This window comes from Paenibacillus sp. KS-LC4 (assembly GCF_036894955.1).
Lineage (GTDB): Bacteria > Bacillota > Bacilli > Paenibacillales > Paenibacillaceae > Pristimantibacillus.
Genome location: NZ_CP145905.1, coordinates 4,770,729 through 4,828,399 on the forward strand (window position 1 = coordinate 4,770,729; position 57,671 = coordinate 4,828,399).

General features: G+C 48.8%; 55 protein-coding genes (2 of these 55 cut by a window edge). 9 read left to right on the plus strand and 46 right to left on the minus strand.

The window, feature by feature from the left end; genetic code table 11:
• Nucleotides 1–990 carry the 5' portion of a deoxyribonuclease IV gene (locus tag V5J77_RS20160; RefSeq protein ID WP_338552625.1) on the minus strand. 129 nt of this gene lie to the left of the window's left edge, so the window shows 990 of its 1,119 coding nt (coding positions 1–990); it begins with the start codon at nucleotides 988–990; its stop codon lies off the left edge, out of view.
• A 102-nt stretch (nucleotides 991–1,092) separates the two neighbouring features.
• Here V5J77_RS20160 and V5J77_RS20165 point away from each other — a divergent pair, with 102 nt between their 5' ends.
• From V5J77_RS20165 to V5J77_RS20175, 3 genes are all read left to right on the plus strand, one after another.
• Nucleotides 1,093–1,530 (plus strand): DUF2621 family protein, encoded by a 438-nt coding sequence (locus V5J77_RS20165; protein WP_338552626.1) that lies wholly within the window; start codon nucleotides 1,093–1,095, stop codon nucleotides 1,528–1,530.
• 163 nt (nucleotides 1,531–1,693) lie between these two features.
• The gene (locus tag V5J77_RS20170) at nucleotides 1,694–2,185 is read left to right on the plus strand and encodes a hypothetical protein (protein WP_338552627.1); all 492 of its coding nucleotides are present in this window, start codon (nucleotides 1,694–1,696) and stop codon (nucleotides 2,183–2,185) included.
• An 18-nt stretch (nucleotides 2,186–2,203) separates the two neighbouring features.
• The gene (locus V5J77_RS20175) at nucleotides 2,204–3,109 is read left to right on the plus strand and encodes a TIGR01777 family oxidoreductase (RefSeq protein WP_338552628.1); all 906 of its coding nucleotides are present in this window, start codon (nucleotides 2,204–2,206) and stop codon (nucleotides 3,107–3,109) included.
• A gap of 14 nt (nucleotides 3,110–3,123) precedes the next feature.
• Here V5J77_RS20175 and V5J77_RS20180 read toward each other — a convergent pair whose 3' ends face one another.
• From V5J77_RS20180 to V5J77_RS20380, 41 genes are all read right to left on the minus strand, one after another.
• Nucleotides 3,124–4,728 (minus strand): DUF6382 domain-containing protein, encoded by a 1,605-nt coding sequence (locus V5J77_RS20180; protein WP_338552629.1) that lies wholly within the window; start codon nucleotides 4,726–4,728, stop codon nucleotides 3,124–3,126.
• Nucleotides 4,729–4,802: 74 nt separating this feature from the next.
• A complete protein-coding gene (locus V5J77_RS20185) occupies nucleotides 4,803–5,315 on the minus strand; it encodes an A24 family peptidase (RefSeq protein ID WP_338552630.1) in 513 nt (170 codons plus the stop codon).
• Between the two features lie 46 nt (nucleotides 5,316–5,361).
• Complete coding sequence (locus tag V5J77_RS20190; protein WP_338552631.1) at nucleotides 5,362–6,321, minus strand: TadE/TadG family type IV pilus assembly protein; 960 nt, start codon at nucleotides 6,319–6,321, stop codon at nucleotides 5,362–5,364.
• The gene (locus tag V5J77_RS20195; protein WP_338552632.1) at nucleotides 6,278–8,554 is read right to left on the minus strand and encodes a hypothetical protein; all 2,277 of its coding nucleotides are present in this window, start codon (nucleotides 8,552–8,554) and stop codon (nucleotides 6,278–6,280) included. Before V5J77_RS20195 ends, V5J77_RS20190 begins: the two co-directional genes overlap by 44 nt.
• The gene (locus tag V5J77_RS20200) at nucleotides 8,551–9,300 is read right to left on the minus strand and encodes a TadE/TadG family type IV pilus assembly protein (RefSeq protein WP_338552633.1); all 750 of its coding nucleotides are present in this window, start codon (nucleotides 9,298–9,300) and stop codon (nucleotides 8,551–8,553) included. The genes V5J77_RS20195 and V5J77_RS20200 overlap by 4 nt, the downstream gene beginning before the upstream one ends.
• On the minus strand, nucleotides 9,272–9,460 hold the full coding sequence (locus tag V5J77_RS20205) for a Flp1 family type IVb pilin (RefSeq protein WP_056041332.1): 189 nt from the start codon (nucleotides 9,458–9,460) through the stop codon (nucleotides 9,272–9,274). The genes V5J77_RS20200 and V5J77_RS20205 overlap by 29 nt, the downstream gene beginning before the upstream one ends.
• Before the next feature lie 38 nt (nucleotides 9,461–9,498).
• The gene (locus V5J77_RS20210) at nucleotides 9,499–10,365 is read right to left on the minus strand and encodes a type II secretion system F family protein (protein WP_338552634.1); all 867 of its coding nucleotides are present in this window, start codon (nucleotides 10,363–10,365) and stop codon (nucleotides 9,499–9,501) included.
• A 17-nt stretch (nucleotides 10,366–10,382) separates the two neighbouring features.
• Nucleotides 10,383–11,345, minus strand: a complete 963-nt coding sequence (locus V5J77_RS20215) for a type II secretion system F family protein (protein WP_338552635.1) — start codon at nucleotides 11,343–11,345, stop codon at nucleotides 10,383–10,385.
• Nucleotides 11,311–12,576, minus strand: a complete 1,266-nt coding sequence (locus tag V5J77_RS20220; protein WP_338552636.1) for a CpaF family protein — start codon at nucleotides 12,574–12,576, stop codon at nucleotides 11,311–11,313. Before V5J77_RS20220 ends, V5J77_RS20215 begins: the two co-directional genes overlap by 35 nt.
• Entirely contained in the window at nucleotides 12,563–13,738 is a 1,176-nt protein-coding gene (locus tag V5J77_RS20225; RefSeq protein WP_338552637.1) for a hypothetical protein, read from the minus strand. The genes V5J77_RS20220 and V5J77_RS20225 overlap by 14 nt, the downstream gene beginning before the upstream one ends.
• 350 nt (nucleotides 13,739–14,088) lie before the next feature.
• Nucleotides 14,089–15,759: a hypothetical protein gene (locus V5J77_RS20230; protein WP_338552638.1), complete on the minus strand. Its 1,671-nt coding sequence runs from the start codon at nucleotides 15,757–15,759 to the stop codon at nucleotides 14,089–14,091.
• Between the two features lie 311 nt (nucleotides 15,760–16,070).
• Complete coding sequence (locus V5J77_RS20235; RefSeq protein WP_338552639.1) at nucleotides 16,071–17,933, minus strand: ABC transporter ATP-binding protein; 1,863 nt, start codon at nucleotides 17,931–17,933, stop codon at nucleotides 16,071–16,073.
• Nucleotides 17,930–19,129, minus strand: coding sequence for a nucleotidyltransferase family protein (locus V5J77_RS20240; protein ID WP_338552640.1), 1,200 nt, complete (start codon nucleotides 19,127–19,129; stop codon nucleotides 17,930–17,932). The genes V5J77_RS20235 and V5J77_RS20240 overlap by 4 nt, the downstream gene beginning before the upstream one ends.
• On the minus strand, nucleotides 19,122–19,523 hold the full coding sequence (locus tag V5J77_RS20245) for a lasso peptide biosynthesis B2 protein (protein WP_338556943.1): 402 nt from the start codon (nucleotides 19,521–19,523) through the stop codon (nucleotides 19,122–19,124). Before V5J77_RS20245 ends, V5J77_RS20240 begins: the two co-directional genes overlap by 8 nt.
• Before the next feature lie 102 nt (nucleotides 19,524–19,625).
• Nucleotides 19,626–19,967 carry a lasso peptide biosynthesis PqqD family chaperone gene (locus V5J77_RS20250; RefSeq protein ID WP_338552641.1) on the minus strand — a complete coding sequence of 114 codons (342 nt, stop codon included), beginning with the start codon at nucleotides 19,965–19,967 and terminating at the stop codon, nucleotides 19,626–19,628.
• Nucleotides 19,960–20,910, minus strand: a complete 951-nt coding sequence (locus V5J77_RS20255; protein ID WP_338552642.1) for an aldolase — start codon at nucleotides 20,908–20,910, stop codon at nucleotides 19,960–19,962. Before V5J77_RS20255 ends, V5J77_RS20250 begins: the two co-directional genes overlap by 8 nt.
• 224 nt (nucleotides 20,911–21,134) lie before the next feature.
• Nucleotides 21,135–21,299 carry a paeninodin family lasso peptide gene (locus V5J77_RS20260; protein ID WP_338552643.1) on the minus strand — a complete coding sequence of 55 codons (165 nt, stop codon included), beginning with the start codon at nucleotides 21,297–21,299 and terminating at the stop codon, nucleotides 21,135–21,137.
• A 2-nt stretch (nucleotides 21,300–21,301) separates the two neighbouring features.
• A complete protein-coding gene (locus V5J77_RS20265) occupies nucleotides 21,302–23,257 on the minus strand; it encodes an asparagine synthase-related protein (RefSeq protein ID WP_338552644.1) in 1,956 nt (651 codons plus the stop codon).
• 114 nt (nucleotides 23,258–23,371) lie between these two features.
• The gene (locus V5J77_RS20270) at nucleotides 23,372–24,709 is read right to left on the minus strand and encodes a UDP-glucose/GDP-mannose dehydrogenase family protein (RefSeq protein WP_338552645.1); all 1,338 of its coding nucleotides are present in this window, start codon (nucleotides 24,707–24,709) and stop codon (nucleotides 23,372–23,374) included.
• Between the two features lie 23 nt (nucleotides 24,710–24,732).
• Complete coding sequence (locus V5J77_RS20275; protein ID WP_338552646.1) at nucleotides 24,733–25,923, minus strand: hypothetical protein; 1,191 nt, start codon at nucleotides 25,921–25,923, stop codon at nucleotides 24,733–24,735.
• Between the two features lie 2 nt (nucleotides 25,924–25,925).
• Nucleotides 25,926–27,323, minus strand: a complete 1,398-nt coding sequence (locus V5J77_RS20280) for a sugar phosphate nucleotidyltransferase (protein ID WP_338552648.1) — start codon at nucleotides 27,321–27,323, stop codon at nucleotides 25,926–25,928.
• An 18-nt stretch (nucleotides 27,324–27,341) separates the two neighbouring features.
• On the minus strand, nucleotides 27,342–28,586 hold the full coding sequence (locus V5J77_RS20285) for a glycosyltransferase family 4 protein (RefSeq protein ID WP_338552649.1): 1,245 nt from the start codon (nucleotides 28,584–28,586) through the stop codon (nucleotides 27,342–27,344).
• Complete coding sequence (locus V5J77_RS20290; protein ID WP_338552650.1) at nucleotides 28,583–29,149, minus strand: WcaF family extracellular polysaccharide biosynthesis acetyltransferase; 567 nt, start codon at nucleotides 29,147–29,149, stop codon at nucleotides 28,583–28,585. The genes V5J77_RS20285 and V5J77_RS20290 overlap by 4 nt, the downstream gene beginning before the upstream one ends.
• Nucleotides 29,146–30,315: a glycosyltransferase family 4 protein gene (locus V5J77_RS20295; protein WP_338552651.1), complete on the minus strand. Its 1,170-nt coding sequence runs from the start codon at nucleotides 30,313–30,315 to the stop codon at nucleotides 29,146–29,148. Before V5J77_RS20295 ends, V5J77_RS20290 begins: the two co-directional genes overlap by 4 nt.
• 3 nt (nucleotides 30,316–30,318) lie before the next feature.
• Nucleotides 30,319–31,455, minus strand: coding sequence for a glycosyltransferase family 4 protein (locus V5J77_RS20300; RefSeq protein ID WP_338552652.1), 1,137 nt, complete (start codon nucleotides 31,453–31,455; stop codon nucleotides 30,319–30,321).
• Between the two features lie 30 nt (nucleotides 31,456–31,485).
• The gene (locus V5J77_RS20305) at nucleotides 31,486–32,979 is read right to left on the minus strand and encodes an O-antigen polymerase (RefSeq protein WP_338552653.1); all 1,494 of its coding nucleotides are present in this window, start codon (nucleotides 32,977–32,979) and stop codon (nucleotides 31,486–31,488) included.
• Nucleotides 32,980–33,000: 21 nt separating this feature from the next.
• Entirely contained in the window at nucleotides 33,001–34,440 is a 1,440-nt protein-coding gene (locus tag V5J77_RS20310; protein ID WP_338552654.1) for an oligosaccharide flippase family protein, read from the minus strand.
• 4 nt (nucleotides 34,441–34,444) lie between these two features.
• Nucleotides 34,445–35,683: a hypothetical protein gene (locus V5J77_RS20315; protein ID WP_338552655.1), complete on the minus strand. Its 1,239-nt coding sequence runs from the start codon at nucleotides 35,681–35,683 to the stop codon at nucleotides 34,445–34,447.
• 68 nt (nucleotides 35,684–35,751) lie between these two features.
• Nucleotides 35,752–36,759, minus strand: a complete 1,008-nt coding sequence (gene gmd, locus V5J77_RS20320) for a GDP-mannose 4,6-dehydratase (RefSeq protein ID WP_338552656.1) — start codon at nucleotides 36,757–36,759, stop codon at nucleotides 35,752–35,754.
• A 145-nt stretch (nucleotides 36,760–36,904) separates the two neighbouring features.
• Nucleotides 36,905–37,843 (minus strand): GDP-L-fucose synthase, encoded by a 939-nt coding sequence (locus V5J77_RS20325; protein WP_338552657.1) that lies wholly within the window; start codon nucleotides 37,841–37,843, stop codon nucleotides 36,905–36,907.
• 256 nt (nucleotides 37,844–38,099) lie between these two features.
• Nucleotides 38,100–38,789 (minus strand): sugar transferase, encoded by a 690-nt coding sequence (locus V5J77_RS20330; RefSeq protein WP_338552659.1) that lies wholly within the window; start codon nucleotides 38,787–38,789, stop codon nucleotides 38,100–38,102.
• A 68-nt stretch (nucleotides 38,790–38,857) separates the two neighbouring features.
• Nucleotides 38,858–39,745, minus strand: a complete 888-nt coding sequence (galU, locus tag V5J77_RS20335; protein WP_338556945.1) for a UTP--glucose-1-phosphate uridylyltransferase GalU — start codon at nucleotides 39,743–39,745, stop codon at nucleotides 38,858–38,860.
• A gap of 311 nt (nucleotides 39,746–40,056) precedes the next feature.
• Complete coding sequence (locus tag V5J77_RS20340) at nucleotides 40,057–40,749, minus strand: CpsD/CapB family tyrosine-protein kinase (RefSeq protein ID WP_338552660.1); 693 nt, start codon at nucleotides 40,747–40,749, stop codon at nucleotides 40,057–40,059.
• Nucleotides 40,730–41,482 (minus strand): Wzz/FepE/Etk N-terminal domain-containing protein, encoded by a 753-nt coding sequence (locus V5J77_RS20345; RefSeq protein WP_338552662.1) that lies wholly within the window; start codon nucleotides 41,480–41,482, stop codon nucleotides 40,730–40,732. The genes V5J77_RS20340 and V5J77_RS20345 overlap by 20 nt, the downstream gene beginning before the upstream one ends.
• Before the next feature lie 628 nt (nucleotides 41,483–42,110).
• On the minus strand, nucleotides 42,111–43,307 hold the full coding sequence (locus V5J77_RS20350; protein ID WP_338552663.1) for a GNAT family N-acetyltransferase: 1,197 nt from the start codon (nucleotides 43,305–43,307) through the stop codon (nucleotides 42,111–42,113).
• A gap of 235 nt (nucleotides 43,308–43,542) precedes the next feature.
• Complete coding sequence (ndk, locus tag V5J77_RS20355; RefSeq protein WP_338552664.1) at nucleotides 43,543–43,944, minus strand: nucleoside-diphosphate kinase; 402 nt, start codon at nucleotides 43,942–43,944, stop codon at nucleotides 43,543–43,545.
• A 70-nt stretch (nucleotides 43,945–44,014) separates the two neighbouring features.
• On the minus strand, nucleotides 44,015–44,614 hold the full coding sequence (locus V5J77_RS20360) for a suppressor of fused domain protein (protein ID WP_338552665.1): 600 nt from the start codon (nucleotides 44,612–44,614) through the stop codon (nucleotides 44,015–44,017).
• Between the two features lie 8 nt (nucleotides 44,615–44,622).
• Nucleotides 44,623–45,585, minus strand: coding sequence for a class II fructose-bisphosphatase (glpX, locus tag V5J77_RS20365; RefSeq protein ID WP_046233381.1), 963 nt, complete (start codon nucleotides 45,583–45,585; stop codon nucleotides 44,623–44,625).
• Nucleotides 45,586–45,669: 84 nt separating this feature from the next.
• The gene (locus tag V5J77_RS20370) at nucleotides 45,670–46,470 is read right to left on the minus strand and encodes a pyruvate, water dikinase regulatory protein (RefSeq protein ID WP_338552666.1); all 801 of its coding nucleotides are present in this window, start codon (nucleotides 46,468–46,470) and stop codon (nucleotides 45,670–45,672) included.
• A complete protein-coding gene (locus tag V5J77_RS20375; RefSeq protein ID WP_338556950.1) occupies nucleotides 46,467–47,165 on the minus strand; it encodes a helix-turn-helix transcriptional regulator in 699 nt (232 codons plus the stop codon). The genes V5J77_RS20370 and V5J77_RS20375 overlap by 4 nt, the downstream gene beginning before the upstream one ends.
• Before the next feature lie 241 nt (nucleotides 47,166–47,406).
• Nucleotides 47,407–49,191, minus strand: a complete 1,785-nt coding sequence (locus tag V5J77_RS20380) for a M3 family oligoendopeptidase (RefSeq protein ID WP_338552667.1) — start codon at nucleotides 49,189–49,191, stop codon at nucleotides 47,407–47,409.
• Between the two features lie 251 nt (nucleotides 49,192–49,442).
• Here V5J77_RS20380 and V5J77_RS20385 point away from each other — a divergent pair, with 251 nt between their 5' ends.
• Together V5J77_RS20385 and V5J77_RS20390 are read left to right on the plus strand one after the other, a co-directional pair.
• On the plus strand, nucleotides 49,443–49,643 hold the full coding sequence (locus V5J77_RS20385; RefSeq protein ID WP_338552668.1) for a YycC family protein: 201 nt from the start codon (nucleotides 49,443–49,445) through the stop codon (nucleotides 49,641–49,643).
• Entirely contained in the window at nucleotides 49,640–49,882 is a 243-nt protein-coding gene (locus tag V5J77_RS20390; protein ID WP_338552669.1) for a hypothetical protein, read from the plus strand. Before V5J77_RS20385 ends, V5J77_RS20390 begins: the two co-directional genes overlap by 4 nt.
• Before the next feature lie 205 nt (nucleotides 49,883–50,087).
• Here the strand turns inward: V5J77_RS20390 and V5J77_RS20395 are convergent, their stop codons facing one another.
• The gene (locus V5J77_RS20395) at nucleotides 50,088–50,795 is read right to left on the minus strand and encodes a DUF2225 domain-containing protein (RefSeq protein ID WP_338552670.1); all 708 of its coding nucleotides are present in this window, start codon (nucleotides 50,793–50,795) and stop codon (nucleotides 50,088–50,090) included.
• 14 nt (nucleotides 50,796–50,809) lie between these two features.
• A complete protein-coding gene (locus tag V5J77_RS20400; RefSeq protein WP_338552671.1) occupies nucleotides 50,810–51,190 on the minus strand; it encodes a globin in 381 nt (126 codons plus the stop codon).
• 842 nt (nucleotides 51,191–52,032) lie between these two features.
• On the opposite strand from V5J77_RS20400, the gene ylbJ reads away from it, so the two are divergent.
• Together ylbJ and V5J77_RS20410 are read left to right on the plus strand one after the other, a co-directional pair.
• Nucleotides 52,033–53,214 carry a sporulation integral membrane protein YlbJ gene (ylbJ, locus tag V5J77_RS20405; RefSeq protein ID WP_338552672.1) on the plus strand — a complete coding sequence of 394 codons (1,182 nt, stop codon included), beginning with the start codon at nucleotides 52,033–52,035 and terminating at the stop codon, nucleotides 53,212–53,214.
• A 107-nt stretch (nucleotides 53,215–53,321) separates the two neighbouring features.
• Nucleotides 53,322–54,119: an NAD kinase gene (locus tag V5J77_RS20410; protein ID WP_338552673.1), complete on the plus strand. Its 798-nt coding sequence runs from the start codon at nucleotides 53,322–53,324 to the stop codon at nucleotides 54,117–54,119.
• Nucleotides 54,120–54,247: 128 nt separating this feature from the next.
• Here the strand turns inward: V5J77_RS20410 and V5J77_RS20415 are convergent, their stop codons facing one another.
• A complete protein-coding gene (locus V5J77_RS20415; RefSeq protein WP_338552674.1) occupies nucleotides 54,248–55,030 on the minus strand; it encodes a YutD family protein in 783 nt (260 codons plus the stop codon).
• A gap of 36 nt (nucleotides 55,031–55,066) precedes the next feature.
• Entirely contained in the window at nucleotides 55,067–55,975 is a 909-nt protein-coding gene (gene lipA, locus V5J77_RS20420) for a lipoyl synthase (protein WP_338552676.1), read from the minus strand.
• Between the two features lie 270 nt (nucleotides 55,976–56,245).
• Here lipA and V5J77_RS20425 point away from each other — a divergent pair, with 270 nt between their 5' ends.
• Complete coding sequence (locus tag V5J77_RS20425) at nucleotides 56,246–57,298, plus strand: M23 family metallopeptidase (RefSeq protein ID WP_338552677.1); 1,053 nt, start codon at nucleotides 56,246–56,248, stop codon at nucleotides 57,296–57,298.
• A 209-nt stretch (nucleotides 57,299–57,507) separates the two neighbouring features.
• Nucleotides 57,508–57,671, plus strand: partial view of a YafY family protein gene (locus tag V5J77_RS20430; RefSeq protein WP_338552678.1) — the start only. It continues 778 nt past the right edge of the window; the window shows 164 of its 942 coding nt (coding positions 1–164); the start codon lies at nucleotides 57,508–57,510; its stop codon lies off the right edge, out of view.

The window sequence follows — 57,671 nt, forward strand, 5'->3', positions numbered from 1 at the left end:
AGCCTTTCTCGCTTTGGCATCCGCCTTAAGCAGCTCCCAGGTCGACAGTACAAATGCACGGTCAATGCCTTGCGGTGCCAAAAACTGCTGGAGCTTCGCAACATCCTCCAGAAAGCTGTCGCCAAACCGCTGCCGAACTTCGCCGCGAAGCAAGGCGATTTCTACTTCGTACATCGGACGCTCAGTCTTGGCATCCTTGCCAATCCATGGCGTCTCCAAAACAAATGGACGACCTTTAAGTGCCTCATGATGGACAATGGATTGAATAGCCTCATAGCCCAGATATCCTGAGCCTATCGGCGTATGTCGATCCTTTGCCGCTCCACGAGGATTTTTGCTGTCATTCACGTGAACGACTGCAACTCGGTTAAGTCCTAGCAGCTTGTCAAACTTGTCCAGCACGCCGTCCAAATCATTAATAAGATCGTAGCCTGCATCATGCATATGGCAAGTATCCATACAAATCGTCAGGCGGTTGTTGCTTTGCACCTTATCAATAATTGCTGCCAGCTCTTCAAAGCTGCGGCCAATTTCCGTGCCTTTGCCAGCCATCGTCTCAAGCGCAATGTTAACATTCGTTTCCTTCGTGCCTTCCAGCACGGCATTCAGTCCTTCAGCAATACGACCGATGCCATATTCAGCATCCTTGTCAGTATAAGCGCCCGGATGCAGCACAATGTTCTGCACACCGATAGCAGCGGTACGACGGATTTCCTCCTGCAAAAATTCAACAGCCAGATTATAGGTGCTGTCCTTGTAGGAGCCGAGATTGACAATGTACGGAGCATGTACAATGATCTCATCAATATCAGCTGTTTGCATCAATGCTTTGCCTTCTTCAATATATAGCGTGTCAATCGGCTTTCTTCGCGTATTCTGCGGTGCGCCGGTATAAATCATAAATGTGCTGGAGCCGTAGGAAATAGCCTCCGTTGCTGCTGTCTGCAGCCCTTTGTCCGAAAATGAAACATGGGAACCGATTTTCAACATCGTTACATAACGCCCCTTTCGGTTTATCACACCTATTTTACAAGGAATGTCGAAAAAAATCTAGGAATAGGCTATAATTCATCCATGAGGTGAAAATTGGATATGAAATCAGCTCCTGATTGGTTTATGTATTTCATCATTTTCTGGGCAATCGTCATGGTCGTATTCATGGCAATCGGCGGTTTCTTTATGTTCCGCAAATTTTTGAAGGTGCTTCCTCAGCGGGATGGCAAGTCCAAGCTCGATTGGCAAAATTATTGGGTGGACAGAAGCCGAAGCATGTGGACCCAGGAATCGAAGCTATTTCTCGATGAGCTGGTTGCACCTGTCCCATCTGCGTTCCGGGATATAGCGAAGCACTCCATAGCTGCCAAAATTGGTCAAGTAGCTATTGAATATGAAGCCAAAGAGGTCACACGAGAACACTGTGTAGAAGGATACATACGTGCTACACCCAAAAGGGACTACAAAGCACTTGTTACCTTTCTCGAGAAGCAGGGCATTGATTACAGCCCTTTCAAGCATCTGCTCAACAAATAGCGTTGCTTGGTTATACCATTTATAATTAGTCTGACGCTGGCTGTTTAATGAGTCTTCCGTCCGTGTAAGAACATGTACGAGCATGGCGACGGCTCGCTCTGATCTCTTTTTTTGGAACCTATTGCGATCAGATTTCGTTTATACTGCCAGGAGGTGCTTCACAATGACAAAAAATAATAAAACCAAAAAAAGCAGCTTAATGGTGACGAGCTCCCTATTAGTAGCAATTATGCTCGCAACCGCCGCTTGCTCAAGCAATAGCAATAATGCTCCCGCTGCATCCAGCAGCCCGGTTGCCACAGACGAGCAGCCAGCTAACGTATCGCCGACGCCAGAGGAAAGCCCTGCGCCTTCACCAAGTGCTGACGGAGGCGTAACAGAGCCTGGCGAAGCGTCGCCAGAAAGCAGCCCAGGTACAGACACGCCGACTGCTAACCCTGATTTAAAATCCGGTGAAGGTGTATTTAACGGCATTATTGACACCCACTCCATTGAGGTAGACACGCCAAGCGGCACCATCGTTTTGCAAATAGATGATACGCTGCTTGATGTCATTAATACACTGCCCGAGAAAAGCAATATTAAATACCAGTATGTTGAAAAGGATTTAGACGGCTTCACCCAAATGTGGGCGGAGAAAATCGAGAAACAATAATGGAAAGCTGGTGGATGCATGCGGATCGCAGTAGCAGGAGGTACTGGTTTTGTCGGACAAGCATTGGTCAAGGCTCTTCTGGAACGGCGTGATGAAGTATGGATTATTTCGCGCTCTGGACGAAGCCAAAGCTCACCTGTAGGAAAGGGCCTCCATTATATAACATGGAGCGAGCTTGCCGAGCATCCTCAAAAGCTGGAGAGAATTGACGCCATCATTAATCTGGCTGGCGAATCCATCAATCAAAGATGGAGCAACGCAGCCAAGCAGCGAATTGTTAGCTCCAGGCTAACTGCAACCGCACGCATCGCCCAAATCGTTCAAGCTCTAAAAGTTAAACCAAAGGTTGTCGTTAATGCTTCAGGCATTTCAGCCTACGGGCTGTCAGCTACCGAAACCTTTGATGAGTACAGCCCGACAGCCGTAACAGACTTTTTGTCAGAGGTGGTCAAGCAATGGGAAAAAGCTGCCGACGCGATTAAGGTAGAACGTCTGATCAAGCTAAGAGTAGGCGTCGTCTTGAACAAAACAGGCGGCGCTTTCCCATTAATGGCGCTTCCCTATAAGCTATTTGGCGGAGGACGGATGGGCAGCGGACAGCAATGGATATCCTGGATTCATCTGGAGGACATCGTCCGCCTGATCATCTTTTGCGTGGATCATCCAAATGTGAGTGGTCCTGTTAACGCTTCTGCTCCAGAGCCTGTTACGAATGACAGCTTTGGGAGAGCGATCGGCAAAGCCATGCATCGGCCACACTGGTTCCCAATTCCCGCTTTTGTGATGAAAGCTGCGGTCGGCGAGCTCGCAACGCTGCTGCTCGATGGACAGCGGGCGCTTCCGCGTGTCGCCTTGGACAATGGATTTACTTTTCTATATCCGACTATTGAGAGCGCAATGGAGCATATGTACAAAAAGTCCTGAGCCTGCTCCTTCCATTAGTTGCCTTGCTTAAGTTCATATTTAGGACCGTTTACTCCAGCTAGCTGGACAATATCTCCTACTGAAAAAGGATAGGCTTTGTAAGCAATCATCGTTTGTCCGTTCAGCACGCTTCCATTTCGAGAGCCAAGATCTTTGATGAAGCAGCTTTTGTCATCTCTATAGCATTCAAGGTGCAGCCGAGATATTCCCTGCGCTTCGTCACCATAGCTGACTTGTTCGCCTATGCGGCCAATTGTAAATCGACCTTTTTCCCAATCGAGCCTCTGTCCTAGCCCTTCCCATTCCCTCTGGAGTGAAAGTCCGCTATTGGCAGCAGGCTTTTTGTTATGCTGTCCAAGCAGCACGGTCGCCTCCTCTCCTCTAGTTAATGCAGATTGCGAGGAAACGGTCTTTTTAAATGCGGGTACAGCTCCCTCCCTATCAACAGCTGAATTAGAGGGATGAACCAGTTCTTCCCATATTTGATTTATTCCTTTATGATGTGAGCGGCTTAACGATTGTTCTATATTGTCTTCCTTCATCCTCTCTTCTTCTACTAACTCCAATTCAGCAATAACGCTTTTTTTGAGCCATATGCCTAGCAATCCCGCCACACCGCCAAGCGATAAACCCAGACATATAAACAGCTTGCTGCTAGAAGGAGACGTCAAATAAATATAGCGCCATATACAAGCCACTATTACGATGATTAATGCGCTTAATAGCCACTTTCCTTTTCGAGCCGGTGCAGGCTCCTCCTCACTAAAACTATACTGTGGCAGAGGCTCAGCTTCTATCTCCCAATTGCCTGCGGCAAAAAAACGCTCATTTGGCGAATCCTCCTTAGTCGTTTCACTTTCGCGGTTCGCATCGCTATCATCGCCAAACTCTCCAGCTTCTGTGTAATGCTTAGAGCTGCTACGATTGGCAGGCTTGTCTGGCCTTATAATGCCAGCAGCATTAGCATTACTAGTACTGCCTATATAATCCGACCCGCTTATGATGGAAGCGGACGCAGGGCGGCGATACGTACCCTCATACATTTTACTGATGCGATCTAGCAATTCCGAACGGATCATGCTAACCGTAGCATCTTCTCTGCTTAACAAACGCAATATATGCTGGAACTCCTCACCATTTATTTGTTCTATATAAGAGGACCAGCGTACTGCCAGAGCTAGCAGGGAGTTCGTACTGCTTGGAGCAGCCTGACCTGTAGTGCTTGGCTTTAAAGGCATATAAACGAGAAAAATATCGCTTAGCTGCTCGCCGACAAATATATGTGACTCTTCCAGCAGGCAGCCTTCGGGGCGAAGCATATAATGGCGGCACTCATCCAGCGCTTCTATAATACCAAGCAGCACGACATAAAACTTCTCCATTGTGAGTAATTGTATCTGCAAGCGATGAAGCAGCAGTTTTTTGCCGCTTATTCGATATCTGAACGTAATGAGCCCATCAAGCTCAAACCATTCCATTGGAAGTATATGTGGAATTGAGCCGCCTTGCAGCATTTGCAGCTCAACATCGTCTAGCTCCTGTCTGCGTATGCCTCCCTCACGATCCATAATTAGCTCATGACCACGATTCATCGCATAATCTACAATAAAGTTCCCCATCGGTTCTCCTCCTTTACTTGCAGTTCAATTCTTTATGAACAGCTCAACGAAGTAAACCTAATACGCTGTCAGTCTTATGTAAGCATAAGCCAAGCAGTTAATGCCCCGGGTACTACTGCAAGCATGAATGGAAAGGTAGTCCCTCCCGCTGCCCAGCCTCTAAGCTCCTTGCGTCTTGGTTCTGCGCCTCTGTGCAGCATTAGCATCAAGCCATTAAAAACCCTTCTGCTAAAAGGCCTATTAAACAGGACAAGCAGCACGCCAATTAAGCCTGCATACAAAATGGCATACATCATCATTTGCAATACCGTAATCGTACCAACCCATACACCAAGGGCAGCGAACAGCTTGACATCCCCTGCACCAATGCCTCTCGCCATATGCAAAATAAACAGCGGCATAAAACCCGCGACAGCACCAACTATCCCCGTCCATAATCCACTCCAGCCGCCAACGATAGTCTGATATAAGCAGCCTGCTGCAAAAAAAGAAACGGTCAAACGATTTGGGATAAGCATGGAGCGCAAATCTGTCAGTAACGCAGCGATGATCAGCATGGATGCCGCTGCAAACGGTATGGTGAGCATTACAATGTGCCCCTTTCTCCTTGTAGGCTTGTAATCTAGCACATTTCTAATTTGATTTTTTCTCAACCTGAAAATGCATGGATGCTTGCTGATTGCCCACTTCAGCTGTCAGCTCCCACATGCCTGGCGTCGTATTGCCCGATACAAGCCATGTCCACTGTACAAATCCGTCGCTGCCTGCTGTCGCCTCGCCAAGATGCTTGGCCTGACTTTGCCCACTTTTGTACATAACTTTTAATGAAGCAGTTGCACCCGGCTTTGTTAGTACAATAGCTGTAGCTTTGTGACCCGGTCTGAGCGGTACAGGTGATATCGATATAATTTGCAGTGGAATACGGTCGGGATCATTTTGCGCTGCTGAATCTTGCGCAGCTACAGCGTCGCTTAACCATACCCGCTCTGAGGCCTGCTCCCTTAAAACTAGCTTTTTCCTCATGAAAGGCAGCTGCATGGGAAATTCATATTCCGCTTCGATAATCAGGTACGGCTGCTGCTTATTTTTCAAATCCGGCAGCGACAGCCTTGAAAGCCTGATTCTATCTTTCTCCAGTACAGCCTCATCTGCATGTTGCTGGAGCAGCGGTTCGATCACTCCTCGTCCGAGCTCCGTTGCTGCCATATTTATAAGTGGTGACCAATCGCCGGTCAATGCAGAGGAAGCTAGTGTTCCTGCCGGATCAGGCAGCCACTTGGCAGCATCAGCTGCCGCAACACTCCAATCAGCGAGCGGCAGCTGTGCAGCACTAGATGCCGGGATAGATGCAGAAAACTTCTGATAGGTTAACTCTACAGGATACATATGAGCGGCAATTTGCCTGGCGGATTGCGAGGCAGCTGCTTGAAGCGCCATTTGAATTGCGCACACACGTATCAAGATAATGAATACCATAAGCACAAGCAGGAGCATTGGCATAACTAGCGCTGCTTCCACAACGATGCTGCCGCGCTCCCCCTTACGGCGATCAGTATGACCAGCCCATCGTCTGCGTCGTTTCATAGCGGCCATTCGTCACCCTTCCCTGCAATAATCCATAGCTTCCTAACAGCTGCATGACACCAGGCAAAAACCACAGCTGTGCAGTTGTCCGCACCTCTCCTGTTACAGCTGTGGAAACACCAGACAGAGTAACCCCGCTATTTTGCTCAATAACCGCGATCATTCTAGCCACAACTACTTCTTTGTTAGCCCCGCCATGCAAAAGCATAAAGAGCCGCAAATAATCGGGATACGAAATTTCTACATTTACATATTTAGATAACGGAGCCGATCCCCGATTGGCAAATGCGAGCATGTCCTCCATCGTCTTCTCCAAGCCATAAATAAGCGAGCAAGATAAAATCAAGAGGGGATGTCCAGCAGCTCGGCAAGTAGTTAGGCCTTCCATAGTGCGAATGGCCATGCGTACGCTAAACAGCTCGCCATAAGCTGCGGCCACATTGCCTATACGATTATGAAAACCATAAATGACATATTCGGCTTCTTGATTATGAAAGGTCAGCGCCTGCGACAGCTCAGCCATATCTCCGTTTTCAAGCATCAGCTTCAATTGCTGCGGGGCAAAAAACGGATATCGCTGCAATACATACTCGCCAAAATAGACCGTATCCCTAGCCTGCTCCAGCATATCGGCTACCCCGCCGAACAAACCATTGGTAAGCTCAGCAGAAGCCTCGGCCTGAGCATGAGCATCGTCGCCAAATCTTTTTATTTCAACAGTTGAACCTTGCGCAGCGGCTGTATTAAATTGTAAATTTCGATTGTAGCGCTCTTCCAGTTGATTAAAGATTGCCTGCTGTTCTTCAGAACCAGCAATGCTTTGAAAACCCTCCAGCATGCTGCCTGCCTTTTTCCATAATGAGCCTAGCTGCTTTTCTTGCTCCTTGCGCTGTTTTTCGAGCCCTTCATTTACTAGCTCCTGCTGACGCTGGGCAATAATAGTACCTGGCTGAACATACAGACCTGCATAATGTCCAGACTGCATAGTCATTTTCGCTAAACCAGTATGGAGTAGGGTTGTGTAACGATCAACTTGATCAAGCAGCACTGTAAATGCTGAGGTAAATCCACTTGCTTCGATCTGAAAAGCTGTGTATGACTGAGCCTGATCATCTAGTTCAGCTCCATATTCAGTGAACCAAGCGTCGGGTAAAAACAGCTGGTCCGCTGTCTTTTGTATAAGCTGTAGTTCAGAGACCTCTCCGGACGACAGAGCATGCAAATCCGAGCCTACGACTTGATTGCCAGATACGCGGTCATATCCGCTATAGGCGGGAGATTGTTTAGCCTTGCTTTCAACACTCCGCATTTCTTCATTCAACAGCCTTGCTTGCTCCAGCTCGTCCTTCGCCGTGCTTTGCAGCTCTATATGCTCGGGCAGCACCTTGGCGTTCAGTTTCTTGAGCTCATTAATTAGAGTAATCGCTTCTGATTGATATTCCGCTCTTTCCTGCGTATATTTTGGTGCTTTGCCTGCGGCTATTAATTGCTCGTCAACGATAACCCAACCGGCATATTCCTCATAGCGCCGACTAAGCGATGCTGCTGTCCCATCCTCTGCTATTGAGATATCCAGCTCTCCATACGGAAGCAGCTCCTTCAAGCCGCTTGTTCCCATTGCATCAGCCGCCTGCTTTTGCAGGGTAAATATACGATTGAGGCTTGCTTGACGTTTGTCATAAAGCTTGCGGAGCTGCTCCAGCAAATCCACTGTCACAGCTGACTCCTTCATCGCCTCCGACATGGGAGCCAACTTGGATGCCAGCTCCAGCGTAAAATCAATCGGTGCTTTATATTTCATCTCTTCCAGCACCTGTCTTTCAAACACCTTATGGCTGCCCAATACCGCTGCCTGGTCCGTATGTGAATGAATTACCTTGGCATCAATTGGCCGAGAAAAAGCAGCGGAGGATGCACTATGCTCCACATTCGCTTTAACAACCTCACTATAAATCGTATCTGCGCTAGTCCCGCCTCGCCCAAATAATCCGTATTGCTCATAAAGCTGTCTATCGAAGGCAGATAATACGGATCGTATACCTGCTCTAGCTGCATCCTCGGTTATTTTATGGAGAGCGGCTACTCTGGCGTAATCAATAAGGATGGACATGAACAGCAAAAGCGACGACAGCACCATAGCGGAAAATATAGTAACTGCACCTTCACGCCGCCACAGCCATTTGCGTACGCAGCTTTTTCTGACTACATGCTGACACAGCCTCTCAGATCGGCTTGCGTTCATTTTCCACCTCCATTTAATGATTCTTTGGCGTTGCGCTTATTTTCTTGTCGGCTATAGCCCGATAGCACCTGACTAGCCTGTTCCTTCACGCCGCCCTGAGGGCCTCCAGCAAATTTCGCCGTATAATATCTAATCAAATCAACGCCGCGAATAAAATCGACAGGATCGGTAACGGGGCTGGACGCAACCGCCTTAGGCTCCCGAATGCCTAAAACACGCTCAAGCGGCTGAAGAGACACCTGCTGCAAAAGCTTGGTCTCAATATGGCGCTGAATGACGCTGCGATGGTAATCAATGCTCCCCTCAAAGGGAAGCCCTCGCTCAGCAGCAATCCACCTTGCAGCCGCTGCCATTTTTTGTTCAGGCAAGCTATCCTCAGCAGCCCCTTGCAAAGGCAAAACTAACTGCAAATCCGCTGCTTCTGCGTCTGAGCCAAACAATGAGCTGAGCATCCGGTCCTCATTCATTCGCCAATACAGGCTATCATATTTACCTTCCGGCAGTAGACCCGTCCGCGAATTACGAAAGCTGTTATCCCAACTGAAGGCCGCACGCTCCGTTATAGTGGAAGTCGAATAATAAAGCACTGTCTTCTGGTACATGTACATCCCAAGCAGGAGAAACAACAAAATAACAGTGAGCAGCAGCGGGAAAACGAGCGTCGATTCCAGCGTAAAGCTGCCTTGCTCTCCGCACAGCCACTTGCGAACCAACGTCCTAAGAGAAAATTTTGTCTGCTTGGTCATCGGCCTTGCCCATTAAACGCTCAATAAGTTCTATAATCCAATCCTTGAATAGCAATGCAATAATGATAACGACGGCAATAATTAAAATAATTTCCAGCGTACCTAAGCCGCTCTCCGATTTCCAAAATCTTTTCCATGCTTTTTTTACTGTTGTCATCATTCCAGCTTCCTCTCTATTTTCAATTGCCCCGTTAAAGCTTAAGACATTAACAGCATGGCAGGAGCAGCGATAAAAACCATCAACACGAGCAATATACCAACCAGCGGGAATACAAGCTTCGAGGAAGCCTCCTCGCCGCGCGCCCGCGCAACAGCCTTGCGCTTCTCCCAGAGCGAATAAGACAGCTCCCGCAGCGCCAGCACAAAATGCTCCCCGCCTCGGCGATAATTCAGCAGCAGCACTGTCGTAAAAATTGAAACCTCCTGCACCGCACAGCTGCGATTGAATTTCTCCGCTGCTGCACTAAACGATTCGCCATTGTGCAGCGAATATACGACTTTGTTCCATTCCTTATAAAGCGGATGCTGCGTAATATCCTTGCCTTCTAGGCAGCGCCCCAGCGCTTGCAGGACGGTTTCGCCCGCTCCGACCAAAAGCATGAGCTTGCTGATCATTTCCGGCAGTTCTAAAATAATTTCCTGCTTGCGCAGCTTAATCAGCTTCCCGGCCTCCAGAAGCTTGCGCACGGGCAGCAGCAAGCCAATTAATGCGCCCATTGCCATTAGCAGCGGTTCGCCTGCTGCACAAGACAGCCAAGCGCAGCCTATCATTGTGCAATATCCGTAACCAGCAGCACCGCCAAGCTGCTCTTTCGTCTGCTGCAGCTGCCACCGAATTCCCCGTAAAATAACGAGCTTGGCGTGATAGCTGCTAAGTGAAAGTGCCATGTACTCATACAAGCGGCTTCTTTCCAATAGCTCGCTGAACGGAACAATGAAAAGTAATTGCTTTAAGGTATCCTGCTTGCGTTGTTTTTGGCGGGATACAGCAAAGATCATTCGAAGACGCTTTCCACCGATAATGAACAGCCATACCGCCATGAGCACAATCGGAATTGCTATCATTTGCGCTCGCTCCTATCCTATACTCGAATGCTCATTATTTTATGGATAAACCAAAAGCATACTAACAATGCCCCAAGGCCAATCGTCAGCAGCAAATAGCCCATTCCTCCATATAGAGGCGCCATATAATCAGGAGCCACTAGATTCAAAAAGCCAAGAAATATAAAGGGGATCGCCATCATAATGCGTGCCTCAAAACGTTTTTGAGCCAGCAGCACCATAATGTCTTGCTGGATTTCTAGCTTTTCGCCAATCGTCTGCGCTGTGCGCTTCATCACCTCTACCAAATCGCCTCCCGTGCGCTTGCAGGCAGCAAACACATCAACGAATTGTTCGATATCCTCTACATGAGCGCGGGCTGCCAGGCTTCGCAGTGCCTGCTCTAGCGGCTCTGCATGCTCAAGACGGTGCTTAACAATTTGAAACTCCAGCAGCAGCTCCGTTCTGGGATCAGGATAAAGCAGCTTTAAATCATCCAACGTCGCAATAAAGGCATTTTCCACCGATCTTCCTGCCGCAAGACAGGAGGTCAGCGAATAAAGCGCCTCCTTGAATTGCAGCTTCAACCGCTCCTTGCGACGCGAAATTAATGAAGCCTTGTAATAACGCGGTGCACATAATCCCAATCCGGCTGCGATGAGACAAACTAGAAGGGAATGGTACACCGTAAACAGAGCAGTAAAAACAGCGGCGCAGCCGATAGTCGCTGCCACTGTGAACTCGCGATAAGACAGCACATACCTATCATAATTCGTTAAATATCCGGTCTTGGCTGGCTGCCAGCTGGCATTACACCCGTTCCTGTCTTCACCTTCACCTCTGTCACCTTCGTGCTCAAGGCCGCACCAGGAGAGCGCTCTACCTAGCAGCCGTTGCCCGACTATCCTTGCGTCCGCGGCTTTCTTAGCTTTATTCACTTTCTCGACTTTCTCCGCTTTCTCCACTTTATCCACTTTCATGACACTGCTTAGTCTTTTCAAAACGCTCCTCCTCCAGTGTTAGACCTGCCATTTGCAGCTTATCCCGATGAAGAAGTGAATGTACGGTACGCTTTAAAGCTCCTACTACCTTGCCGTTCTTCTCCCCCTTCTCTTCAAAACGGAACAGGGGGCGAAGCTCGATTTCCCCACCATCTATGCCGGTAATTTCAGCTATTTCCGTTACACGGCGCGTACGGTCGCGAAACCGCGATAGATGAATGACAATGTCCAATGCGGAGACGATTTGCTGCCGAATGACCTGAACGGGCAAATCAGCTGCCCCAAGCGCCATCGTCTCAAGCCTTGCCATCATGTCGCGCGCACCGTTGCTATGACCAGTGGACATGCCTGAATGTCCGGTGTTCATCGCTTGCAGCATATCCAGTGTTTCCGCTCCTCTTACCTCGCCGACGATGATTCGATTAGGGCGCATCCGCAGCGATGCGCGAATGAGATCGCGAACCGTAATTTCACCTTTGCCCTCGGTGTTGGCATTACGCGTCTCCAGCGATACTAGATTGGCCACGCTGCGAATTTGCAGTTCAGCAGAATCCTCAATGGTTACAACTCGCTCATCAGCAGGAATAAACTGGGACAAGGCATTCAGGAAGGTTGTCTTGCCAGTCCCTGTCCCACCGCTAATAAAAATATTGTATTGCGCTGCGGTCAGTTGCTGAAGAAAGACTGCTGCCTCTGCGGTTAAAGCTCCCGTCGCAACGAGCAGCTCCATCGTCATCGGGCGCTCAGGAAATTTGCGAATCGTCATCGCTGGCCCGCGCAAGGCTACAGGAGGCAGTACAACATGGACGCGAGAGCCATCCTTAAGACGGGCATCAACAATAGGCGAAGACTCGTTCACGACACGATTGACGCCTGCAACGACTGATTGAATCAAGTCTTCCAGCCGCTCCTTGCTTTCAAAGACAGCTGGCAGCTTTGTCATCGTTCCGCTTCGTTCAATAAAAATTTCGCCATGATGATTGATCATAATTTCAGTAACTGCCTGATCATCCATCAGCGGCTGTAAAATATCCAACCCCCGAAAGGAATGAAACAGCCTCCGCACCAACTGGACCTTCTCTGCTGCCGTAAGCGGACTACCACTATTGCAATAGTCAAATACCGCCTGCTCCACGCTTCGCGTCAGCTCTTCATCCGTCACAGCGCCGCTGAAATCAAGCTGCGACCTAATCTGGTTTCTTAATGCAAGCACCAGCTCATCGGTTAGCAATTCGAATACCTCCCTCGCTTACCAATTGCTGAAACAACCGCTCTACGGCAGCTTTATACAATGGCGATGCAGCAACTATAACTGGTGATGGTTTCCCTTCAGCAACTTCAGGCAGCACTGCGGTAATCAAACGGCTTCCATTTTGCAGCTTTATCGTAAACATATCTGGAGGCCTCCCATCCGCTTCATCACCTCCGGCCAGCATAATGCGGCGATTAACAACAAGCCGGATGCGGCGGCTAAGCGACTGAAAATCTTCCTTCCACCTACGTTCGGCGCAGCCAATCGCCAGCTCTGCCTTCCGCTGAATGGAGGGGTCGTCGGTAATTAGCCACAAAACCAAGCTGCTTTTCCTCCAAATTGACAGCTCGAGCTCGTCCATGCCAGCCTGCAAATCAATCAAAATGAGATCATATTGCCTTGAAGCTCGGAGCAGCTCCACCATCGCCGCTGCATCCGCTGGCAATAGACTGTAACGATCCTCCTCATTGTCGCAGGGCAAAATAAAATCGGCTTTCAGCGCTGGATGGCGCTTGCGATGCTGCGAAAGCCACGCTCCTGCCTTATCTGGCTCAGCCTTCAGCTGATAAAGCAGCTGTGACATGCCTTCTCCCTTAGGCAGCTCGCGCTTCTCTCCCGCTCCCAGCCACACCTCAAGGGCGCTCCAGCGCTCCAGCGTCAAATAAAAAACGCGGCAGCCATGCCTGGCGGCTGTATTCGCCAGCTTGAGCGCAAGTGCTGTCTTGCCAACTCCGCCAGAGGCCGAGCCGATCGCAATAACTGCCGCTCCGCCCTCACCGCCTGCATGTACTGCACTCGACCGGACTGCACCATGCAGAGCCGCCAAGCTCTGCAATAATTCCGGGAGCGGCTGATATTGCAGCAGCTCCGCATCATACTGAGCATATTCCCCCTTAGCAGCTACGAATGCCGCCACCGGCACACCGACGGGCAGGTGTGAAGATGCAGCAGCCAGCATAGCAGGCTGGGCCGCGATTAAATCAACGGTATAGCCTCCCTTGAGAAAATGGATGAGAGAGGCCGGGTTCGTAAAAGCTGTGAGCTGCCACTGCTCGCCGAAGGAACTATCCCTCACATATTCTGCAAGTCTTCTTGCATATTCCAGCTCACTTACTGCAACAGCTAATTGATAACGCACCATTCCCCCTCCTTTCGAAGCAAAGCTACAACCAGCAATCTTCGTTCAGACAACGCAAAAAAGCACCGTAAAGGCGCAGTTTACCTGCGGTCCTTTACGGTGCTTCCGTAGTCATCCAATTTAAGATTGAGAAAAATTTATCACGATGGTATGTATGCTGTCAACTGTTTTTTTCTCCATTTCGCTTATTAAATCACATACCCTTAACCTTCTCAGACAGCAGCTAGATAAACAAAGTTAAAAACAAATTCACCGCAAAAGACCATATTTATATATGACCTTTATTTATATATGACCTTTTACGGTTTTTTGTCTGTAGATGCAAACGAATTTAGTATTTATCAAGCTTACATTTACCCGATATATTCAATTAAACATAGAGCAGACGGATTCGACTGTTTAACGCCATTACTTGATGAAATAATAATATTGCATTTGTCATCGGTATCACATACGAAAAAAAGCTCGGCCGTAACATTAAAACCGAATTTATGACGTGCTACATCTGCTACTGCTAATATAGTTGGATTAACTTCTGCGGTTTTAAGCGTGAATGTTGCAGGGGTATCTTCCGTTACAGCGTTGGCAGGGGAATAGAGCCTTACTTGCGTAATAATCGAATTAATGGGTAATATAACTTCCAAATTTTGATTCCCCAAATAAGGAAATCTACCGTTAGGTCCCTTTACCGATATAATCTTCTTTTGCACAATTCCAACATTGGCCCTCTCGTATCCGAGGGTACATTCCCATATATTTTTAGGGGTGTCATTTAAACCGCGACAATTTCTAAATTTAATTTGGGGCTGCCCTCCAAGATTTCCAAGTGAATTTGTACTTACATACGAAATAAAATCCTGAGGTCTAGTATGCCTGGCAATCTGGCAATTTTCATAAATGATATTATGAGGAAAGGCCCATGAATTACCCGTATAATCATATTGATGCTGCCCCATAAGCGTACAACCGTCAAATTTAATAATGGGCATTTTCACATTTGTTGCTTTAAATAAGGCGGTAACCCACTGATGGCTCCCATTATTGTATTGCTGAGAATCGCAATCGCAGCTTATGAAAGAAACAGCACCATCAGCCCATTCACATTCAATTAGCTTTGCTAAACCATATTTTGTTTCAAATCTAGCCCCTATACACAAAAATCTTTGTACACCGCTTACATGTGAGGTGCCAAGCAATTTAAAAAAAGTAGTGCCGCCGCCATTACGATCCGTATTTATGAAGCTTCCGCCCCAGATATTGATATTTCCACCTTTTTCGAAATGCAGAAAGTCCCCTCTAGAGGTCTCATATTGACAGGCGAAAAAATTATAATTTAGGAATTGGTCATTGGCTGTTGCACTTTCCGAAAAAACCGTTTTATTCCATTTCCCATAAAAACCACAGTGAAACCATGTAAATTCACTATTATTATTTAAGCCTTCTAGCTTCCAACCGTAATTAAAATTAATAAAATCACATTTATCAAACGTATAGTTTTGGGCCCCGCCTTTTGAATACGAATACATAAAATTGGTTTGTTTCTCGTAATCACCGACAAACGTAATTCCTTCAAAATGCACGTGCAGCCATTTGTCATTATTATAAAATAAATAACCGTTCGTACCTGAACTTGGTTTAAATAAAATTCTTGTCATTCCTCTTCCAGAGCCCCGGAAAGCTAAGCCACGAGCCCTCTGTGTATTGAAGTTCCCTAAAATTTTCGGATTACTGCTTGAAACGACAAAGGTACCAGCAGGCAAATCAATGACCGTATTTCCCTGTGGATTCGATATTTCACTTACATTGTTTGTAATTCTCGATTGAATAAAGGCTTCAAGATCAATAAATGCCTGAGTCGAATTGGTCAGCCCGGTTTTATCAGCACTAAACCATTCAATATTGGAACCGCGACTTTCAAACTCCTTATCAATTTTCTGAAAATTATTTTTTATTTCAATAATTTTCAAGCTTTCATCTCCAGCATTAACACTCATTTTAAGATTATCTGTCTCATTAGATGCCATATATCTCTCCTCCTATTGAATATAGACTTTCACTGCTTCTCCATATCTAAATAACTAACGTATTCTTTGAAAATTCATTTCATTAAGCTGCTTACAGATGATTAAGAGCTTCAATCCATGAAGGATCAAAACTTTGATACAAGTAAAATATTCTTCTTGGCTCCATTGTGTGTGTCAGCTTTCGCAATGATAATAGATTCCTGCTTTCGTACAAAAAACAAACTCTCTAAACTAAAAAAAAGCAAGAGAGCACGGGCAATTCTGCCGTACTCTCTTGCTTTTCTCCACTTTCCCATTGCTTATCCTTTTACTTATCCCGGTACTTCCCCCGACCCGCCCCCCTGATATTCCAGCAGCTTGCTGAATGTCCCCTTGGACTCGCGATACAGCTGATTATAGCCGCCTTGCTGGATGATTCGGCCCTCTTCCAACACGATAACCTGATCAGCCCCACGAATCGTCGACAGACGGTGAGCGATGACAATAATCGTTAGCTTGCCCTTTAGCTGCTCCAGCGCCTGCTGAATTTTCAGCTCATTTTCGCTGTCGAGCGAGCTGGTCGCCTCATCCAGTACCAAAATCGACGGCTGCCTAAGCATCGCCCTCGCTAATACAATGCGCTGCCGTTCACCGCCAGACAGCCTTACCCCGCGATCGCCCACGATTGTGTCCAGTCCCTGCGGCAGCGCGCGAACGAAGGCATCAGACGCCGAAAAAGCGAGCGCCTTCCACAATTGCTCCTCCGTCGCTCCCGGCAATACGAGCTTTAAATTTTCACGAATGCTGGCATTAAAAAGAAACGGGTCCTGCGACACATAACTCACCGCGCTGCGGTAAGCGAAGCGATTGCTATCGTCCAGCGGAACACCATCGAGCAGCACCGCTCCGTGCTGGGGGACGATTAGTCCGATTAATGTATCGATCAGCGTGCTTTTTCCCGCCCCGGACTTGCCGACAATTGCCGTCATGCTGTTCGCCGGGATACGCAAATTAATATGCTTCAGCGCATACGTCCCATCCTGCTCCCCGTAGCGATAATACATATCTTCGCAAACCAGCTCATGCACAAGCTTCAGCGCAGCAGGCTCTGCCTGTGTCCGCTTTGTTTGCTCTGCCTGCTCTGCCTGCTCTGTTCGTTCAGCATGCTTATTCAGCTGCATTTCCTCAGCAGCGCCACATTCCTTCATCAAATCGTTCAAGCTCTTAAATGCCGGGAGCGTCAGCACAATTTGCTCCATAGAGGTTTGAATGAGCGTCAGCTTCGGCCACAGCCTTGTAAAAATCAGCACAATTAGTGTGAGCTCCGCTACCCCAACCTGCAGAACCTGCACCGATAAATATACGCAGCCCGCTATCAACAATGCTGAGATACTTTTAAATAGGAGCTGGCTATTAGATTGCAGCTTCACAAACTGTACATTATTGTGCTCCATTTGCTGCGTCAGCTTGCTGAACCAGGACAGATGACTTTCCTCCAGCCGATTGCTTTTAATCTCCTTAATGCCGTTGAAATGATCGGTTATGCCCGCCACATAGCTCTGCGACAGCTCTGTCAGCCGAGTGCCAAGCGACCTTGCTCCTCGCGTGTATTTACGTGAGAACAAGCTAAGCAGGCCACCGCAAATTAAAATAAGCAGCGTCAGCTGATACGACAGATAAAAGGCTAGCCCGATTTGTACAAGCGTAAATATTACCGTCGTAACTAAACGAAGGGAGAGCTGCACACCTTGATTAACCCGAGATAGCTCGGAAGACAGAATATGATTGAAGTCCGACTTGCGCTTGCCGAGAAAAAAAGCCCAGTTCGATTGCAGCAGCGCCTGATAAATATCCATCCGCAATTTGGTTACAAAGCTTTGAAGCAGGGCAAAGCCATGATTCGTCTGCTGTCTTTGCAGCAGACCCTGCCCCACATTAATGCCGATGAATAGAGCCAGTACAGCTGCAAGCAGCAGCCCCTTCGGAAGCTCGCCAAGCCAGACGCTGACCTGCGGCACGAACGGCAAGCTTGCGCTTTGCATATCAAATAAACCGATGATGCCTAGCAACGGTACTAAGACGAGCAGCCCTGCGCCCTCAAACGAGCTGACAATCATAATACCAAGCATGTTCAGATACAGCTTCTTTCCTGCAAATTGATGCAGCTTTTTCATATATAGCCAGATCGGTTTCATATACTCACCCTTTTACGAGGCTGCTTGAGCCTTCGATAAAAATACAGAAACGGCCGCAGCGGAAAATATAGAAAATGCAGTCCCTTAGGCAATGGCAAAGTCTGCGCATCCCAAGAACTTGGATATAGCTTGCCGATAAAATGGGTCAGCTTCTCCCTGCTTGTCAGCAGCATAAAGGTATAACGCTTATAAAGCAGCGCCATCTTCTTATCCTCTGGAATCGGACTGATCGTAACTGTCTCCTGAATAAATGGAAAAATGCAGCTGACAAGCCTATGCACGAGAGGGCTGTCGGTCAAAGGCAGCAGCTTCTCGGGAAGCTTTGCAACACCGAATAGCTCCCGCGCCAAAACGAGCGCCTGCCCTAAGGCCGCCGCTCCTCCATTTCTACGCGTCTCCTCTAGCAGCGCTTCACCGCCGTCCTCGCAAGCAGAGGCAAGCTGGGCAATATCATGCAGCCAGCGCAGCCGAAACCAGCCATGTCTTGCGCCATGGCCGGCGAGATAATGAAACAGATGCTCCGGCCCTAAATAAGGGATCGGACTTCCCGTCTGCTCATAAATTCTGCGCTGCGCCCATAATTGCTCGAAGGTCACTTCCTTCACCGCATCAGGGCTGAGCCGCCAGTGCAGCTCAATTTGCGTCTGATTGCTCGTATGCTCGAAGCAGCTATGATGCGTTTTCCACTTTAAATCATTAAATAAACGCGGCGCCGGGTCCCGATCATAATAACCAAGCTCTTCAAGCACTGCCTCGGCCCGGTCAACCTCCTCTATAGGCACTAAAATATCCAAGTCCTTGCTCGTGCGCTGGGAAATATCGCCGTAAAGCTCATAGGCTATAACGGGGCCTTTCAATTGCAAGGAGCGTATGCCGCGCTCTGCCAAAGCCGCAACAATCCGCTGCATCTCGGCGCTGAGCCTCAGCATCATCAATGTATTGGCGTAATAATCCTGCTGTAGCCTCAGCAGCACCGACTTCGGCAGCACCGGCTTCATAAGCTGCTTCTGCTTTAAATAGAAGCTTGGATATACACGGTGATGGCGCGCCAATTCGATAATCTTCTCCCCGCTCAGCCTGCTGCCCGCCCAGCGGCGGCCAATGACAGCCGGATCGGCATTTGGATGCAGGCACTCGAGAATAAATTGTAATTCAAGCGGAAGGTTAGCCACTTCCCATTCATACGTTTTATCCATAGCGATGCTCCTTCTCCCGCTTAATCTGATTACCGAACAAGCCAACGACGGTGAAGCGACTCATTTCTTCGACACCTGTTATGTAGTAGGGACCGCTGCGGAGCCAGGCATGGGCAATCATTTTGCCTGATTCATCCTTCGCTGTGCCCAAATAGAGCGTACTCGCTATTTTTCTGCGTTTCAGCAGCTTCATAGCAGCGATTCCCTTAACAAGACATTCGCTTTCCCACCACGTATAGCGGCTCATCTGCCGTATGGCTTTCGCCACCTCACTGAGCATCTGCTCATGCTCCGCTACTCGCTCATAGGGCGTCTCCTTCATCGGAACACCTAGAGTAGGGGCAACCTTAGCGAAAGGCATCAGTTTGAGAAGACGCGCCCAGGCGAGCAGCATATAGGCTTCGAACAGAAGAAGCTTTCTGCGAAGCGGCAGCAAGGTGAACTGGCTCCATTTTTTAAGCAAGACAATCGAACCGCCCTTTCTTAGAACTATTCGCTAATCTAACGTATTTCCTGCCCCGCCACTCTGTGCGCCTGCATGCGAAACAGGCTCAAGCAGCCCTTCCGCGTACAGATCCTGTAAAAAATCTGCCACCTGCGAGTCGCATGCCGCTGGCTCCACTTCATACTCCTTGAGCAGCTGGGCCACAATGTCACGGCGTGTCACGGGCGACGCCGTCCGCTCCCAAATGATGCCGCCCAGCTTGCCCATGTTGTAATATTTGCCCGAAGACAGGCTCAAAAGCACTTTATCGCCATCCATATCAGTAGCCAAATGACCTTCTGTACGCTGAATCATCTGTTCAGGCTGCAAAAGCGGTCTAGCTTGTTTAGACATTTGCCTCACGTCCTTTCTGAGTAGCTGCTAGTATGAGATCAACCATTTCATAGGCGGAAAATGCTCCTTCTGCGGGACGCTGCAATTGATAAGCCTGCACGCTTGCTGCAAGCCGAACAGCAGCAGCAAAATGCCAATTTTGCAGCTTTAAAGGCGCAATGAGAAAATGCCGGAACGTGTGGTTCAGCAATACAGGAAGCTTGGCTAGTGAATGCAGCTGTGATAGCGAAACCGCATTTGCTTCTGTGCGCGAAAGCTCAAATACGGCGGCGAGTGGAAGTGGATAGGATAAAAACCTGGAATATAAAGGAATTGCGAATTTATCTACGGAATAGGCAAGCGGCTTGTAAAGCTGACTCTTTCTTCCAAGCTGCTCGACACTTTGCTGCCACAGCTTTTGCTGCGGATAGGAAGGCATGACCATGGACGCGCCAGCTGCGCCAGACTCTGGCTCCTTTAAGGCAATGACATCATCACTAAGCAAGGGATAGCCACGGTCGATAAAAGCTGCGGCCAGCGTCGACTTGCCTGCCCCAGAGTCCCCTACGAAGGCATAGGCCTTGCCGTCTATAGCTATAGCGCTCCCATGTAGAGGCAGCTGCTTTCTCTGCAAGAGCAGCGCGCCTATGCATGTTCCAAGCAGGTAAAGCCGAAGCTTTCCCTCATCCATATTTTCGCATGGCGCCACAGTAATCCGTTTGCCCTCTTGAATACAGAAGCTTGCGACCTCGTGAATATAAAAAAACAATTTAGCGCCGTGAACAAAGTAATGATCCTGCGTTTGCTCCCAATTCGGCCACGTAAATTCTGGCTTAGCCAGCTCTATTTCAACATCTGAAAACGCTTCCGAACTTGCCGCTGCAAGCAGCTCAGGAAGCTCGATTTCACTCCTGATGCGCAGGCCAAAAGCGTCATAGATTGCCGTTTTCTTCATTAGTTTCATCGCGTTCACCCTTATATGAATAAAATCGCATTGCTTCAAACCCTCAATCAAAAACAAGGTGAACCGGCTGTCGCCATCCTTTGGCAGCAAAAGCAATCGTTTCGTGGTGAAACCTATACTTTCCTAATATTTGAACAAAATCAACAAAGTCCTTGTACAAGGATATCCAGCTGTATAAGGACCTTGCTGATCACTTTTACTGCATAAGTATAATGGATTTATTTCTAGGAAAAAATCACACCTGGGTCGACAGGGAACGGAGTCGGGTCATCTGTAATATCGAAGTCCCCCGGTTTTACAAAATCAATGTAACGTGTACCTACGCCAGCCATCGTCTCGCTTACTTGCAACGTTTCGAGAACCGGAGCTTGCCATTGTTGTTTCTCCATGCTTATTCACCTCCCTTCAAATTAAACTGCCGGACAAACCGGCAGGCTACGAGGCAATGCAGTAAATAACGGCTGTTTAAATCTATCGCGTATTCCGGCTTCGGCACTAAGCCGACCTGCGCAAGCGATGCCTTCATCTGCTCTACATTGAAAAACTGTGCAACATACGAATCGTCGCAATATTGCTTCAGTTCCTCTACAAATACAGACCAAGCCGGTGTCATTCGGTGAACCCAATCCGCTGCTTGAATGCCGCGCACCCGCTGGTTTAGCCGAATTTGATCAGGCAAGTAGTTCGCCGTTGAGTCGCGGATTAAAGCACGGTCGTAACCGTCATGAACGTATTGCTCAATCGGAACAGACAAGCAAAACTTCACAACCCGCGGATCGCTGGTCGGGTCTCGTTCCCACAGCGCATAGCTCAGCGATAGCTTCGTGCGCTGCGTACCGCTCATATTGGTCATCGCCATATCCTGAAAAGGCCCCGGCTGAGCTTTAATCGCATCTTTTTCAAAAACGCTGCCTGCCCCTGCCTGCCGCTCCTTCAATCTGGCAAAGACGTTCATTCGCTTGGCGAAAGCCGGATTGATCATAAGCGGCATCTCCTGCTGCCCATGCTCCTGGTCACGAGGAAACAGCCTCGGATAGGCGTTTTTCCCAACATAATACATAAGCCGTTTTCGCCCGACTGCCTTGCGCTTGCCAAACAGCGTCACTTCCCGGTAGAGCCGCAGCCATTGCAGCCGCTTGAGGAGCAACGAATAATAATCAATGGCAGGCCCCCACGAGATCGAATGGTTTCCCATTGCTCCCGTAAGCAAAATGCCCATTCCCTGCTGCTTCGACTGCTCGTAAACCCCTTTAATCCAAAAGGAATTTTCTACAAATTTAAAAGGAATTTCCAGCATTTCCAGCCATTCATCCGCCTCCGACAGCGGACTTTTGCCCTGCAAATCCAAATATTGATCGGCAATATTGCCGACAAACTCTACGGTTTTCTTTATAAAGGGACGTTCATCCGCCACATGCCGCCTGGACGTCCAATCCTGAAAATTCGGTTCTGGCACATAGCTGAAGGTATGCAGCTGCTTTTGCTGCCTTTGCAGCGATTTTGCCGCGAAGCTGACAACCGAGCCGGAATCGAGGCCGCCGCTAAGCGTCGCGCCTACCTTTCGAAACGTCCTCATTCGGGCATTGACCGCCTCCTGAAAAATCTCCTGGAAAGCCTCCGTGTACTCCTCACGCCGTTTCAGCCTCAGCTGCTCGGGGGACTCCACCTTGCTATGCTGCCAAAAATCAAGCTTGCCGTCCTTGATGCGAAAAGCATGCCCCGGCGGAACTTGACGAATATGCTCATAGGGCGTTGCAAACAGGTCGCTCGACTCATGAACAATAGCAACCGCCAAATAATCAGCGAGCCAGCTTTCATTCAGCTTTTTCTCCACATGATGGGCGGCAAGCAGTGGCGTAATAGTGGTGCAAAAGGAGCTTTGCCGAGCATCCGAGTGGATATAAAGCGTACGGCTGCCGAACAGATCGGTCGCCCCGAACAGCTCGGATTTGCGTTGATCCCAAATGATGAAGGCATAATCGCCAATTAAATAACGCGGCGCTTCCTCTCCCCATTTGGCATAGGCCAGCATAATCAGCTCGCTATCCGGCATGCTGGCTCTCCGCTCGCGATCAATGTGCAGCTGTTCAAACAGAAATGGACGATTGTCGATCATAGCGTCAGCGGTAATCGTTAATCGCAAATCAGCTGCGTGAAAAGGCTGCAGTTGTCCAACCGATTCAGGCGTAATCCACTGGGCATGGCAGCCTAGGAAAACACGGCCATCATGCCAAGTATCGACGGCGTCCGCCGGATATTTTTGCAGAGCTTGCATTAGGCGCAATCCCGCTTCTATGGAAACAGGAGCCTCGGAATCCTTCTGATAAATAGCGGCGATTGCGCTCATACTGTGCACCTCTTCATTTTTGATACTAACTGTATTTATTATACCATATTTAGATACATTTTGTATCATTATTGACAAAACAATTATTCGTGTTCACCGATGTCCCATCATTTTTCATAACGATAATAATGGTTTTTGCTCTTTAACTCCATGGTTCATATTAGGACGGCCAACCGAATAATAAATGAGCTGTGTATGGGCTAGTTCATGCTCACTATAAATGTTGCGTCCATCAATGAGATTAGGCGTTCGCAGCCAGGATTGAATACTCAATGGTTTAATATCGCGGAATTGCTGCCATTCGGTCAAAATGCACAGCGCATCCGCCTGAATAGCCGCTTCCTCCGGTTTGTCACAATATACGACACCCGATTCGCCAAATTGCTGGCGAAAATTAGCCGTCGCTATCGGATCATAGGCTTTGACCTTTGCGCCTCGCTTCACTAATGCGTCAATAATTTCAAAGGCTGGTGCATCGCGAACATCATCTGTTTCCGGCTTGAAGGCCAGCCCCCATATGGCAACGGTTCGCCCCCTCAAATCGCCAAGCGAAGCCTCCAGCTTGCGAATGACGTTAAAGCGCTGGTCGCGATTCACATCGACGACCGACTTTAGCAGCTTGAAGTCATAATCCATTTGGCCGGCAATTTGAATAAGCGCCTGCGTATCCTTCGGGAAGCAGGAGCCTCCATAGCCGATTCCCGCCTTCAAGAAGGATGAGCCGATTCGCTGATCATAGCCCATTCCTTCCGCTACCTCCGTCACATCGGCGCCTACCTTTTCGCAAATGTTGGCTATTTCATTAATGAAGGAAATTTTGGCTGCAAGGAACGCGTTGGAGGCATATTTAATCATTTCGGCGCTGCGAATATCGGTGCTCATGATGTGCTCGGTGAGCGGCCTATGCAGCTCCGTCAAACCCTTGCGCGCCGCCTCGCCCGAGGTGCCAATGACAATGCGGTCCGGGTGCAGCGTATCCTGAACCGCTGTGCCTTCCCTTAGAAATTCTGGTACGGACGCGACCTCAAACGGGTATGCCGTCTGGCTAGCTATAATCGCTTGAATATGCTCATTCGTGCCAACCGGCACCGTGCTTTTCGTAGCAATAATTTTAAAGCCATTCATCGCCAAGCCGATTTCGCGGGCCGCCTCTTCTATATAGCTCAAATTCGCTTTGCCGCTTGGCAGCGATGGCGTCCCTACCGCAATGATAATAATATCGGATAGCCTCACCGCCTCTTGCAAATCCGTCGTAAATTGCAAGCGTCCCTCGGCCTTATTGCTCGCTATAAGCTCTTTCAAGCCCGGCTCATAAATCGGCACCTCGCCTTTATTCAGCAAGGCAATTTTCTCCTCCAGCTGGTCAACACAGATGACCTCGTTGCCAAGCTCCGAGAAGCATACGCCCGATACCAGCCCCACATAACCCGTTCCAATTACAGCAAGCTTCATGCTGTCCACTCCTCTCTATATGCTTAAAACGAGGTGCGATAGGAACGAATGGCATTCGCTTCATCGGCAATCCTCTCAATCCATTGAATAATTTGGTATTTGCACCGCTCATTTCTGGCGATAGATGCGCGCGGGCTCCAGCCTGCCATTGCTAGCTGCGATAAGCTTTGCTGCACGCCCAGCTCTCTTAGAGCCTGCCAGGTTACCAGCATATGCGGATGCTTGCCCTGCAAGGCTTGAAGCGTATTCCGATCCTCCAGCATGGACGTTCTGACCAGCACGACCAAAGGCTTGCCAAGTGTAACCGCCTCCCCGACTACACCCCAGCCCGGCTTTGAAATGATGAGATCAGCTGCGGCCGCATAATTTTGCGACTCGGTGTAGCCCTGCGGTATTTGAACAATATTCGGCCCGCGCAGCTGCATATTTTCCGATACGATAAATACACAGGAAGGATCGTTCCACAGCGAAAGCGAGTCTAGCGCCTCCGTATCCATTCCCATGCCTAGAGAAAAATAAACAAGCGTTTTGCTGCCGTCCGGATTAAGCTCCTGCACGATCCGCTGCACCTCGGCAGCTTGCGGCGTTCGGCAATAAAAGTCTGTCTCTGGCTCACTTCCCATTGTCCATTTCCGTTCCCCTAAATCCGATCCAGCCAGCGGCATGAAATAATCCAGTTGCTCATACGCCAGATGGAGCGGAGCGAGCTGCTCCTGCTGTAGAAAAGTCCCATAGGCGGTATGCCAGGTAAAATTGGATATGCCTACCGATTTCACTCCTGCGATCGCGGCGGCTGCTATCGGAATCGGAGAAATATCCGAAATGACCATATCCAGCCGCTCGCCCAATATAAAATCGGCTTCCCGCATGATCTCAGCTGAAAATCCCGCCATATATTGCTCATAACCAAGCTCGAACCTTTCCTGATCAGGCTCAACCGAGCCTATGCCTCCGCCAAGCACATAGCCAAGATCCGATGAGCAGCTGCGGAACGCTAGCCGTTCCGGGCTATACTCAGCGCTATATTCCGCTAATGAAGCCTGGATAAAGGGGAGTGTTTTGCCCGAGCAGATCATAAGCCGGTAACGCCATGGCGAATAAAGCAGCAGTGTTCGAATAAGCGCAATGCTGCGCGTTGCATGACCATAGCCATAATCTGAAATATAATATCCAATCGTTGTTAAACGGCCATTCGCCTCCCGAGCGCCACGCATGGTTATACCTTAATGCAATGCTCGGACACTTCGTCCCAGGTATGATAAATTTCCACAACCTGATTGCGCTCCTCAGCCATGCCGCTTTGCACGACTATAATTTCAAGCTCCGTCAATGCACGAATGCTGTGCAGCATCTTCATCGGTATGTGCAGCACATTGCCTGCTCCGACGCGCATAAAATTGCCATTTTGAATAAACTCCCCGCTGCCTTTGACGATGGTCCACACTTCCTCGCGCGCCGAATGCAGGCGATAGCTGAGGTTTTTGCCAGACTGAATGCCTACGCGCTTCGTGGATACGCAGCGGCCATCCTCATAGGTACGATCATCCAGCACTCGGATCCAGCCCCATTGGCGCTCGATATACATCGGCCCCTGATCGGAGCTGATAAAATCCTTAATGCGCGGACTCGCGCTTTTATCCGTCACCAAGATGCCATCGGGGCTTAGCGCAACTACGATATTCGACAGGCCGAGAATAGAAACGGGAATGTCGATTTCATTAATGAGATGCGTGTTCATGCAATCCTCGCTAATAATGCCTCTGCCTATTTGTTTGTTCTTCATTTCTTCCGTCAGCGTATTCCATGTGCCAAGGTCTTTCCAGCAGCCCTCATAAGGCAGGACGACGATGCTCGCCGCCTTCTCGACTACCTCATAATCAAAGCTGATTTTCGGCAGCAGCTGGTATTGCTTTGAAAGCTCCTCATATTGAATCGGCAGCCCTCGGCTCGCCAGCAGCTCGATCACATAACCGAGCTTGAAGGCGAACACGCCGCAATTCCAGTAGGCATTGTCTGCAATAAGCCGCTCAGCGATTTCCTCCGTCGGTTTTTCCCGAAAGTGGCTGACCGCAACATACTCCCTGTCAGTCTTGCTTGCCATATCTATACCCGCTGCTGAAGCAGCCTTTTCCGGTATAATATAGCCGTACTTGGACGACGGATAGGTTGGCTTCACGCCAATGAGCGCTATTTCAGCATCTGAGCGGTTCAGCACATCCTCTAACTGCTTTACCGCTTCAAAAAAATGGCTTTCCACATAAGGATCAACGGGCAAAATAGCCACTGCCTCATCCAGACCTACTCCCGCATGGGAATACAAATAGGTGGCGGCAAGCGATATAGCCGCGAACGTATCCCGCCGATCCGGCTCAATAATGAGCGGAACCTCCGGCGAAATTTGAGTCTGCATCATTTCAATCTGGGCCTGGCTCGTAGCAATATAGCTGGAATCGCCCAAGCCATTTTCATTAATTTGCCCCCATACACGCTGCACCATGGAAACCATTTCCCGATTTTCATTTTCCAGCACCTTCAGAAATTGCTTCGATCTCGCATCATTCGATAACGGCCATAGCCGCTTGCCTGAGCCTCCGGACAACAATACCAGCTTCATGATGGATTCCTCCCTTTCTTATATGGAAAGCAGCAGCTTGCGATACTTATTAAGCGATATTTCCTTTCGCAAATGCTCCTCCAAGTAATCTCGGCCACTGAGTCCCAGCTCCTCCAGCTCTACGCCGCCAAGCTCGATCATCGCATTCAGCTTTCGCGCAATCTCCGTATATTGCTGAGGCTCCGCAACGATGCCGCAGCCGCTCTCTTCAATAATCCGGCACGCCTCGCTGCCCTGCTCCAGCACCCCTAAAACCGGCTTGCCAGCGGCCATGACGCCATAAATTTTGCTCGGCACCGACACGCCCTTAATGCCCTTCTGATTCACGACGAGATGCACATCCGCCGCATTAAGCGAATAACGAAGCTGCTCCTTCGGCTGAAAAGGTAAAAAAGCTACGTTCGCCAGTCCCTCCCGCTGCACATAGTCCTGCATCTGCTTCTTAACAGCGCCTTCGCCAATGAAGGCGAAGAGCACATTCGGATAATCGCGAAACCGGCTCGCAAGCTCAACCAAATTTTCCAAGTCATAATAAAGACCTAAATTCCCGGAATACATAATAACGAATTTATTTTGCCAATGATGCTTGCGAAGGAACGCTTGCACCTGAGGATGCTCCTTGGACAGCGGAATAATTTCCTCCTCATTCGTCCAGTTGTTGATGACCGTATTGTCCGTCACCCTCCGGCTGGCAAAACGTTTAAGCAGCGTATCCTGCATATCATAACCAACGGTAATAATATGATCGGCGTATTTGCAATTCAGCGTATCCACCCAGCGCGCCAATCCCAGCACCGCTTTATTGCTCATATAGCCTGCGGCTGCCGCCTGCTCAGGGTTGAAATCCTGAATATTGTAAATATGCTTGGAGCGCTTAAGCGTCTTGCCAATCGTTCCGATGAGTCCGCCCAAAATCGGCGGCTGCGATATCGTATAAATGAAATGAACGTTTTTCTGCTTCAGCAGCTGAATATTGGCATGAAAAAAGTAGGATGCAATATAACGCAGCCTACTTAGCTTGTTTCTTTTATCCACCTTCGGCAGCCGGATGCGGATTATTTGAATATCCTCCAAACGATCATAAACGATGCGGCTTTTGTCTCCCCTTGCCTCCGCTTCCTTCTCGCCCTGCTCGGACTGTGCCGCGATGACCGTAATGTTGAAATCATCCTGCAAATATAAGCAAAGCTCCGTTAGCAGCTGCCCCGTAGAAGCAAAATCAGGATAAAAATAATTGATTACGAATACGATATTAGGCTTCATGCCATGACCTCTTTCACGAATCGGTCTCTTAAATATTGTGCCGGATAACCGGCATGAATTTCATTGGCCGGGATGCTTTTCAGCACCGTGCTTCTAGCTGCCGCAACGGCCATTTCATGCAAGGTGACGCCGGGATAAACGAATACATCGCTTGCCACCCAAGCGCCGTCTTTAATGACAATTGGCCGAACCTCCAGCGAAAAAGCAGGATCATTGATTTTATGACTGCCTGTGCATAAATAAGCATTTTGCGAAATGACGCAGTGGCTGCCCACAACAATTTCATCCAAGCTATAAAACTGGACATGATCACCGATCCAGGAAAAGTCGCCAATGCTGACCTTCCAAGGATATGTGAACTTCGCCGTTGAACGAATTAAGACGTCCTTGCCGATATTCGCGCCAAACAGACGAAGCAGAAGGCTTCGCCACGCGTACATATTGTGCAGGGAGAATCGGAACAGCGTGCCTTGAATGAGCCACCACAGCAAAACATAAGCGCCGCTTCTGCCCCTTGAATAGCCAGCCTGCTCATACTGGTCCAAGCGAATGAGATTTTTCATCCGATGCTTAACAACTCCTCATAAACCGCCGTCGTTCGTTTCACATATTGCTCCCGGGTGAAGGATTGCTGGAGCAGCGAGTAGCCTTCTTCCCCCATCAGCTTGTAATTTTGTTCAAAAATGCTCGTTATCGCCTTTTGAAGCGCCAGCTCATCCTGCGGCGGAACGAGCAGTCCATTCGCCCCATTCAGCATTTCGGGCACGCCGCCAACATCGGTCGCTACGATCGGCAGCGAAGCCGCCATCGCCTCCAGCAGCACCGTTGGAAAAATATCATAGACCGACGGCAGCACGAACAAATCCGCCTGCTGCAGCAAATCGGCAACATCTCTGCGCATGCCGAGGAAATGGACATTGCCTAGCTTGTATTGCTTAGCCATGGCGAGCAAGCCTTGCTTATACTCCTGATCCGTATCAAAGGCAACATCGCCTACGATGACAAAATGAAGGTTTTGCTCGACTTTTTTCCGCTTCATCAGATGCGCCGCCTTGAGCAAATACTCAATGCCTTTCATCGGTGACAGCCTTGCCACCGTAATGACGATGCGGTCTGTCTCGGCTAAGCTCAGCTCCTCGCGCAGCAAGCTGTGAGCCGTTTCACTAGACATGAGGTCCGCAGAGGGCGCCGTCACCTCAATGCCATTATGTATTTTAATCAGCTTCTTTGATGTATGGCCCCCCCACTGAAACATAATTTTGCTGCGTTCGCATAAGACGATAATGCGGTCATTGAACAGATGGTCCAAATAGCCGACAAATTTATAGGCAATCAGCGGCTTCCTTGGCAGCTCATGGACGGTTTGCAGCGTCGGAATACCGAGCATTTTACCGACAATATTGCCGCCAATGACTTCCATTTTATGCGAATGAATGAGCTTAATATGATATTGCTTGACGATTTTTTGCAGCGCCCGCATCGACTTGACCAATTTAACCGTATTGCGAAAATAATAAAGCGCGTCAGTCGGCTTGCCGAAGACGGCGAGGGCTGCGAACAGCACTGTTGCTCCGCTCGCCTCGTATTTTTCCACATAAGGACTCCATTCCGGCAGCACCACATATGGCTTGTATTTCGCTTGATCCAGACCTTGAACCAGTTGCAGCAGCACTGTGTCCACACCGCCAACATGGCTTGCATATGGCTGAATGTACAAAATATTTTCCACTTGCTATCCCTCCGTTGACAAAGCCCGGTTTACGGCTGATGATACCGCTCTGGCATAATAATTCGGATGCATTTTGCGCCACAGCCCAAACTTCAGCTGCCAGCTCGATTGAATATACCGTTTGTTCGCAAACACCCAATCCATTGCCTCCTTTAAGTTGTGCGGATCAAGCGGATCAATAATGAGACCATTTTGCTTATCGACGATAATATCCTTCGTTGCTCCCGCGTATTTGGATGCCACTACAAACGTATTCGTGCTTAACGCCTCGTTGACGACGAGACCCCACACCTCGATTAAGGAAGGGAAAATCAAGCAATCCGCTTCCACCAAATAATCAATCAGCTCATCCTTCTGCTTATAGCCTTCGAAGCTGATCTGCTCCGTTAGCCCATACTGCTCCACGCGTGCCTTGAGCCTCTGCTCATCCGGGCCCGAGCCGACAATCGTCAACTGCCAGGCCGCATCGCTATGGGTTTGCTGAATAGCATCAATAATTTGCGCGAGACCTTTGCGTTCAATCAGCTGTCCGATGAACAGCAGCTTGATCGGCCCCTCATCACTGCGCAGCTTGCTCCGCTTATGCTCTTTATATTTTTTATGAAAAAATCGAATGTCCACCGTATTGTAGCCAATGACGATTTTATCCTTGCTGACGCCGTAATGCTCCAGGCATTCCGCTGACTGTGTACCGTATGTAATAAAGGAATCGGTTAACTTGAAAAACACTCTGCGCACCGTGTTCACCAGTTTATTTTGCACCCGGCTGCTCTCCAGCGTGCTGCCCCACCAAATAATAAATTTTTTTCTAAATAGCTTGCTGTACAGCAGTGCCGACCAATAACCAAGCGAATCGTAGCCTGAGGTGATGACGACATCGGGATTATGCTTCATCAGCCGCATAAAAATGCCGGGATTGAGATGAATGCCCATATCCCATTTTTGAATAAAAGCATGCACGCCCGGCAAACATTTGTACGCATATTCGATTTCGCCATAATCTATATCCCACTTGCGATTCTGCTCCTTCTCCTCCAAATACCAGACCGTCAGGCTCGTATTGTCATCACGTTGCAGCTTATTTAATACGGGTATGCGATATGGCGCAATTGTATTGGTTAGAAGAAGTACCTTGTTCATAGGCTTGCTCCAATCCTTTTTATATTTCATTTAACTTGAGACACTTTTGAAGTCTGGATATGTCTGATTCAATGGTTTCTGTTTTTGCTTGAAAAACCAATATCCGATTAATGCAAAGAAAAGATAAGCCGTTAAATAGGAGGTTCCGCTCATCAGCTCGCCTCTTAGCAGAAAAATTTGAAACGGAGCATAATAAGGCACGCATAATCTCGCAGGTGAAATTTCATTGGATGTAACCGCTCGTTCATAAGCCTTCTGTGCCTTCTGAGTAAAATAACCATACAATATAAATAAAAGCACAACGCCAGGCAAACCAAAGTCAATGTAAAACTCTGCCCATAGCGGACATGATAAATTCGTAAAATCGTATCCGAGGGCATCCGCTACTGTCGTTCCTGAGCCATACGGCTTATCTGCCCAAATAAATCGTGGAACCCAGAAAAGAAAAGCAACTAGTAGCTGCTCCCCGTACGTATGACCAAACAGATCCACATATTTGATGGTGTTAAGCGTCATTTGAAAGGCATCATAATCTCCATCTGTCGCCATATTACTTTGGGTAGTCAGGTTTTGCACAATTTTCTCCGTATCTGTTGTATGCCTGAACATATCTGACTTAGGAAATATAAATAGCAATACACATAAGAGCATAATGACCCATTTGTAAAAGGAGCGCTTCCCCCATGGCAATAATAGAAAGCATAGGGTTAATAACATAGAGCCTATCCAGTATCTAGCTCCCGAGATCGGATTATTGATCATAAAATTAACGATACCAATAAAGAGGATCCATAGCTTTGTTCCTAAGGAAAGCTTTTTTGTTGAATGCTTAAAATAAATAATGCCGAGCACCAGACATACGAATATGGATACCTTCAAAAAACTGGATAACACAAGAAACTCAATTTTCCCGCCAAACTGAGCATTAAACAATTGCCTATTGAGAAACAATGTACTTACGCCGCCAATTTTCAAAATAATAATGGCACATATAAACAGCGCAATTAGCGTGAAAATAATAAATTTTTTCTCGTTTACTTGTATTTTGTCGAGTGCAAGCAAATTTAGTTTGGAGCCTGCATCATCATCGGCTGCTCTATCTCGTCTCTTGTTCAAGCTATTATGAAGAAAACCACCAAGGTCGAAGGAAAGAATACCCGCTATTACAACAAACAACCCAAAGCGAATATCATCACTGGAGTAAACCCCCGACAATGCAAAACGCTCCGTAAGAACTTGTTGGAAGGGCACATACCCCATCCAAATGTATACAAAAATCCAGAAAAAAAGCTCAATTATTTTTCTTGTATCGCTCAGCATAAGCAAGGAAAGCCGTCCAATTGCATAAAACATAATAAACCAGCTTAAGCCCAGGTTAACATAATTAAATGACGCAGCTAGCAATACCGTTTTATAAAGCTCCAGTAAAGGAATTAGAATAGCTGTGTAGCAAAAGAAAATGAAATAAAACCCTACCATATAATCAATTGAAATATTTTTATGCACCGCTAATTTAGGCTCCATAAGCACGTTCCTTTTGCGCAATTAAATTTTTGCAGGTACGCTTATTTTATCAATCGCCTGCCCTTTCTTTACTTTTAGCCTCGCTGCCAGCCTGTATGCAAAAAGTAGATATAACAGTGTTGACATCATAAAGGTCAGTTGATTGCCAGCTGTAATCGAAATGATAAACATTGTAATGACAAATAAGAGGTTAGCAACTACCCCTCTTAAATGAACGAGCTCACCCCATAGATTCATGCTTCTAAAGCAGGAAATAAACAATAAGACTGTGGTGGTGGTCGCTCCTATAATACTGGCGTAAATCAGACCATAAACTTGATAATAGAAAACGCCAGCTATCGCGAGTGGCAAATAAATACCTAACTGAACATAAGAAGTAATGGTTACTACCCGCGGCTTACCTATGGCACGCAAGGCAACAACAAAAACGTTCATAATACCAGCAATACTTGCGTTAAGCAGCATTAGTCCAAGCAGCGGACTTAACTCTATCCATTCATTGCCTAATAATAAAACAATAAATGTTTCTGCGTTGAATAACACATAGCCCGAAGTAACCATTGAAAACGAGAAAATAATCAGCAGCATTTGCATAAACTGCACCTTCAGCTGACTATGATCCTCCCGATTAAGCTTGGAAAGCACCGGAAAAAAATATTGCCCGAGCGCATAAGACGCATCGCTGATGCTCATTTGGCTGAGCTTCTGCGACGTCTGATATAGTCCGAGCACGGTCGTTCCCAGAAAGCGGGAGGCGATCACCTTATCCAATTGATAAAGCACAAGTGTAGAAATGCTGTTTGCCCAAATCCATTTGCCATATTTGCGAATATCGGCAATGCTGCCCATATCGCGGCTCAGCCTCGGCTTATCCTTGAACCAGATGAAGGAGGCCGTGCAGCGGAATAGCTGAGCGATAAGCTGACCGGCAATAACGCCGATTGGCGAATTCATCACAACGACAAGCATGACGGATAAGCTTAAATCGAGCATAATCGTAATCAGCTGCAAAATGCCCGTTGAGCGAAAATCCTTATGACGCATTCGTTCATACCATTTAATGCTGACCGCATTGGTCGCGAGTGGAACGCCCGCAGCTAGCAGCAGCAAGGACGTCGCCCGCCCCTCCCCGAACAGCTGCGCAATATAAGGCGCGGTTACGAGCAGGACAAGGCTGATGCCTACGCCTCTGGCCAGCATCATCGTCCAAAGCGCATTTTTCTGCTGATGGCTTAAATCCTCTTTCCGCTGAATAATCCCTTCCATAACGCCAAGCTGTGTAAGCAGCTCAATAATGGACAGGCTTACAAGCGCTATGCTGACTAGACCCATCTCAGCTGGACCAAGCATGCGGGCAATAAGGAGAAACTTGACGCCCGTCAGCACCTTTGTCACGAGCTGCTGGACAATGACCCAGAATGGGTGGTCCTTCGCTTGCACAATTTGCTTAATTTTGCCCATAAGCCTACCCATTCCTACTCATCATAATGTCTTCCTTCATTTGCTCGTGATAATGTGCGAAGCCGGAAATTTGGCTGGAAATGATTTTGCCCAGCACTTTAATTTTCGTCTCCAATGGCAGAAAACGGTACATATAAGCCGAAATGCGATTATTTTCTTCCGTGAACAAAATATCTTGTGCGAAATTTCCCCATTTATCCGCCGGCATTAAATTAACAACCATGCCGCCAAGCGCCGAGGGCAGCAGCATATTGGAGCCATGCACCCCGATAATAACCGCGCTGGAGGCATAAATCTCACAAGCCATCAGCTCCGCCTCCAGATTGAATTTGCTTACACGGCAATCATCAATCCACTCGGGAAAAGCGAAGGAGCGTCCGAGGCCGACTACGCTGAACTTAATGTCCTTCTCCTGCTTTCTAATTTTGCTAAAAAGCTTGACGATCTTGTTGCGCTGCGACCAAATAATCGGCTTAAGCAGCATCCGCAGCAGCTTATAGCGCTTTGCCGCTTTAATCAAATAAGGATTATCGAGCCATACCCGATCCTCCCGCCAAATAAACGTAATCCGCGTCGGCCCAGGCTGGGGCTCCTCCATCTGGAAGGGACGCTTTTTCGTAAAATGCTCAATATTGAATCGGCTCGGATGCGAATAGGCTCTGCTGACGAAAACCTGCTCAAAGCGCTCGCATTGTGCTGAAATTTGCTCATCCAGTTGCGGATAGAAGCGCTGCGCCTTAGAGAGCGGCACATTGACCGTCCATACCTCGGCCGCATAATCCGGCACCATCCATTTCATAAACGACTGCACGAGGACGATAATGCCAATATCCGGGTTTTCCGTACGCTCGCGTTCAGCGTTCAGCAGCTTGAGCAGGGAGTGACCGTAAAGAAAGTCGATGCAGTTAATGATCACCACTTCGCGGCAGGTCTCGCGTATTTCTACCTCAAGCCTGACCTGCTCATCAGCAGTTGGATGCTGGAGACTATGAAGCAGCGGATTCCCGAGCCAGCCTTTGGATTCCTCATGACCGCTAAGCGTGTAAGACGCCCGGTCAATCAAATACGGATAAGTCGTTGCATGCCCGACCTTTAAATCCTCCACGTATTCGCCGCCGCAGGCTGGGCAGCACGCTTCCACGCATACGTGAATGCCCTGCCACAGCACTCGTTCATTAGCAAGAACAACGCCGCAGTGCCGGCATATGCCTTCATGCTCGATTACCGGTTTAATTTTAATCATCGCTCACTCCAGCTTTCTTCAAAAATAAAGAGCGGCACAATGGCTCTGCCGCCCTGTTCTGCTTTTTATTACACGCCTGCCCCTGCTGCGCCAATCAAGCTGTTGTTGTAGGCTGTTTCAGCACGAACCCGTTTCAAATCCGCATCGACCATCATATGAATCAGCTGCTGAAATCCAACCTCCAGCTCCCAGCCAAGCTTTTCTTTCGCCTTCGTGCAGTCACCAAGCAGCAAATCCACTTCTGCAGGACGTACAAATTCAGGATCAATAACGACATATTTATTATAATCAAGACCAACATAGGAGAATGCAACCTCCAGCAGCTCGCGAACCGTATGCATTTCACCCGTCGATATGACGAAATCATCCGCTTCATCCTGCTGGAGCATCAGCCACATCGCTTTAATATAATCGCCTGCGAAGCCCCAATCGCGCAGTGCATCCAAATTGCCCATGCGCAGCTCATTTTGCACACCAAGCTTAATGCGGGCAACGGCGTCCGTTACTTTGCGCGTTACGAACTCAAGGCCGCGCCGAGGTGATTCATGGTTGAACAATATGCCTGAGCAAGCGAACATATTAAAGCTTTCGCGGTAGTTGACCGTAATCCAGTGACCGTATACTTTGGCTACGCCGTATGGACTGCGTGGGTAAAAGGGCGTCGTTTCCTTTTGCGGCGTCTCCTGCACCTTGCCATACATTTCGCTGCTGGATGCCTGATAGAAACGCGCCTCCGGCTTAACGATGCGAACGGCTTCCAGCATATTCGTGACGGCAAGCGCCGTGAGCTGCGCGGTAGCCAGCGGCTGTGGCCAGGAAGCGGCCACGAACGATTGCGCCGCCAAATTATATACTTCATCCGGATCGGAAATGCGTACCGCTTCGATTAAAGAAGCAAGGTCCGTCAAATCGCCGGAAATCCATTCAATCTGATTTTTAATGTGAGCGACATTCTCATAGTTGGGTGTGCTCGTTCTTCTTCTCATGCCATACACCTTATAGCCTTTTTCCAGCAAAAACTCTGCCAAATAGGAACCGTCCTGCCCGGTTACACCCGTTACTAGCGCTCTCTTCATTTTCATTCCTCCAAGGGATTATTGTATGAATGCTGTTTAAAAAATGATGAAAAAGAAGCTGCGCTGCATGAAAGGATGGGCTGACGCTTCTCCAGCCCCATCCCTTCATTTCGCTGCGCTTTTTTTCATGAAACTTTTTACCGCATTAATGGTTGACCAGGGCTTCCTCCTGATACGCGGTGTACACCGCGCGCAGTCCTTCTTCAAGCGTAATGCTGGATTTCCAGCCGAGCCCGTTCAGCTTTGATACATCGACCAGCTTACGCGGCGTTCCGTCAGCGACGGTAGTGTTGAATGTAATTTCTCCTTCATAGCCCACAATTGAACCGATTAGCTCTGCGAGCTCTTTAATTGAAATATCTTCGCCTACGCCAATATTGACGATGTCATTGCCTTCATAATGGCGCATTAAGTAGATGCAGGCATCCGCCAAATCATCGGAGTGCAAAAACTCACGCTTTGGATTGCCGGAGCCCCATACCTCCACGGATGGCTGACCGGATTCTTTAGCTTCATGAAATTTACGAATAAGAGCGGGCAGCACATGCGAAGTTTTTAGATCGAAGTTGTCATTTGGCCCATAGAGGTTAGTTGGCATAGCGGAAATATATGTTGTCCCGTATTGACGGTTATACGACTGGCACATTTGGATGCCCGCGATTTTGGCAATCGCATAAGGTGCATTCGTTGGCTCCAGCTCGCCTGTCAGCAAATATTCCTCTTTCAGCGGCTGCGGAGCAAATTTAGGATAAATGCAGGTTGAGCCCAGAAATAATAGCTTGCCAACATGCGTCTGATAAGCGGCATCTATAACATTCGTCTGAATGAGCAAATTATCGCGGATAAAGTCGGCTGGGTAATCGTTGTTTGCCACGATGCCGCCTACTTTGGCCGCAGCGAGAAACACATAATCGAAGGCTTCTTGCTCAAAAAAAGCAAGCACCTCATCCTTTTTACGCAAATCCAGCTCAGCGCTAGTGCGATATACAAGATTTTGATAGCCTTGCTCTTGAAGGGCTCTGACGATAGCTGATCCAACAAGCCCCCGGTGTCCCGCCACATATATTTTAGCTCCAATTTCCATCCCTTTTTCCTCTCCCTTTTAGCGGGTGGTGCTTTTTAGACCTTGTATTCTTGAAATGGAGGTTGAAAAAGACGAAGCGGAATGAAAAGCCTGGACTGGAGAAGCGACAGCGGTCGTTTTTAACCCACAATTTCTACCGCAAAGCGGTTTAATGGAGGAAATTGGGGGTTAATGGCGATCGGAAGCCAGGCTTTTCATGCAGCGAAGCTTCTTTTTCATGCTTCCTTTCCACAATAAAGGTTTATAAGCCCCGCCCCTAATATGCATCCTTTGAGCCAAACATTACCTTAACGGTCAGCAAAATAATTTTGATATCAAAAATAATACTTCTTTGCTCAATATATTGGAGATCAAGCTCCACCATTTCATGAAAATTCAGCTCATTGCGACCGCTCACCTGCCATAGGCCCGTGCAGCCAGGCGTTACGCGCAGTCGCAGCTTGTCATAGCTGCTGTAGGTTTCCACTTCCCGGGGCACCGGTGGACGGGGACCGACGAGCGACATATCGCCGAGCAGCACGTTCCAAAACTGCGGCAGCTCATCAATGCTCGTTTTTCGTATAAAACGGCCAATCTTTGTAATACGCGGGTCTTCCTTCATTTTGAACATGGCGCCCTCTACTTCATTTTTGCTAAGCAAATCCTCCAGCATATCCTCGGCATTGGAAACCATGGAGCGGAATTTGTACATTTTAAACGTCCGTTCATTACGTCCAACCCTCGTCTGGTAAAAGAAGATTTTGCCGCGCGGGTCCTCCAGCTTGATGAGAACAGCCACGAGAATAAAAATCGGCGATAAAATCACAATGCCTGCAGCTGCCCCGATAATATCCACTGCCCGCTTTGCCATTAAATAGAGACGTAGCGACTTTCTTTTCTCAAAGCTTGCATTAAAACCGCCTTCCAATACAGCCCTGGCATCATTGCGCTGCGGGGATGGGGGCATTCGAAATCACCTCAATTAAATAGTAGAATAACGATTCTAATAGTTGGAATAACAGCAGGTGTGCTGCGCTAGTTTGCTTTAATTAACTGCTCTCTGACTAAAATATCCTCAAGGACAGCTAACAATTGGCCCCGAAGCTCTTGATTTTGCAAGGCGAAATCGAGCGTCGTTTTAATAAAGCCGAGCTTTTCACCGACATCGTACCGAATGCCTTCAAAATCATATGCGAATACGCCCTGATGCTCATTCAGCTTCTGAATCGCGTCGGTGAGCTGAATTTCGCCGCTGACGCCCTCTTCCTGCTTTTCCAGAAAGCCGAATATTTCAGGGGTTAATATGTATCTCCCCATAATTGCCAAGTTTGATGGCGCCAGACCCTTCGCCGGCTTTTCTACAAAATGATTCACCTCATAGAGCCGATCGAATTTTTCAAAAATATCCACGATACCGTAACGATTCGTCTGGTCATCCGCTACCGTCTGAACGCCTATCACCGATTTTTGCGTCTTTTCATATTGCTCAATCAGCTGCTTCACGCAGGGCACTTCCGCCTGAACGATATCATCGCCAAGCAGCACCGCAAACGGCTCATTGCCGATAAAATTGCGTGCGCACCATACAGCGTGGCCCAGACCCTTCGCTTCCTTCTGCCGGATATAATGAATATCCACATTGGAGGGGCGTCTGACTTCATCCAGCAGCTCGAATTTCCCTTTGCTGAACAGATTGTTCTCCAGCTCGAAGGCATGGTCAAAATGGTCTTCAATCGCCCGCTTGCCCTTGCCCGTTACAATAATGATGTCTTCAATGCCTGAAGCCACCGCTTCCTCGACGATATACTGAATCGTTGGCTTATCTACGATAGGCAGCATTTCCTTCGGCATCGCTTTTGTCGCTGGCAAGAAACGTGTTCCAAGTCCGGCAGCAGGTATAATTGCTTTTTTGACCTTCTTCATCATCCATCACCCTATCCTTATTATTCTTTATCTATGGATGCGATTCTTAGAAGCAAGCTGAAGCAGATACATTCTTACATTTTTAAAAATGCTAGTTATTGCCTTTTACTTAAAGCAAAAGGAAATAACTATTATTTTTAACAGGGCATTTAACCCTTCCTCACATCACACCCTTGACAATCATGTCTAAGGTCGCTTAACCCACAGCGTGACCGAGTGCCTATCCTGATAAAGGTGTTATAGGCATGACCTGAGCCTGGCGGCTCTATCATTCGATTCTTTTTTCTAAAAATCAAGCTATGGCAGACCGCTTAAGATTTAGCTGTTTCATAATATTGCAGTTGGATATCCTCGCTGTCCTTCGGATTGATTTTATTCATAACGACTCCGACGATTTGCGCCTGAACGCGGTCCAAATTCGCCTTCATCTTTTTGACCATTTCCTTCTTCACCTTGCCTGCCAGCACAACCAGCACGACGCCATCGCAAAACGCGCTTACGATAAGAGCATCGGTTACTGCGAGCACGGGCGGGGTATCAAACAAAATAACGTCATAATGCTCTTTCCACTCCTGCACGAGCGACTTCATCTTATTAGAGCCCAGCATCTCGGAGGGGTTCGGAGGAATGGGGCCGGAGGTAATGACCGATAAATGCTCGACCATCGTATCCATGACCGCCTCCTGCCACGAAAATTGATTGGATATAGCGCTGCTGAGACCGATGCGATTCGGCTTGTCAAACACTTGATGCAAGGATGGCTTTCGCATATCGGCATCAACCAGCAGCACCTTGCGTTCCTCTTGGGCAATCGTGACCGCCAAATTGGTAATCGTCGTCGTCTTGCCTTCATCCGGCTGTGAGGAGGCGATCATTAAAATTTGCTTCGGCGTATCAATCTCGGCATATTGGATGTTGGTGCGAAGCGTTCGGTAAACTTCCGATATAGGAGAATTAGGGTTCGTTAACGCTACTAAATTCGTCTCACTGGTTAATCGTCGCATGCTTCCCTTCACCTACCCCTTGGTTATTCAATACACGCTTGCGGGAAGGACGAACATCTTCCTTCGTCATCTTAGGTACAGAGGCAATGACCGGAATACCCAGCACCGCTTCAACCTCGGACTCCATCTTAAACGTGTCATCTAAATACTCAATCAGAAACACAAGTCCAATCGCCAGCATAAGCGCTGCAACAAAGCTAACCAGAATGACGAAAATGGGATTGTTGTTTATGGGATACGCAGCGGAAGCTTCATTCGCTTTATCCAGAACTGTAACGTTGTCGACCTTCATAATGAGGGGAATTTGTTCCTTGAAGACGGTGGATACGGCATTGACCATTTTTGCGGCACGTGCATACGATTGATCTCGGATCAATATATCCATGACCTGTGAATTTTCAGCAGAGGAGACGGATATTCGTCCAGCAAGCTGTGCCGGTGTAATATTCAGCTCGGGATAACGCTCACTCACCTGACTAAGTATTGTCTCTGATTTTATAATGACCTTGTAAGAATTTATCATCATAATATTCGTTTGCAGCGTTCCTATGCTTGGGGAATACTGACCGTCAGGCAGGGCAGTTTGATTGACGAGCAGCCGGGCATGAGCTTGATAGATCGGAGTTGTAAAAAAGAAGCTTTTTACCGCTGCTGCCACACAGGCGATAAGCACAATGACCGCAACCAGCCCTATTTTTTTTCGGACGATTTTCATATATTGTTTCAACTCCACTGTTATCCCTCCACAGGCTATCCGTATTTCTATGTCTATTTGAAAAAGCTGAAACCTGTCTCATAGTGTCGAGCTATCTCAGCAGCTGACATCATGACGTCACTCATCCACCCTTTCATTCTGTTATTCTTTTTTGAAATATTAGAAAAGGATATGGTTCTCCATCCTTTCTCTATATTTCTACGCGAAACGTTAGCCTTGCCGCTTTGTTGTTTGATACATTATGTATTTTTACAACCCTAACTTTACGATACAATACGTATCATGTCAATAGCTTTTTCACAAGTTTTCATAAAAATGCGTCAGAATGTAACTGAAAGCGCACTCCAAAAAAAGAGAGCGTTTCCACCGAAAAACACCGTATTCTCTAGGGAAAATGGGATCTTTTTATTTTAAAAATTAATTTATATGTGGAACATATACGTTTATTCTTAGAGGAAATGCGAGGAACAGCTTAACGTGCAGCAAGGTAGATTTATAGATAAAATTCGATACATTTTGTATGAAAATTCGAATAGAGGGTCAGAGAAGGCTTATAAATATCCATAGCAAAAACAAGGCATGGAAACGAATAACGTTCCATCCCCTGCTTGCTGCCCTAACTATGGCAAACGCTGCGGCAGACCGCTTAAAAAAAGTCCATCAAAAACGTCTTATGCTGCGGTATCCGGCGTTCGAGCAATGCAGCAGCCTCCGCATCGCCGGTCATCCGCCCCGCTTCTGCAAGCCAGGAGGCTTTACGGCCACCAAGCAGCAGCGCTGACAAGGTCTGGATATCCAAGGCAAGCTGAGGCGCAGCAGGCGCTTGCTGTTTATTCGACTGTGCTTCTTCTGTCCTCGTCAAACATGCCGCCCCATCTGCATGGAATACTAATCGGAATTGGCCGTTGTTCCACTCGGCGTGTGCATCTGTAAGCACAAGCTCTAACGCCTCCTCCTGATTACCGGAAGCAAAAGGATACTGGCTCACGAAAGCTTCCGCATCTACAATCCGCGTCATAAAATAAGACTGCAGCTCCTGCTTGATTCTCGGGTCTGGCAGCAGGAAGGGCAGTGGATCATCATTTGCCACTGTCACAGTCACTTCATCCAGCATGGAGTCATGGTTGCTAATGAAGGTCCAAATGGCGGTGCGAGCCTCCTCTGTTGGCACAGCCAGCTCGTGAATCGTCATTTTACGGTTTTCAATTTGGTAGCTCACATAGCCTGCCGCCTCATCATCCGCATTATAATACACTGCTGTGTGGCCAGGCTTGCTGAGTATCCGCTGAGCCCACCACTCGGAGGTTCTAACAAGCGTTCCCGTATACCGCGATACAAACTTGGCATATACCTCATTCAGCAGCGCACTATCCACCTCTGACAGCCGCTCGATTCGGCCGCTTGTCGCTTTACGCAGAGGAAGCTGGCCCGCTGCAAGCGTATACGCCTTGCGCTCCACCGTCATCTCCCAGCCGAATTTCCGATAGAAGGCAAACGCAAACGGATGAAGCATGCTTACCGTCTGCCCTGCCCCCTTCATTAACTCAAGCGACCGCTTTAATAACTCGCTTACACAGCCAAGTCTTCTTGCCTCCGGCCATGTCGCGACGCCGGCAAGCCCGCCCATAGCAAATCGCTTGCCCTGCACCCAAATTTCGAGCGGCAGCAAAGTAAGCGCTGAGAGAAGCTCTCCCTGCTCATCGAATGCGCCAAGCTCATGCTCCGGGCGGAACCTTTGCTCATTCTGCTCCCGCTGGCTTGGTGTAAGCTTAAATTGAAAGGCATATTCGGACAGCTTCAATCTTTCCTCAAAATGTTTGGCTTCCAGCGCTCTGATCTCCATCTCCAATAGCCTCCTTGATTTCGCTTCTTTCTCTAGTCGCTCAGCTTGCAAGCGTTACCTTAGCCCATCTGCTTCTATCATACATTAGGGAGCGGCCTAGCGGCAAAAGAAAAGCCGCCAGGCCATGAGCCATGACCGGCGGCTTGAAGCAATGAAAGAACAGCGAAGGCAGCAGCGAGCCCTAAATCGTCGCTATATGTGCGCCAAGCGCAGCTATCTTCTGAAATGCCAATTTCTATTGTGGAAAAAATAATTTAATTTCGCGAGCAGCGCTTTCATCTGAGTCTGAACCATGTACGATGTTGCTTTCAACGGATAACGCATAATCGCCGCGAATCGATCCGGGCTGAGCTTCCTTCGGATTCGTTTTGCCAATGATGTTTCTTGCATTTTGCACCGCATCAGGCCCCTCCAAAATCATTGCAAACACTTTGCCGGAAGTAATAAAATCTACCAATTCACCGAAAAATGCTTTTTCCACATGCTCCACATAATGCTGCTTGGCAAGTGCTACATCTACATTCATCAGCTTGGCTTGTACGAGCTCAAACCCTTTTTCCTCAAATCTTGCTACGATATTGCCAATAAGGCCGCGTTTAACCCCATCCGGTTTCACCATTACAAAAGTACGACTCATACGCTAACTTCCTCTCTTTTATTCTAAACTGTTATTATCCATTTCATTTCCTGTCAAATCTAATGCTAGATTACGGACGGCAAGGATCAATTATAGAATAATCAGACTCTTCAAACATTTCATCGAAAGCCTCAATTCCATTTTCCAAAATAATCGCCGCTTCTTTTTCGGTAATCGGAACTGCCCATAAGAGCGGAAAAACCTCATTGCCCACCCTCAGCTCCTCCAAGCTTTCGCTTTCGCCGCGCAGCTCATCAATCAACAAAGCTTTTGCATTCCAGCTGCCTGGCGCCAAAGCACTTGAGCCCATGACGAGAGGAACAGACGAGTTGGAACCCTGTTCGATATGGTGAGCCATTAAATCGGCAAAATAATGAAAGATCCGTTCTTGCTTCTCTCCGCCCAAATCAGCAGGCAGCGCCAGCATCCATTCAGAGGCTACGGGTTGCCCTGACTTGTGAAGCGTATTGGACAAGCCAATAGTCACAAATCTTGAAACGCCTCCCCGATCGGGAAAAAGGTACATTTCAATATAGACGCCGCTCTCCGTCTTTGACATCATTACCCGATATTCCGGCATGCCCCACTGTGCCATATACGCACCAAGCAAAATGCTTCTGCGAACATCGAAGGTAAACCTCTCATTTTCATTAACAAATTCAATTTTCATAAAAGCACCTATCGCAGCAGCGGCTTGTTCGGCAAGTAATGGAGCGATTTCACGTATCGAATCGTGCGGGTTTTGGCCCGCATAACGATTGAATGTGTCTCAGCCCGCTGATCGGGCAAATAACGCACACCACCCATAAACTCACCTGGCGTAACGCCAGTCGCAGCGAAAATCACATCATCCGTGCCGACCATATCGTTGATATACAAAATTTTGCGAGGGTCGGACAGCCCCATAGAAATGCAGCGCTCGTACTGCTCTTCATTTTCCGGCATGAGGCGTCCTTGAATTTCTCCGCCTAGACATTTAAGTGCAGCAGCTGCCAGCACACCTTCAGGCGCGCCGCCAGAGCCTACATACAGATCAATGCCCGCTTCTGGGAAGGAGGGTGCCATCGCGCCCGCTACGTCTCCATCTGACAGAAACTTGATGCGGACACCTGCTTTGCGAAGCTCGAGAATGGTCTCTGCATGACGCTCTCGATCGAGAATCATGACGGTCAGATCAGATACTGGCTTATCAAGGGCGAGGGCCGCTTTTTCAAGTGTTGTCACAATCGGGTCGCGCAGCGACAGCTTACCAGCAAGTGCAGGGCCCACTGCAAGCTTCTCCATATACATGTCAGGGGCATGCAGCAATTGGCCTTTCGGCGCTACAGCAAGGACAGCCATCGCATTATTTAGTCCCTTGGCAACGATCTCTGTACCTTCAAGCGGGTCTACTGCCACGTCAACCTCGGGGCCATTCATGCTTCCAACCTGCTCTCCGATATACAGCATCGGCGCCTCATCCATCTCACCTTCGCCAATTACAACGGTTCCACGAATGGAAACGGTGTCGAACATGCTACGCATCGCTTCCGTTGCCGCACCGTCTGCGCTATGCTTGTCGCCGCGTCCCATCCATGGAGAAGCCGCAAGTGCGGCAAGCTCCGTTACTCGTATAAGCTCCAAAGATAATTCGCGTTCCAGCATCTGTTATCTCCCTCTCCTTCGTATTGCCAACTTTTCGCCATCTATACCTATTCGTCATCTATACCTTTTCGTTCAGCAATTCTAGCTGTTCATCATTTCTATAATAATGCCAGCCGTTTCCTCAATCGCCCGGCTCGTCACATCAATGACCGGACAGCCAAGCTCCTCCATAACGCGTGAAGCATGATTAAGCTCCTCCATGATGCGTTCCATGGAAGCGTATTGGGCCGAGCCCGGCAAGCCCAGCGTCTTTAGACGCTCGGACCTTATGTGCAGCAGCTGCTCCGGCTGCATCGTCAAGCCAACAATAAGCCGGCCTGGCATGGGGTACAGCTCGGTTGGCGGCTTTACCTCCGGCATCAATGGCAAATTCGCCGCTTTAATGCCTTTGTGGGACAAGAACACGCTAAGCGGCGTCTTCGACGTCCGCGATGCGCCAATCAGCACCACTTGGGCCTGCATAAAGCCTCGTGCATCCTTTCCATCATCATATTTAACCGCGAACTCAATCGCTTCCATTCGGCGATAATATTCATCATCCATCGAATGGAGCAAGCCGGGCTTGCGTTTTGGAAAGCTGCCAAAGGTATCCACGTAGGCTTGCATCATCGGACCCATCACATCGACTGCGCGAACACCCCAGCGTAAAGCCTCTTGCTTCATAAGCTCGCGCAATTCCGGCTGGACGAGTGTATAGCTGATGAAGCCGCCAGTGCGTGCTGCTTCGGCAACAAGCTGAATAACCTCGTCCTCCTTCTTCATGTGGCCATAACGCTTAATTTTGACATGCTCCGAAGAAAACTGCCGCAGCGTCGCTTTCGCCACTGCCTCAGCTGTTTCGCCTACGGCATCGGAGCACACGTATATGATTTCTTCTGTCATAAACCTTGTTCCCCCAGTTCCTCTGCTGCTGCGATGTCCGACATCAGACGGATTATATTGGATTTGGACACCCAACCGGTAACCTCGGGACCTTGACCGGACTCGTCCACCGACGTAATAACCGGCAAACAGTCCACTTGATGTAAAATCATTTTGCGAATCGCATCCGCCACCGAATCTTCGCTGGAAAGCGTCACGATATTCGGAAAGCGCGTCATGACCATGCTTACAGGAATGGATGCAGCTCCCGCATTGCCTAGCGTAATTTTCAGCAAGTCCTTGGGCGTTACGATGCCGACAAATTTTTTATCTTCATTAACAATGAGCAGCGTATCCGCATTTTCGGTAAACAAGGTGATGACCGCATCATGAACGGATAGCGTATCCGGTATGTTCACGGGCACGCCTTGTATTTCGGCAACCTTCATATGATCAAAGCGCTGCCTCGTTTCCGAGCTGTCAGTGCCGCGGTAAGCATTGCCTAGGAAATAACCGACTTTAGGCTTGGCATCAAGAAGCCCCAGCATCACGAGCAGCGAAAAATCCGAGCGCAGAGTAGGACGGCTCACGCCAATATAATCTGCAAGTTGCTCTCCGGTAACAGGCGCATGCTTCTTTACCAGCTCAATAAGCTCTAACTGCCTGGATGATAGCTGTATGACCGTTCTCTCCCCCTCTCGACCGTATCTATCTATAAGATAGTCATCATATTAAATGGTCTTTATCCGCAATTAATATAACACATATAAATATAATGCACAATATATAAGACGGCATAATGCTATTAGTGTTTCTGATAAAGGATGAAAGAGAAGTATATAATGCTCATTAATCCTCTTTTTCGAAAAATGACCTGCTGTTTGCTCGCTCCATCTTGCTGTTGAAATATGTATAAAAAAACGCAGGCTACCGAAAAATATCGGCAGCCTGCATCATTTATTCCTCCGTCATCTCCAAAAACAGCTTCACATCGGCAGTCGTCAAAGCGACCGCTTCACGCCAGAAATCCGGCTCCTCCAGGTTGACGCCCAAATGCTTCTGCGCCAAATCCTCAACCGTCATGCGGCCGGTATCTTGCAGCAGCGCCACGTAGCGATCCGCAAAGGCTGCCCCTTCCTTCACTGCCCGTGCGTAAATACCTGCACTGAACAAGTAGCCGAACGTATACGGGAAGTTGTAGAAAGGCACATCCGTGAAGTAGAAATGCAGCTTCGATGCCCAGAACAGTGGATGCACCTGTCCAAATGCGCCGCAGAATGCTTCACGCTGCGCTTCCTCCATCAGCTTGTTCAGCTCTTCCACAGTCAGCATGCCTTCGGCACGGCGCTCATAGAAGCGCGTCTCGAATAAAAACCGCGCATGGATATCCATGAAAAAGGACACCGCACTGCTCAATTTTTCTTCCAGCAGAGCGATTTTCTCATCCTTGCCCACAGCAGCCTTTAGCGCGGAATCCGATACGATCAGCTCTGCGAACGTTGAAGCTGTTTCTGCCACATTCATCGCATATTCCTGCGAGTAGGCTGGCAAGTCATTCATAACATGCTGATGATAAGCATGCCCCAGCTCATGCGCAAGTGTCGACACATTCGAGGCAGTACCCGAATACGTCATAAAGATTCTTGTCTCTTTGCTTTTCGGCAATGATGTACAGAAGCCGCCCGGACGCTTGCCTGGACGATCCTCAACCTCGATCCATTGGTCAACAAAGGCTTTTTCCGAAAAAGCGGCCAGCTCGGGGCTGAACTTCGCAAACTGCTCTAAAATTTGCGCCGCGCCCTCATCATAGCTGACAACCTTCTCCGCCGTACCGATGGACGCATACATGTCGTGCCAATCCATTTGCTCGACACCGAGCAGCTTTGCCTTGCGCTGCATATATTTAACCAGCTCCGGCTTGCCCTCATTGATCGCCGACCACATGGCCCCGATCGTCTTCTCGCTCATCCGGTTCATTTGCAGCGGCTCCTTGAGCGCCGACTCCCAGCCACGCTTGCCATACAATTTCAGGCGGAAGCCCGAAATTCGGTTCAAGGCGTCTGCGCACAGATCAGCCTGCTCGCCCCATTCCCGTTCCCACTCGGCAAAAGCCGCCTGCCGCACTGTACGATCGCTAGCTGAAAGCTTATTAAACATCTGTCCTGCCGAAAGCTCGCGCTTCACGCCATCTGCATCGACATCATTAAATTTCGCCCGCGAAACGACGAGATTGTACAAATCTCCCCAGCCATGATAGCCGTCTACCGCCATATCCTCGATTAAAGACTCCAGCTCCGGAGACAGCTTCTCCTTGGCCTGCTCGCGGCGCTCCGTCAAGCTGAATGCAATCTCAGCTGCTGCCCCTTCGCTGATCCACGCTGCCCAGCTGGCATCGTCCACATTCCGCAGCACATTGTCGTAGCGCGTCAGCGCGCCCTGGAAAGCCGCATTCAATGTTTTAATGCGATCATTCAGAGCCGTTGCCGCCTTATCCTTCATATTTTGCGCGGTCAAGCAAGCTACGAATGAATCCGACTGGCGCATCCGCAGCAAAACTGACTGCACGAGCTCCGTCACCTTGTTTAAATATGCAGCTCCCTCCTGCGGTGCTGCAAGCAGCTCCTCAAGCTCAGACAGCTCCTCCTGCACCGCAGCCAGCTCCGCTGCAAAAGCCTCCGAGCCTGCTCCTCCTGCATAAATAGAATCCAAATTCCATGTTAATGAATAATGCCCAACTGACATTCGCCTATCTCCTCTCCTTGCCTTGCCTTGCCCAATCATTTTTAATAAAAAATCTACCAAGGTGAAACGGCTGTCGCCGCCCTTCTGTGGCAAAACTGTCGCCTCGCGATGAAATATAAGCCTATTTATAGATGTGGAACTTACAATTGCTTATATTTCTCTAAAAAGCACCCGCAAGCTTCGCTTTTCATTTGCGCATTCTCCATAGGCGGTGTATAACTTAATTATATACAGATTGGAGGATTTCTACCATGTCCCAGCCTTTACAAATTTCAGCGGATACCGCAATCAAGCTGTCCAAGCAGCTCGGCATACCGATTGAACACTTAATGCATATGCCAAAGCACATTTTACTGCAAAAGCTCGGGGAGCTCGCCAAAGCCGAAGCCCAAGGGAGTGCGGCCACTGCAAACCCATCTGAGGATGAAGCTTCAGGAGACAAGCCTGTATGATTCCGTTTGAGAACACCTGGCCCTACGACATCATTATGAGCGACATCTATGTACATGCTTGTCCGTTTTGCCAGACCAGCAATGTGTTACTCCCGATTCGTCCCAAGGAAATTCCGCTCATTCAGCAAGGCAAAAAAAAGCTGCTGGTCTTTCCCTGCTGTCACAGCCGAATAACGATCATTGATGTAGATGGCGACTATTTGCTGGCAACTGAGCGCTTGCGCAAGCTCGGCAGCTAAGCAGGCAGCGCAGACAAGCCTTTTTTGAAAAATAGAGCGCCTGTCCCTTGTCTAAAGCCTCCTGCTCCCGTTCAACTAAATCAGGCCAGCAGGCAGCTGCCCGCTGGCCTCACAGCACAAAAAAAGAAGCTTCCGCACCCGCTGCTTACAGCGTAAATGCGAAAGCTTCTATATTTGTACCAGTCTGCTTCATGCCTAATTCGTATTAAGCAGATGTCAGTTCGCCATGCAGCTCTTGCTCCAGCATTTTGCTCGTTTCGAGCTCCTCGCGAATGAGCTGCCATTGCTCGCGGCTTGCCCGTATCATCGCAGCATCCATAATACGCTTGTCATTCACGATGCGCGAGAACCAGCGCACAGCCTCAGCACGTTCGCCGATGCGTCTGTTCAGCTCACCAATCAAATACATCAGCTTGGCGCCATTAAGCTCCGCGCCTTCCCCTTCAAAAACTCTTAAATAAGCTTGCAGCGCAAATCTTAAAAACCGCTGCTCTTCGGCGTGGTTGCTTTCATAGCGGTACAACCATGCAATGTGATGCAAAATGCCAGCGATAACACGCTGGGACTCCCCCACCGATTGGGCCGACAACAGCGCCAGCTTGTATGCAGCCATAGCCTCTTGAAGTGTACGCTCGCCGCTAAATTCACGTACAGCCCAGCGCGAGCCGATATTTTCATAATAGCTCATCTTCTGTTTATCGCTCAGCCGTTCGGTGCCATTCTCCGTTGACGCATAGCCACATGTTGGGCATACGCGAACGACATAATAATCGGGATTAATATCCGCTTTATAATATCCGCAGAAGTCTGTGTCTGACTTCACCGCTCTCTTAAAACTAGGACGCACGCGCGAGGTTAGAAAGCTTGTCTCACAGCAAATGCATTGTACTTTCGTTTCGTATAGCGGCTCCATACAGATCACTTCTCCTATTCCGGTGTGTTTACAAAATGATGGGCAGGTCCTGAAAGTCTTTCAATTACAAATTGTCTTAGCTCGTCCTCAATGCCTACTTCCTGAAGCGCTCTGTTCATACAATCCAGCCAAGCCTCAGCACGCTTTGGCGTAATCTCGAAAGGCATATGCCGAGCACGCATCATCGGATGGCCGAAAGCATCGGAAAACAACGTTGGCCCTCCAAAAAACTGGGTGAGAAACATGTGCTGCTTCTCCATAACCGGATTAATATCTTCCGGAAACAGCGGACCAAGAAGGGGATGAGCCTGCACCTTCGGGTAAAATGCTTCCACAATAAGTCTTAAAGACCTATCTCCTCCAAGTGCTTCATAGAGGCTTATATTCCTATTCATCGTCATTTTCAGCTCCAATTAGTAGGTATTTAGTATTATAACACAGAAAAATTTGGCTGTCTCCACCATTTTGCCTCGTATCACCCTCCTTCTGGACCCTTCGTCCCGGTTCGTTCTGAGCCATAAGCCTATTATAATATAATTAAGCTTGTTTTTAATTTGTATCCGCCCTTAAAAAGCGGCGAATTCGTGATTAATCAGACGTTTTTTGGATAGCTTGCTCGCTCATTTTTAAGAGCCTCACTACAAAGTCAATGAAGCAGGCAGCACAAAAAAAGACAGCGCTGCGCTTAACAAGCAGCCGTACTGCCTTTTTCCCGACTCTACATGCCTTATACAGCTCGAATGATGCATCGCTGTGTGGACTCGGCATCGCAGTCGCACCTTTGCGCTTTATTTGCTGAATGCTCCGTTCAGATTCCAGCCTCCAATGCATGAAAAAAGTCCCGCATATGGCTATGCGGGCTCTTGTAAAAGTATAGGGGTTAGATTAGTGGTAGCCTTCGTAGTCCTCTTCTCCTGGTGCTGTAAGCGATTCCCTAATTACATAGACGAAAGCACAGACGAGGATGCCAGCGATTATACTCATTCTCATCACTCCAAGCATTCAAAGGTAATTCCATTGTACCATAAAATAATCCCGCGTCTACCCTTTTTGCAAGCGTTTTCTTTTTGGAACTGAAAATATTTTTATAGGCTTATCCTCCTTTGCAAGTGATGGATGTCCTAGTTTCTGCATAAAGATGATAAAAGGACTTCTTCTAGGACTACGGGCTGCTTGCCTATTTGCCGGGACAAGTCCCTTTGACTAGGATGTGCCATTTTGAGGGGAGGACTTGACCATGCTGCGCACGCTCTCACATCCTGCTGCCTTAACGGGCTTAGCCGCTGTTTTCCTCACCTTGCTAATGGCCGTATTTCCCAATGAGGCGCTTGCATCTGCCCTTAGGGGCTTAACGATATGGTGGCAGGTGCTGTTTCCTGCCCTTTTCCCCTTCTTCGTCATTTCTGAGCTGCTGCTTGGCTTCGGCATCGTCCATTTTTTCGGCAAGCTGCTGGACCCGCTCATGCGCCCGCTGTTTAAGCTTCCAGGCATTGGAAGCTTCGTAGTAGCAATGGGTTATATTTCCGGCTACCCGGTCGGGGCAAGGCTAACCGCTCAGCTTCATGAGCAGGGGCTCATCAACCGCACAGAGGGAGAACGCCTTGTCGCCTTCACAACGACATCCGATCCCATCTTCCTCATCGGCGCCGTATCCGTAGGCTTCTTCCACAATGTTGCCTTAGCGCCTGTGCTCGCCGCCGCCCATTATGGCGGCGCGTTCATCATCGGTCTGCTCATGCGCTTCCACGACCCGTCTGCGCCGATTACCGAATCACGACGCAGCAGCGGTCTGAATGCGTCCAACATAAAGCCCAGCTCGGCATACCATCAACCGCTGCCTATAACAACCGCTTCGCAGCACTTGAAGCACTCACAGCACTTGAAGCATCCAAAGCACTTGCAGCATCCACGCTCCCTCCGCCGTACTCGCCTTGCAGAAGCGCTGAAGGCGATGCATGAGGCACGACTGCTCGACGGACGAAGCCTCGGCCAACTGCTTCAGGAGGCGATTCAATCCGCACTGCGGCTCATGATCGTCGTCGGCGGCCTCGTTGTTTTTTTCTCCGTCATTATGGAGTTGCTGACATCAGCTGGCCTGATTACTATGCTTGCTGCCATGCTGCGGCAGCTGTTCGAGCTGGTTGGGCTTTCACCCGCCCTCGCCGATGCCGCCATCTTCGGCCTGTTCGAAGTTACGCTGGGCGCCCGCGCCGCAGGTGAAGCTGGCACTGGCCTGCTGCATCAAACGGCTATCGCAGCCTGGGTGCTGTCATGGGGAGGCTTATCCGTCCACGCTCAGGTAGCCAGCCTCGTTAGCAAAACCGCTATGCGCTACAAGCCGCTTATGCTGGCAAGACTGCTGCACGGTTTTATCGCATTTGGGCTCGTTTATGCGTTATGGGGATGGCTCGGGCCCTAATCCCCCGATTTATCGGATGAAATGTGCTGCGCACATTGAATTTACGGCTGTATTCCGATATCATTTAAGGGAACGTAACCAGAAGATTTGAAAAGGGGCTGCATTCCTTGAAATATGCCGTTATCGACAGAGGCGATTCCTTATCCCAGTCACTGGCGGAACAGTTCCATACGCTCGCGGCGAAGCGCGGCTTCAACCGAAATGACGATGCTCCTGAAATTGTCGTTTCCATAGGCGGAGACGGCACGCTGCTACAGGCTTTTCACAAATATGTTGACCGCATTATGGATGTCGCCTTTGTAGGGGTACATACCGGACATTTGGGCTTTTATGCCGACTGGCAAAAAAATGAGCTGCCCGAGCTCGTCGCTTTAATGGCCGAGAAGGAGCTTAGCATCGTCCGCTATCCGCTCGCGGAAATCGAGGTCGAGACGACCGAGGGAAAATTTCATTATATGGCGCTGAACGAGTTCACGCTTAAAGGGGTGGACGGCACGCTCGTCGCTCAAATCAATGTCAATGATGAGCCCTTCGAAATGTTCCGTGGCGATGGCATCGTTATTTCGACGCCTTCAGGCAGTACGGCCTATAACAAGAGCGTCGGGGGCGCTATCGTCCATCCGTCCATTGCCTCGATACAAATTGCTGAGATTGCTTCCATTAACAACCGCGTTTTTCGGACGCTGGGCTCGTCGCTGCTGCTGCCGCAGCATCACCACTGCGACATTATCTCGAAGAAAAATCAGCGGATGCAGCTGACCATCGACCAGCTCAGCATATTGCGCAGCGACATTTTATCCATACGCTGCAATGTGTCCAGCCGCAAGGTCAGCTTCGCCCGCTATCGCCCATTTCCGTTCTGGAACCGCGTACGCGATGCCTTCGTGGATATGCACGAGGTTTAAAGCAGCGCAAATTCCGCTCAAAGAGCTGCCCTTCTCGGTCAATAAGCAGCTCTTTTGATACAACTACAAAAGAAGAACCCTCGCTACGGTGAGGGTTCTTCTTGCCGTTATGACATCCTGTCATCTGCTTATTCCGCTGTTGGCTCGGAATGATTCGGTTTAGGCGGGCGGTTGTTTTTGCCGCGATATGGCGATTTCTGGCGCTGCGGCTGGGCCGGCACCCCTTCATTGCTTTCAGCGGAAGCTGCAATTTCCTTGCTTGCCGCAAGTCCTCTTGACGGCTTCTTGCCGCCGCTGCGATCTGTACGCTCTCCGCTCCCGTTACTGCCGCCATTCGGCCGATAGCTGCGACGATCACGCTGCTTGCCACCGCTGCGCTGCGCAGAGTCCTCGCTGCGATTGCCGGAGCTCCCGCGCGAAGTATGGCTCTGACCTTGCTGGCCTTGCTTCTGAACCTGATTCAGCGCACGTGCTTCACCAGAAGGCTTGGCTGCCGGAGCAGCCGCCTGCACGAGGTCATCCTCCTCCTGCCCAGCCGATTGAAAAGCTTCCTCCAGCGCCATGAACAGCTTGTCATTGAGATCAGCTGTCAGTGCATCCTCCTCGTCCACTTCCTCAAACTCGGGAGACTGCTTCACGCTTCCGGTCTTCTCCAGCACAAAGTAAGGGCAGCCGAAGTTACAATATTCATTAATGTAATCCGATGCATAGGAAAACATCGTATCACGAGTTGACTTCATATGATTGTCTTTGAAAAAACCTTTCAGGCGCAGCTGACTATAACCCCAGTCGCCCACAATATAATCATACCGCTCCAGCACCTCGCTGTAGCGGGCACGAAAGGCCTCTTGATTCCAGCCATTTCTGTTCTCATGAACAAGCTCATAAATTTTACCACCGATTTGAATCAAGACGACTTCCCACCTCTCGAAGCTTCAGTTCAAGCCTTATACGCTGCTCAGCTCGCGCTCTTCAGCGGCGGCAGCAGAATCTGTCTGCTCATGCGCATGATAGGAGCTGCGAACGAGCGGGCCGGACTCAACATGCCGGAATCCACGCTTCAGTCCTTCTTCCTTCAACGCGGCAAATTCATCGGGATGCACGTAACGAACGAGCGGCAAATGATTTGGCGTTGGCTGCAAGTATTGGCCTAAGGTCAAAATGTTGCAATCCACCGCACGCAAATCATCCATTGTTTTCAAAATTTCTTCAAACGTTTCGCCAAGACCTAGCATAATGCTCGATTTTGTCGGAATCTTTGGATTCATTGCTTTCGCGCGTTTAAGAAGCTCCAGAGAACGGGCATATTTGGCCCGGGCGCGCACGCGGTCAGAAAGCCGCTCCACCGTTTCAATATTATGGTTCAAAATATCAGGCTTCGCATCCATAACCACTTGAAGCGCAGCTTCATTACCAAGGAAATCTGGAATGAGCACTTCAACGCGGCAAAACATAAGACGCTCGCGAATCGCTTGAACCGTTGCGGCGAAAATTGAGGCACCGCCATCCTTCAAATCATCGCGTGCAACGGACGTTACAACACAGTGACGCAATCCCATTTGCTCCGCTGCTTCAGCAACGCGTTCCGGCTCCTGTGTATCAAGCTCTGTTGGCATTCCCGTCTTCACCGCACAGAAGCGGCAAGCCCGTGTACAAATGTCACCTAATATCATAAAGGTTGCTGTACGATTCGCCCAGCATTCATAAATATTTGGACAGCGCGCTTCCTCGCATACCGTATGCAGCGTCTTGGTGCGCATCATGTCTTTAATTTCGGCATAATTGCCGTCAGTCGTTAATTTAATGCGAAGCCAATCCGGCTTCGGCAGTTTTTCTGTTTGTTTGGTTGGTTTCATCCGGCATCCCTGCTTTCACTCCATTTAACAAGGCCCTATCCTCAAACGCAACATTGGCTGCATTTCAAAATAAGCCCTGGCCGTATCACTTTCGCTATTATAGCATGTTTCGTCCCTATGTAGCACGTTATTACCCATTCGATTCATTCGAATTTCAGATAAAAGCCATACAGATTTACGATAGATGACTTGTCTGCACGCTTCGCATAAAAACCAATGATTTGCAAAACCTATTCATCAAGCGATACAGCTACAGAAAGGATGGACAGCTTGAAACAGACCGTGCGTTTTGCAGCAGCACTCACACTTTCCACCTGCCTCTTAACCGGGAACTTGGGGCAAGCCTATTCGGCATCCCGGCCTGCTGAGTATGAGGATGACGGCCTCTTGCCAGCCCAGTCCACGCCCCAAGCTGCCGACGTGTTCGCCACCCGGCAAAAGTTATATGACAAGCTAAGCTTAATCACCGGTATTTCGTGGCCGCAGCTTGCCGCTATAGATCAATACGAGCGCACACTGTCGAGCGCACGCCCGAAAGCGCGGCCGCTTCTAGGCCAAACCGTTGGCGTCTTTATTGAGCAGGATCAATGGAGCGGCCTGCTGAATCCCAATAAGGCCGATATTTCACCGCTTTCCATTCGCTGGTTCAACGGCATTGGCCGAGACGGCGATGGCGACGGGCAAGCCGAACGCACCAATGATTCCGATTTGCTGTATGCGATAGCCAGCAAAATTTTACAGCATGGAACGACCGAGGATGACTTGGCTATCGGGCTATGGGAATATTATCATAACAGCCGCTCTGTCCAGCGCATTCAGCAGTTTGCGCGCATTTATGAGGCTTTTGGACGATTGGATCTGTTTGAGCATGCTTTTCCGCTGCCAGTCGGGCATAACTATTCGTATAAAAGCACTTGGGGCAACGCCCGCAGCTGGGGCGGCAGACGCAGCCACGAGGGCACCGATCTATTCGCCGGCCATGGCCTCTCAGTCAAAAGCACCTGCTACGGCATTATCGAGGTGAAGGGCTGGAACCCGTACGGCGGCTGGCGCATTGGCATCCGTGATCTCAACAATTATTACCATTATTACGCGCACCTATCCGGGTTCGATAAATCGCTGACTACCGGAACGGTAGTGAAGCCGGGACAAGTGATTGGCTGGGTCGGAAGCTCGGGCTATGGCAAGCCGGGAACCCAAGGCAAATTCCCGCCCCATCTTCACTACGGCATATACCGCGACCGCGGACTCATCGAATGGTCCTTCGATCCGTATCCTCTGCTGAAAGCATGGGAGCGCGAAGAGCTGCGACGATCAAGGTGAAACGGCTGGCGCCTTCCTGAGCAGCGTGGAGCATATCATTTCGCGAAAAACCGTACCGCTAATTGCTGGCCGCTGGCTGGTAGCTAGCGGTTTTTTCATAGGCGACAGCATGATTTTACATTTTTTATTGGAAAGTCTGATTTAATGATGACAAACATGTTGTCACTAATGGCATGCTATACTGGGTTAAAAAGGGAGGGAGGCTCCGTTTGAAAAGAAATGATCGCCTCATTGCCATTATGATGGCCTTGCAGCAGCGGCCCGAAACAGCACAGGCTTTGGCCAGCAAGCTTGAGGTATCCAAACGAACGATTCTTCGCGATATGCAGGCGCTAGCCGAGATGGGAATGCCGTTGTATGCTCTATCGGGACC

Excerpts from the sequence above, each read along its gene's own strand:
- V5J77_RS20165 (WP_338552626.1), top strand. The coding sequence starts at position 1,093 with ATGAAATCAGCTCCTGATTGGTTTATGTATTTCATCATTTTCTGGGCA.
- V5J77_RS20170 (WP_338552627.1), top strand. The coding sequence starts at position 1,694 with ATGACAAAAAATAATAAAACCAAAAAAAGCAGCTTAATGGTGACGAGC.
- V5J77_RS20175 (WP_338552628.1), top strand. The coding sequence starts at position 2,204 with ATGCGGATCGCAGTAGCAGGAGGTACTGGTTTTGTCGGACAAGCATTG.
- V5J77_RS20180 (WP_338552629.1), bottom strand. The coding sequence starts at position 4,728 with ATGGGGAACTTTATTGTAGATTATGCGATGAATCGTGGTCATGAGCTA.
- V5J77_RS20185 (WP_338552630.1), bottom strand. The coding sequence starts at position 5,315 with ATGCTCACCATACCGTTTGCAGCGGCATCCATGCTGATCATCGCTGCG.
- V5J77_RS20190 (WP_338552631.1), bottom strand. The coding sequence starts at position 6,321 with ATGGCCGCTATGAAACGACGCAGACGATGGGCTGGTCATACTGATCGC.
- V5J77_RS20195 (WP_338552632.1), bottom strand. The coding sequence starts at position 8,554 with ATGAACGCAAGCCGATCTGAGAGGCTGTGTCAGCATGTAGTCAGAAAA.
- V5J77_RS20200 (WP_338552633.1), bottom strand. The coding sequence starts at position 9,300 with ATGACCAAGCAGACAAAATTTTCTCTTAGGACGTTGGTTCGCAAGTGG.
- V5J77_RS20205 (WP_056041332.1), bottom strand. The coding sequence starts at position 9,460 with ATGATGACAACAGTAAAAAAAGCATGGAAAAGATTTTGGAAATCGGAG.
- V5J77_RS20210 (WP_338552634.1), bottom strand. The coding sequence starts at position 10,365 with ATGATAGCAATTCCGATTGTGCTCATGGCGGTATGGCTGTTCATTATC.
- V5J77_RS20225 (WP_338552637.1), bottom strand. The coding sequence starts at position 13,738 with ATGGTGCGTTATCAATTAGCTGTTGCAGTAAGTGAGCTGGAATATGCA.
- V5J77_RS20230 (WP_338552638.1), bottom strand. The coding sequence starts at position 15,759 with ATGGCATCTAATGAGACAGATAATCTTAAAATGAGTGTTAATGCTGGA.
- V5J77_RS20235 (WP_338552639.1), bottom strand. The coding sequence starts at position 17,933 with ATGAAACCGATCTGGCTATATATGAAAAAGCTGCATCAATTTGCAGGA.
- V5J77_RS20240 (WP_338552640.1), bottom strand. The coding sequence starts at position 19,129 with ATGGATAAAACGTATGAATGGGAAGTGGCTAACCTTCCGCTTGAATTA.
- V5J77_RS20245 (WP_338556943.1), bottom strand. The coding sequence starts at position 19,523 with ATGCTGCTCGCCTGGGCGCGTCTTCTCAAACTGATGCCTTTCGCTAAG.
- V5J77_RS20250 (WP_338552641.1), bottom strand. The coding sequence starts at position 19,967 with ATGTCTAAACAAGCTAGACCGCTTTTGCAGCCTGAACAGATGATTCAG.
- V5J77_RS20255 (WP_338552642.1), bottom strand. The coding sequence starts at position 20,910 with ATGAAACTAATGAAGAAAACGGCAATCTATGACGCTTTTGGCCTGCGC.
- V5J77_RS20260 (WP_338552643.1), bottom strand. The coding sequence starts at position 21,299 with ATGGAGAAACAACAATGGCAAGCTCCGGTTCTCGAAACGTTGCAAGTA.
- V5J77_RS20265 (WP_338552644.1), bottom strand. The coding sequence starts at position 23,257 with ATGAGCGCAATCGCCGCTATTTATCAGAAGGATTCCGAGGCTCCTGTT.
- V5J77_RS20270 (WP_338552645.1), bottom strand. The coding sequence starts at position 24,709 with ATGAAGCTTGCTGTAATTGGAACGGGTTATGTGGGGCTGGTATCGGGC.
- V5J77_RS20275 (WP_338552646.1), bottom strand. The coding sequence starts at position 25,923 with ATGCGTGGCGCTCGGGAGGCGAATGGCCGTTTAACAACGATTGGATAT.
- V5J77_RS20280 (WP_338552648.1), bottom strand. The coding sequence starts at position 27,323 with ATGAAGCTGGTATTGTTGTCCGGAGGCTCAGGCAAGCGGCTATGGCCG.
- V5J77_RS20285 (WP_338552649.1), bottom strand. The coding sequence starts at position 28,586 with ATGAAGCCTAATATCGTATTCGTAATCAATTATTTTTATCCTGATTTT.
- V5J77_RS20290 (WP_338552650.1), bottom strand. The coding sequence starts at position 29,149 with ATGAAAAATCTCATTCGCTTGGACCAGTATGAGCAGGCTGGCTATTCA.
- V5J77_RS20300 (WP_338552652.1), bottom strand. The coding sequence starts at position 31,455 with ATGAACAAGGTACTTCTTCTAACCAATACAATTGCGCCATATCGCATA.
- V5J77_RS20305 (WP_338552653.1), bottom strand. The coding sequence starts at position 32,979 with ATGGAGCCTAAATTAGCGGTGCATAAAAATATTTCAATTGATTATATG.
- V5J77_RS20310 (WP_338552654.1), bottom strand. The coding sequence starts at position 34,440 with ATGGGCAAAATTAAGCAAATTGTGCAAGCGAAGGACCACCCATTCTGG.
- V5J77_RS20315 (WP_338552655.1), bottom strand. The coding sequence starts at position 35,683 with ATGATTAAAATTAAACCGGTAATCGAGCATGAAGGCATATGCCGGCAC.
- gmd (WP_338552656.1), bottom strand. The coding sequence starts at position 36,759 with ATGAAGAGAGCGCTAGTAACGGGTGTAACCGGGCAGGACGGTTCCTAT.
- V5J77_RS20325 (WP_338552657.1), bottom strand. The coding sequence starts at position 37,843 with ATGGAAATTGGAGCTAAAATATATGTGGCGGGACACCGGGGGCTTGTT.
- V5J77_RS20330 (WP_338552659.1), bottom strand. The coding sequence starts at position 38,789 with ATGCCCCCATCCCCGCAGCGCAATGATGCCAGGGCTGTATTGGAAGGC.
- galU (WP_338556945.1), bottom strand. The coding sequence starts at position 39,745 with ATGAAGAAGGTCAAAAAAGCAATTATACCTGCTGCCGGACTTGGAACA.
- V5J77_RS20340 (WP_338552660.1), bottom strand. The coding sequence starts at position 40,749 with ATGCGACGATTAACCAGTGAGACGAATTTAGTAGCGTTAACGAACCCT.
- V5J77_RS20350 (WP_338552663.1), bottom strand. The coding sequence starts at position 43,307 with ATGGAGATCAGAGCGCTGGAAGCCAAACATTTTGAGGAAAGATTGAAG.
- ndk (WP_338552664.1), bottom strand. The coding sequence starts at position 43,944 with ATGAGTCGTACTTTTGTAATGGTGAAACCGGATGGGGTTAAACGCGGC.
- V5J77_RS20360 (WP_338552665.1), bottom strand. The coding sequence starts at position 44,614 with ATGAAAATTGAATTTGTTAATGAAAATGAGAGGTTTACCTTCGATGTT.
- V5J77_RS20370 (WP_338552666.1), bottom strand. The coding sequence starts at position 46,470 with ATGACAGAAGAAATCATATACGTGTGCTCCGATGCCGTAGGCGAAACA.
- V5J77_RS20380 (WP_338552667.1), bottom strand. The coding sequence starts at position 49,191 with ATGTCAGTTGGGCATTATTCATTAACATGGAATTTGGATTCTATTTAT.
- V5J77_RS20385 (WP_338552668.1), top strand. The coding sequence starts at position 49,443 with ATGTCCCAGCCTTTACAAATTTCAGCGGATACCGCAATCAAGCTGTCC.
- V5J77_RS20390 (WP_338552669.1), top strand. The coding sequence starts at position 49,640 with ATGATTCCGTTTGAGAACACCTGGCCCTACGACATCATTATGAGCGAC.
- V5J77_RS20395 (WP_338552670.1), bottom strand. The coding sequence starts at position 50,795 with ATGGAGCCGCTATACGAAACGAAAGTACAATGCATTTGCTGTGAGACA.
- V5J77_RS20400 (WP_338552671.1), bottom strand. The coding sequence starts at position 51,190 with ATGAATAGGAATATAAGCCTCTATGAAGCACTTGGAGGAGATAGGTCT.
- ylbJ (WP_338552672.1), top strand. The coding sequence starts at position 52,033 with ATGCTGCGCACGCTCTCACATCCTGCTGCCTTAACGGGCTTAGCCGCT.
- lipA (WP_338552676.1), bottom strand. The coding sequence starts at position 55,975 with ATGAAACCAACCAAACAAACAGAAAAACTGCCGAAGCCGGATTGGCTT.